This window comes from uncultured Amaricoccus sp. (assembly GCF_937891315.1).
Taxonomy (GTDB): Bacteria; Pseudomonadota; Alphaproteobacteria; order Rhodobacterales; family Rhodobacteraceae; genus Amaricoccus.
Genome location: NZ_CALAGI010000051.1, coordinates 1 through 50,623, shown reverse-complemented (window position 1 = coordinate 50,623; position 50,623 = coordinate 1). Strand labels below are relative to the sequence as shown.

At 68.8% G+C, this 50,623-nt stretch carries 51 protein-coding genes and 1 pseudogene; 21 read left to right on the top strand and 31 right to left on the bottom strand.

All coding sequences use genetic code 11. From position 1 onward, the window contains the following. Nucleotides 1–130: 130 nt before the first annotated feature. Nucleotides 131–763 (bottom strand): TetR/AcrR family transcriptional regulator, encoded by a 633-nt coding sequence (locus tag Q0480_RS04375; RefSeq protein ID WP_299131088.1) that lies wholly within the window; start codon nt 761–763, stop codon nt 131–133. Between the two features lie 60 nt (nt 764–823). Next, nucleotides 824–1,093, bottom strand: a complete 270-nt coding sequence (locus Q0480_RS04370) for a hypothetical protein (protein WP_299131087.1) — start codon at nt 1,091–1,093, stop codon at nt 824–826. Here Q0480_RS04370 and Q0480_RS04365 point away from each other — a divergent pair. Both Q0480_RS04365 and Q0480_RS04360 read left to right on the top strand, forming a co-directional pair. Then, nucleotides 1,080–2,132: an HlyD family secretion protein gene (locus Q0480_RS04365; RefSeq protein ID WP_299131086.1), complete on the top strand. Its 1,053-nt coding sequence runs from the start codon at nt 1,080–1,082 to the stop codon at nt 2,130–2,132. The two genes, Q0480_RS04370 and Q0480_RS04365, sit on opposite strands and share 14 nt — an antisense overlap. A 17-nt stretch (nt 2,133–2,149) precedes the next feature. Continuing rightward, nucleotides 2,150–3,700 carry a DHA2 family efflux MFS transporter permease subunit gene (locus Q0480_RS04360; RefSeq protein WP_299131085.1) on the top strand — a complete coding sequence of 517 codons (1,551 nt, stop codon included), beginning with the start codon at nt 2,150–2,152 and terminating at the stop codon, nt 3,698–3,700. Between the two features lie 85 nt (nt 3,701–3,785). Here the strand turns inward: Q0480_RS04360 and Q0480_RS04355 are convergent, their stop codons facing one another. After that, a complete protein-coding gene (locus Q0480_RS04355; RefSeq protein WP_299131084.1) occupies nt 3,786–4,826 on the bottom strand; it encodes a hypothetical protein in 1,041 nt (346 codons plus the stop codon). A 289-nt stretch (nt 4,827–5,115) separates the two neighbouring features. Here Q0480_RS04355 and Q0480_RS04350 point away from each other — a divergent pair, with 289 nt between their 5' ends. After that, entirely contained in the window at nt 5,116–5,748 is a 633-nt protein-coding gene (locus tag Q0480_RS04350; protein ID WP_299131083.1) for a class I SAM-dependent methyltransferase, read from the top strand. Between the two features lie 85 nt (nt 5,749–5,833). Here Q0480_RS04350 and Q0480_RS04345 read toward each other — a convergent pair whose 3' ends face one another. The 6 genes from Q0480_RS04345 to rpiA all read right to left on the bottom strand — a co-directional run bounded on the left by Q0480_RS04345 (nt 5,834) and on the right by rpiA (nt 12,078). Further along, nucleotides 5,834–7,279 carry a DegQ family serine endoprotease gene (locus Q0480_RS04345; RefSeq protein ID WP_299131089.1) on the bottom strand — a complete coding sequence of 482 codons (1,446 nt, stop codon included), beginning with the start codon at nt 7,277–7,279 and terminating at the stop codon, nt 5,834–5,836. A 255-nt stretch (nt 7,280–7,534) separates the two neighbouring features. Then, a complete protein-coding gene (locus Q0480_RS04340; RefSeq protein WP_299131082.1) occupies nt 7,535–7,735 on the bottom strand; it encodes a DUF2065 domain-containing protein in 201 nt (66 codons plus the stop codon). A 17-nt stretch (nt 7,736–7,752) separates the two neighbouring features. Then, nucleotides 7,753–8,700, bottom strand: a complete 948-nt coding sequence (locus Q0480_RS04335) for a protease modulator HflC (RefSeq protein WP_299131081.1) — start codon at nt 8,698–8,700, stop codon at nt 7,753–7,755. Then, a complete protein-coding gene (gene hflK / locus Q0480_RS04330; protein ID WP_299131080.1) occupies nt 8,700–9,863 on the bottom strand; it encodes an FtsH protease activity modulator HflK in 1,164 nt (387 codons plus the stop codon). Before hflK ends, Q0480_RS04335 begins: the two co-directional genes overlap by 1 nt. Nucleotides 9,864–9,949: 86 nt before the next feature. Beyond that, a complete protein-coding gene (gene gor / locus Q0480_RS04325; RefSeq protein ID WP_299131079.1) occupies nt 9,950–11,302 on the bottom strand; it encodes a glutathione-disulfide reductase in 1,353 nt (450 codons plus the stop codon). Continuing rightward, nucleotides 11,299–12,078, bottom strand: a complete 780-nt coding sequence (gene rpiA / locus Q0480_RS04320) for a ribose-5-phosphate isomerase RpiA (RefSeq protein ID WP_299131078.1) — start codon at nt 12,076–12,078, stop codon at nt 11,299–11,301. The genes gor and rpiA overlap by 4 nt, the downstream gene beginning before the upstream one ends. 160 nt (nt 12,079–12,238) lie before the next feature. Between rpiA and Q0480_RS04315 the strand changes: the two genes are divergently transcribed. After that, nucleotides 12,239–13,630, top strand: coding sequence for an L-serine ammonia-lyase (locus Q0480_RS04315; RefSeq protein WP_299131077.1), 1,392 nt, complete (start codon nt 12,239–12,241; stop codon nt 13,628–13,630). 66 nt (nt 13,631–13,696) lie between these two features. On the opposite strand, the gene Q0480_RS04310 is transcribed toward Q0480_RS04315, so the two are convergent. The 3 genes from Q0480_RS04310 to Q0480_RS04300 form a co-directional block, all read right to left on the bottom strand. After that, a complete protein-coding gene (locus Q0480_RS04310) occupies nt 13,697–14,539 on the bottom strand; it encodes a fumarylacetoacetate hydrolase family protein (protein ID WP_299131076.1) in 843 nt (280 codons plus the stop codon). A gap of 157 nt (nt 14,540–14,696) precedes the next feature. Continuing rightward, on the bottom strand, nt 14,697–14,819 hold the full coding sequence (locus Q0480_RS04305) for a hypothetical protein (protein WP_299131075.1): 123 nt from the start codon (nt 14,817–14,819) through the stop codon (nt 14,697–14,699). Then, complete coding sequence (locus Q0480_RS04300; RefSeq protein WP_299131074.1) at nt 14,816–15,550, bottom strand: SDR family oxidoreductase; 735 nt, start codon at nt 15,548–15,550, stop codon at nt 14,816–14,818. Before Q0480_RS04300 ends, Q0480_RS04305 begins: the two co-directional genes overlap by 4 nt. Before the next feature lie 225 nt (nt 15,551–15,775). Between Q0480_RS04300 and Q0480_RS04295 the strand changes: the two genes are divergently transcribed. The 4 genes from Q0480_RS04295 (at nt 15,776) to Q0480_RS04280 (ending at nt 19,194) form a co-directional block, all read left to right on the top strand. Next, nucleotides 15,776–16,483, top strand: a complete 708-nt coding sequence (locus Q0480_RS04295) for a rhomboid family intramembrane serine protease (protein ID WP_299131073.1) — start codon at nt 15,776–15,778, stop codon at nt 16,481–16,483. Between the two features lie 62 nt (nt 16,484–16,545). Then, on the top strand, nt 16,546–17,529 hold the full coding sequence (locus Q0480_RS04290) for an SGNH/GDSL hydrolase family protein (RefSeq protein WP_299131072.1): 984 nt from the start codon (nt 16,546–16,548) through the stop codon (nt 17,527–17,529). Between the two features lie 62 nt (nt 17,530–17,591). Further along, entirely contained in the window at nt 17,592–18,392 is an 801-nt protein-coding gene (locus Q0480_RS04285; protein WP_299131071.1) for a hypothetical protein, read from the top strand. A 7-nt stretch (nt 18,393–18,399) separates the two neighbouring features. After that, the gene (locus tag Q0480_RS04280; RefSeq protein ID WP_299131070.1) at nt 18,400–19,194 is read left to right on the top strand and encodes a M48 family metalloprotease; all 795 of its coding nucleotides are present in this window, start codon (nt 18,400–18,402) and stop codon (nt 19,192–19,194) included. A 99-nt stretch (nt 19,195–19,293) separates the two neighbouring features. On the opposite strand, the gene Q0480_RS04275 is transcribed toward Q0480_RS04280, so the two are convergent. Further along, nucleotides 19,294–19,740, bottom strand: a complete 447-nt coding sequence (locus Q0480_RS04275; RefSeq protein WP_299131069.1) for a YaiI/YqxD family protein — start codon at nt 19,738–19,740, stop codon at nt 19,294–19,296. Then, on the bottom strand, nt 19,737–20,567 hold the full coding sequence (gene fghA, locus Q0480_RS04270; RefSeq protein WP_299131068.1) for an S-formylglutathione hydrolase: 831 nt from the start codon (nt 20,565–20,567) through the stop codon (nt 19,737–19,739). Before fghA ends, Q0480_RS04275 begins: the two co-directional genes overlap by 4 nt. Before the next feature lie 213 nt (nt 20,568–20,780). On the opposite strand from fghA, the gene Q0480_RS04265 reads away from it, so the two are divergent. Further along, complete coding sequence (locus Q0480_RS04265) at nt 20,781–21,440, top strand: NYN domain-containing protein (RefSeq protein WP_299131067.1); 660 nt, start codon at nt 20,781–20,783, stop codon at nt 21,438–21,440. Nucleotides 21,441–21,591: 151 nt separating this feature from the next. Here Q0480_RS04265 and arfB read toward each other — a convergent pair whose 3' ends face one another. The 7 genes from arfB to cysG all read right to left on the bottom strand — a co-directional run bounded on the left by arfB (nt 21,592) and on the right by cysG (nt 27,698). After that, a complete protein-coding gene (arfB, locus tag Q0480_RS04260; protein WP_299131066.1) occupies nt 21,592–22,014 on the bottom strand; it encodes an alternative ribosome rescue aminoacyl-tRNA hydrolase ArfB in 423 nt (140 codons plus the stop codon). Between the two features lie 265 nt (nt 22,015–22,279). Further along, nucleotides 22,280–22,906, bottom strand: coding sequence for a queuosine precursor transporter (locus Q0480_RS04255; protein ID WP_299131065.1), 627 nt, complete (start codon nt 22,904–22,906; stop codon nt 22,280–22,282). 263 nt (nt 22,907–23,169) lie between these two features. Then, entirely contained in the window at nt 23,170–23,604 is a 435-nt protein-coding gene (locus tag Q0480_RS04250; RefSeq protein ID WP_299131064.1) for a DUF934 domain-containing protein, read from the bottom strand. A 13-nt stretch (nt 23,605–23,617) separates the two neighbouring features. Then, nucleotides 23,618–24,358 (bottom strand): phosphoadenylyl-sulfate reductase, encoded by a 741-nt coding sequence (locus tag Q0480_RS04245; protein ID WP_299131063.1) that lies wholly within the window; start codon nt 24,356–24,358, stop codon nt 23,618–23,620. Continuing rightward, nucleotides 24,348–26,009, bottom strand: coding sequence for a nitrite/sulfite reductase (locus Q0480_RS04240; protein WP_299131062.1), 1,662 nt, complete (start codon nt 26,007–26,009; stop codon nt 24,348–24,350). The genes Q0480_RS04245 and Q0480_RS04240 overlap by 11 nt, the downstream gene beginning before the upstream one ends. Next, the gene (locus tag Q0480_RS04235) at nt 26,002–26,316 is read right to left on the bottom strand and encodes a DUF2849 domain-containing protein (protein ID WP_299131061.1); all 315 of its coding nucleotides are present in this window, start codon (nt 26,314–26,316) and stop codon (nt 26,002–26,004) included. Before Q0480_RS04235 ends, Q0480_RS04240 begins: the two co-directional genes overlap by 8 nt. After that, a complete protein-coding gene (cysG, locus tag Q0480_RS04230) occupies nt 26,316–27,698 on the bottom strand; it encodes a siroheme synthase CysG (protein WP_299131060.1) in 1,383 nt (460 codons plus the stop codon). Before cysG ends, Q0480_RS04235 begins: the two co-directional genes overlap by 1 nt. A 138-nt stretch (nt 27,699–27,836) precedes the next feature. Here cysG and Q0480_RS04225 point away from each other — a divergent pair, with 138 nt between their 5' ends. Further along, the gene (locus Q0480_RS04225; protein WP_299131059.1) at nt 27,837–28,319 is read left to right on the top strand and encodes an Lrp/AsnC family transcriptional regulator; all 483 of its coding nucleotides are present in this window, start codon (nt 27,837–27,839) and stop codon (nt 28,317–28,319) included. A gap of 89 nt (nt 28,320–28,408) precedes the next feature. Continuing rightward, nucleotides 28,409–28,738 carry a TIGR01244 family sulfur transferase gene (locus tag Q0480_RS04220; RefSeq protein WP_299131058.1) on the top strand — a complete coding sequence of 110 codons (330 nt, stop codon included), beginning with the start codon at nt 28,409–28,411 and terminating at the stop codon, nt 28,736–28,738. Here the strand turns inward: Q0480_RS04220 and Q0480_RS04215 are convergent. Then, nucleotides 28,728–29,642, bottom strand: a complete 915-nt coding sequence (locus Q0480_RS04215) for a nitrilase-related carbon-nitrogen hydrolase (RefSeq protein ID WP_299131057.1) — start codon at nt 29,640–29,642, stop codon at nt 28,728–28,730. The genes Q0480_RS04220 and Q0480_RS04215 overlap by 11 nt on opposite strands. 293 nt (nt 29,643–29,935) lie before the next feature. Here Q0480_RS04215 and Q0480_RS04210 point away from each other — a divergent pair, with 293 nt between their 5' ends. From Q0480_RS04210 to Q0480_RS04180, 7 genes are read left to right on the top strand one after another with little or no spacing between them, the layout of a single operon-like run. Continuing rightward, nucleotides 29,936–30,244, top strand: coding sequence for a DUF485 domain-containing protein (locus Q0480_RS04210; protein WP_299131056.1), 309 nt, complete (start codon nt 29,936–29,938; stop codon nt 30,242–30,244). After that, complete coding sequence (locus tag Q0480_RS04205) at nt 30,241–31,959, top strand: cation acetate symporter (protein ID WP_299131055.1); 1,719 nt, start codon at nt 30,241–30,243, stop codon at nt 31,957–31,959. The genes Q0480_RS04210 and Q0480_RS04205 overlap by 4 nt, the downstream gene beginning before the upstream one ends. A 14-nt stretch (nt 31,960–31,973) precedes the next feature. Beyond that, nucleotides 31,974–33,458, top strand: coding sequence for a DUF294 nucleotidyltransferase-like domain-containing protein (locus Q0480_RS04200; RefSeq protein ID WP_299131054.1), 1,485 nt, complete (start codon nt 31,974–31,976; stop codon nt 33,456–33,458). Then, nucleotides 33,455–33,649: a hypothetical protein gene (locus tag Q0480_RS04195; protein ID WP_299131053.1), complete on the top strand. Its 195-nt coding sequence runs from the start codon at nt 33,455–33,457 to the stop codon at nt 33,647–33,649. Before Q0480_RS04200 ends, Q0480_RS04195 begins: the two co-directional genes overlap by 4 nt. Nucleotides 33,650–33,686: 37 nt before the next feature. Continuing rightward, entirely contained in the window at nt 33,687–36,422 is a 2,736-nt protein-coding gene (locus Q0480_RS04190) for an ATP-binding protein (RefSeq protein WP_299131052.1), read from the top strand. Then, on the top strand, nt 36,400–36,762 hold the full coding sequence (locus Q0480_RS04185; RefSeq protein ID WP_299131051.1) for a response regulator: 363 nt from the start codon (nt 36,400–36,402) through the stop codon (nt 36,760–36,762). The genes Q0480_RS04190 and Q0480_RS04185 overlap by 23 nt, the downstream gene beginning before the upstream one ends. 28 nt (nt 36,763–36,790) lie before the next feature. Further along, the gene (locus Q0480_RS04180) at nt 36,791–38,914 is read left to right on the top strand and encodes an exonuclease domain-containing protein (RefSeq protein WP_299131050.1); all 2,124 of its coding nucleotides are present in this window, start codon (nt 36,791–36,793) and stop codon (nt 38,912–38,914) included. 59 nt (nt 38,915–38,973) lie between these two features. Here Q0480_RS04180 and Q0480_RS04175 read toward each other — a convergent pair whose 3' ends face one another. From Q0480_RS04175 to Q0480_RS04150, 6 genes are all read right to left on the bottom strand, one after another. Further along, nucleotides 38,974–40,401, bottom strand: a complete 1,428-nt coding sequence (locus tag Q0480_RS04175) for a gamma-aminobutyraldehyde dehydrogenase (protein ID WP_299131049.1) — start codon at nt 40,399–40,401, stop codon at nt 38,974–38,976. A gap of 27 nt (nt 40,402–40,428) precedes the next feature. Continuing rightward, the gene (locus Q0480_RS04170) at nt 40,429–41,211 is read right to left on the bottom strand and encodes an ABC transporter permease (protein ID WP_299131048.1); all 783 of its coding nucleotides are present in this window, start codon (nt 41,209–41,211) and stop codon (nt 40,429–40,431) included. Continuing rightward, the gene (locus Q0480_RS04165) at nt 41,201–42,103 is read right to left on the bottom strand and encodes an ABC transporter permease (RefSeq protein WP_299131046.1); all 903 of its coding nucleotides are present in this window, start codon (nt 42,101–42,103) and stop codon (nt 41,201–41,203) included. Before Q0480_RS04165 ends, Q0480_RS04170 begins: the two co-directional genes overlap by 11 nt. Next, the gene (locus tag Q0480_RS04160) at nt 42,100–43,089 is read right to left on the bottom strand and encodes an ABC transporter ATP-binding protein (RefSeq protein WP_299131044.1); all 990 of its coding nucleotides are present in this window, start codon (nt 43,087–43,089) and stop codon (nt 42,100–42,102) included. The genes Q0480_RS04165 and Q0480_RS04160 overlap by 4 nt, the downstream gene beginning before the upstream one ends. Beyond that, nucleotides 43,089–44,237: an ABC transporter substrate-binding protein gene (locus tag Q0480_RS04155; RefSeq protein WP_299131042.1), complete on the bottom strand. Its 1,149-nt coding sequence runs from the start codon at nt 44,235–44,237 to the stop codon at nt 43,089–43,091. The genes Q0480_RS04160 and Q0480_RS04155 overlap by 1 nt, the downstream gene beginning before the upstream one ends. A 111-nt stretch (nt 44,238–44,348) precedes the next feature. Continuing rightward, nucleotides 44,349–44,837: an autoinducer binding domain-containing protein gene (locus Q0480_RS04150; RefSeq protein ID WP_299131041.1), complete on the bottom strand. Its 489-nt coding sequence runs from the start codon at nt 44,835–44,837 to the stop codon at nt 44,349–44,351. A gap of 77 nt (nt 44,838–44,914) precedes the next feature. On the opposite strand from Q0480_RS04150, the gene Q0480_RS04145 reads away from it, so the two are divergent. The 3 genes from Q0480_RS04145 to Q0480_RS04135 all read left to right on the top strand — a co-directional run bounded on the left by Q0480_RS04145 (nt 44,915) and on the right by Q0480_RS04135 (nt 46,823). Continuing rightward, a complete protein-coding gene (locus tag Q0480_RS04145; RefSeq protein ID WP_299131040.1) occupies nt 44,915–45,568 on the top strand; it encodes an autoinducer binding domain-containing protein in 654 nt (217 codons plus the stop codon). A gap of 76 nt (nt 45,569–45,644) precedes the next feature. Then, complete coding sequence (locus tag Q0480_RS04140; RefSeq protein WP_299131039.1) at nt 45,645–46,250, top strand: acyl-homoserine-lactone synthase; 606 nt, start codon at nt 45,645–45,647, stop codon at nt 46,248–46,250. Between the two features lie 138 nt (nt 46,251–46,388). Then, the gene (locus Q0480_RS04135; protein WP_299131038.1) at nt 46,389–46,823 is read left to right on the top strand and encodes a helix-turn-helix transcriptional regulator; all 435 of its coding nucleotides are present in this window, start codon (nt 46,389–46,391) and stop codon (nt 46,821–46,823) included. A gap of 97 nt (nt 46,824–46,920) precedes the next feature. Here the strand turns inward: Q0480_RS04135 and Q0480_RS17970 are convergent. The 3 genes and pseudogenes from Q0480_RS17970 to Q0480_RS04125 all read right to left on the bottom strand — a co-directional run. After that, nucleotides 46,921–47,094: pseudogene (locus Q0480_RS17970) on the bottom strand (DUF2950 family protein); the annotation flags it as partial. 8 nt (nt 47,095–47,102) lie between these two features. Beyond that, a complete protein-coding gene (locus Q0480_RS04130) occupies nt 47,103–48,077 on the bottom strand; it encodes an autotransporter outer membrane beta-barrel domain-containing protein (RefSeq protein WP_299131037.1) in 975 nt (324 codons plus the stop codon). 424 nt (nt 48,078–48,501) lie between these two features. Then, nucleotides 48,502–50,307 (bottom strand): alpha/beta fold hydrolase, encoded by a 1,806-nt coding sequence (locus Q0480_RS04125; RefSeq protein ID WP_299131036.1) that lies wholly within the window; start codon nt 50,305–50,307, stop codon nt 48,502–48,504. Nucleotides 50,308–50,623 lie beyond the last annotated feature (316 nt).

The following is a 50,623-nucleotide window of genomic DNA, read 5'->3' as shown; positions in this document are numbered from 1 at the left end:
CGTCTGGTGGCTAAGATATTGCGCTAAATCAAGACTCTGGAGCGGACGAGCCGGCCCTGCCGGATCGGACTCCGCTGCAGGTTTCCGATCGGGCGGAACCGTCTCAATCTTCAAATCGCGCAAGCTCCGGTCACCGCTTGGTCGCGTAGGCGGCGAGGAAAGTCGTCACCGCCGTCTCGGCCAGAATTCGCACACGCTCACCGTCGGGCGCCGGGCGCGCGGCGAGCAGGACGCTGATCAGCGTCGGATGGTGGCACATGCCGAAGAATTGCCAGGCCGCCGTCTCGATATCGGGAATCGAAACCATGCCCAGCCGCTCCTGCTCGCGCAGATAGCCGGCCAGCCGCGCCGCGCCATGCGCGGGACCGGCTTCGAAATAGTCGCGGGCGACGCCCGGAAACTTCTCCGACGCGCCGATGACCATGCGCACCAGCGCGACATGCTCCGGCGCGCTCAGCTTGCCGATCAGGCCGGTCGCGAAATGCACGAGCGCGTCGCGCACATTGGCATGCTCATAGTCGAAATCCATCAGCCGCTCGACGCTGGCCCGCCGGGACTGTTCGACCAGCGCCGAGAACAGCGCCTCCTTGCTGTCGAAATAGACATAGAGCGTGCCCTTGGAGACCTTCGCTTCGCGGGCGATCTCGGCCATGCTCGCCGCCTCGAAACCCGAGGCGAGGAAGCAGCGGCGAGCGCCCTCGATAATCTGCGCGCGCTTGGCACTCTCCGGCGCGGCGACCCGCGCGCTTTCCGACGACATCATTCTCCGCGTCCTTCCCAGAACCGCCACACAGCCTGTCACATAAATCCCGGATCGCAGAATTCATTGACCGAACCGTTCAGTCATCTTGATTTCGTATTTTACCTGCGCTATGTCAAGCCCTTGACCGAACCGTTCGGTCAATGAACCATCGACCGCCGACACGGAGACACGAGCGATGCCGAAGGACATGGATGCGCCGCGGTCCGACTTGACCGAAATTCCGCGCCCCGAAGCGGCGCCGCCCGCCGCGCCGAAGGCGACCGAGACTGGCGTCGGGGGGTCCGAACCGACCGCGTCGGCGAAACGGAGCGGCAAGGTGAGGCGCGTCATTCTCGGCCTGCTCGGCACGGCGGCGGTCGGCGCGGCGATCTGGTTCGGCCACGGCTACTGGACCGTCGGCCGCTTCCTGATCGAAACCGACGACGCCTATGTCCAGGCCGATTTCGCCGTGCTCGCGCCGAAGCTCACCGGCTATGTGCAGGCGGTGCCCGCTCTCGACAACGCGCCGGTCAAGGCCGGCGATCCGCTCGTCGTACTGGAGGATGGCGACTATCGCGACGCGCTCGCCCTCGCCGAGGCGCAACTCGACGCCCAGCGCGCGGCCGTCACCCGCGTCGAGCGCCAATCCCAGGCTGGCCAAGCCGGTGTCGCCCAGGCCAAGGCCCGCGTTGGCGCCGCCGAGGCGGTGCGCACCCAGGCCGAGGCCGACCTCGATCGCTACACCCGTCTCGCTTCGAACGATGTCGCGACCGCCCAGAAGCTCGAAGCCGCCCGTGCGACCAGCGCCACCGCCGAGGCTTCGCTGCTCGAGTCCCAGGCCGCCGTCGCCACCGCCGAGGCCGACTATGAGGTCATCGTCGCCCAGAAGGCCGAGGCCGAGGCGACGATCGCCGGCCTCGAAGCCGCGCGCGACAAGGCGCGGCGCGATCTCGACCAGACCGTGCTGCGCGCGCCCGTCGATGGCGTCGTCGGCAATCTCTCCGTCGCGGTCGGCGACTATGTCACCCCCGGCAAGCGCCTGCTCGCGGTGGTGCCGCTCGGCGCGGTCTATGTCGAGGCGAACTTCAAGGAAACCCAGATCGAGCATCTCGCGCCCGGCAGCCATGTCGAGATCGACGTCGACGCCTATCCCGACCGCCCGCTGATCGGCACGGTCGAGAGCGTCGCCCCCGCCTCCGGCGCGGTCTTCAGCCTGCTGCCACCCGAGAACGCCACCGGCAACTTCACCAAGGTCGTCCAGCGCCTGCCGGTGCGGATCGCCGTCCCCGCCGACGCGGCCGCGGCCGGCTGGCTGCGCCCCGGCCTGTCGGTCAGCGTCTCGGCCGACCCGCGCACCGCCGATACGCCGGTCGTCACCGCCGCGCGCTGATCCCGGGGAACAGGACCATGACCGCCACCGCCTCGCAGCGGATTTCACCACGCCGGGTGATCGCGTTCCTCGCGCTCGTCTTCGGCATGTTCATGGCGATCCTCGACATTCAGATCGTCTCGGCCTCGCTTTCCCAGATCCAGGCCGGCCTCTCCGCCGCGCCGGACGAGGTTTCCTGGGTGCAGACCAGCTATCTGATCGCCGAGGTGATCATGATCCCGCTGTCGGGCTTTCTTGCCCGGGCGTTGTCGACGCGGGTCTTCTTCTCGATCTGCGCCGGCGGCTTTACCGCCGCCAGCGCGCTCTGCGCCACCGCGACCTCGATCGACCAGATGATCCTCTACCGGGCGTTGCAGGGCTTCATTGGCGGCGGCATGATCCCGATCGCCTTCGCCGCCGCCTTCTCGGTGTTTCCCAGGAACCGGCAAGCGATGGTCACCGCGCTGGTCGGACTGACCGTGACGCTTGCGCCGACCATCGGCCCGACGGTCGGCGGCTATCTGACCGAGCTCTTCTCCTGGCACTGGCTGTTTCTGGTCAACGTGATCCCCGGCATCATCGCGACCGTGCTCTGCTGGACGCTGGTCGACTTCGACCAACCGGAAAAGGGCCTGTTGCGCCGCTTCGATTTCATCAGCCTGTTGTTCATGGCGCTGTTTCTCGGCAGCCTCGAATACGTGGTCGAGGAAGGCCAGAAGAACGACTGGTTCCAGGATCGTGGCATCGTGATGTTCGCCACGACCGCGGTGGTGTTCGGCGCTCTGTTCTTCTGGCGCACCCTGAGCGTCAAGACGCCGATCGTCGACCTGCGTGCCTATCTCGACCGCAATTTCGCCGTGGGCTCGGTTCTGACCTTCGTGCTCGGCATTGGCCTGTTCGGGTTGACCTATCTCTATCCGCTCTATCTGGCGCGGATCCGCGGCTACGATTCCCTTCAGATCGGCGAAACGGTATTCGTCACCGGCATGTTCATGTTCATCGCCGCGCCGATCGTCGGCAACCTGACGCGGATCGTCGACCCACGAAAGCTGATCTTCCTCGGGTTGGTCGGCTTTGCGATCTCCGCCTTCGAACTGACACCGATCACCGCCAACTGGGCGTTCGGCGAGTTGTTCTTCCCGCAGGCGCTGCGCGGCGTTTCACTGATGATGTGCATGCTGCCGATCAACTCGCTGGCGCTCGGGACTTTGCCGCCGGAGCGGATCAAGAACGCCAGTGGCCTGTTCAACCTGACCCGCAACCTCGGAGGCGCGGTCGGTCTAGCCGGGATCAACACGATCCTGCAACGGCGGACGGACGTGCATGTTTCGCAGCTGTCCGAACATGTCAGCTGGGGCTCCTCGGTGGCGGTCGAGCGGCTGTCGGGGATGGCGGAATCGTTGCGTCCGGTGCTCGGCGACGCGGCGGATGCCGTGGCGCTGCGCCGCCTCGGCGGCATGGTCAGCCAGCAGGCGGCGGTGATGGCCTATTCCGACATCTTCTTGCTGCTCTCCATCCTCTTTGGCTCGATGATCTTGCTCGTGCCACTGGTCCAGCGCCCGCGCGCCGCCGCCGCACCGGCCCATTGAACTCCACCGGACCAGCAAACAAAAAAAGCGGAGGGCATTTTCGCCCTCCGCCACGTCTTGCCGCTCGATAGTCCGCGTGGAAGAATCAGGCGGCCAGCGGATGATACTCCAGCCGCTTGATGTCGATCGTCGGGCTCTGTTCCAGCGCGGGGAAGCCACCCGGACCGAAGGCGCCGGCGGCGGTGACGGAGGTGGTCGCGACCGCCTGCCAACCCGGCGCCGCGCCGTTCTCCGGGTAAAGCCGGCCCTTGACCGAGGTTCCCGAGATCTCGACATCAAGCCAGTACCAGGTGTCGTAGTCCCAGCCGACATTGACCGTCGCCAGAGACTTCGTCGCGCCGGAAGCGCCCGAATATTCCCGGATATGCAGCCGACGATCGCCGGCGGTGGTGGCGAAGGTCTCGACACGGATGCCGGTCCAGTCGTTGCCGATCCGGCCGACGCGCGCGCTGAAGCAGAAACGGCGATCGACGCTCGGCGTCAGGGTCGCGCCCGACCAGCGCGCGAGCACCCGGTAGAGACCATCGCCCGCCGCCTTGACCCAGTCGCCATGCGCGCGCGAATTTCCCGTCAGCACCAGCCGGGCGAACCCGCCGGCGTCGTGGGTCCAACTCGGTGCCAGCGTGCGGAGGAAACTCACGTCCGACAGCGCGGTGGCGGACGTGAAATCGGTGGCGATGACGCCCACGACGGTCAGGGAGAAGGTCAGGGTCGCGGCGCCGGCGGCGTTGCGCGCCTTCACCGTGATCGGCGCGGCCGACAGCTCCGCGGTAGCGACGATGGTGACGAGCCCGGTCGCCGCGTCGATACTCACCCCGACGGGTGCCGCGACCAGTGAATAGGTGAGGTCGCGGCCTGAGAACACCGGCGCGGTCGCGACCGCGGTCCGCCCACCCTTGCCAAGCTTGAGATTGGCGATCGATCCGACCACCGACGGTCTGGTACCGAGCAGCCGCGCCGACAGCAGATAGACATTGGTCGCCTGATCCGCGTCGGTGACCTCCAGCGCCACCTCGAAACCGCTGGTCAGCACCTCGGTGGACAGCGTGAATTCCTGTTCCACCGGATCGTAGGCGACATCGCCGGTGTCGTAACTGATGCTGAGCTTCGGCGTCACTGCGTTCATATGGTCCATCTCCCGGAGCGTGGGCGCCATGCCCGATGAAGGGGCGACGCCCCGGCTCGCGGAAGGCCGGCGGGGACGCCATGCGCGCCGCCGCGCCGGATGCCGCCCTCGGAAATCCCCGGGGCGATGTAGTCGCGCCGATCCGGGGAGCGCCGGCAGTACTAGCAGAACTGTCCTTTCCCGGGAAGGCGCGGCGAAGCACCGTCCGCCCCCGCCCGTCGCCGCGCAACGGTTCCCCCGGACAGACCCGATTGCTATCATCCGCCCGAGACAGCCCTGGAGAGCCCCCATGCCCAATCCGCCCCCCGTCGAGATGCTGGACACGGTCTACGCCGCCAAGAGCGCCGCGGAGATCGCGCGCTCCTACGACGATTGGGCCGACAGCTACGACGCCGAGATGGCCTCGCTCGGCTATCGCCATCCGGCGATCTGTCTCGCGCTGCTCTGCCGGCACATTCCGGCCGGGTCGGCGCCGATCCTCGACGCCGGCGCCGGCACCGGGCTCATCGGCGAATGGTTGCGCATCGTCGGCTATCCGAGCGCCGAGGCGCTCGACATCTCGACCGGCATGCTCGCGGTCGCCCGGCGCAAAGGCGTCTACGACCGGCTGCACCAGGCCGCCCTTGGCACCCGGCTGCCCTTCGACGACGGCTACTTCGCGGGCGTCGTCTCCGCCGGGGTCTTCACCACCGGCCATGTCGGGGTCGAGGGGCTCGAAGACCTGATCCGCGTCACCCGTCCCGGCGGCGCGCTTGTCCTGACGGTGAAGGACACCGTCTGGGCTGAAGGCTTCTCCCAGCGCGTCGGGGAGTTGGAAGCCGCCGGCATCCTGACGCTGCTGGAGGAGACGCCGGCCTATGTCTCCATGCCCGGCCGCCCCGAGACCCTTCCGGCGCGCGGGGTCGCACTGCGCGTCGCGTGACACGGGCCAGGGCCTTCCCGTTCACGCCGGACATGAAAAGGCCCGCCTCGTCACCGGGGCGGGCCTTGCCTTGGCGGGGATGATCTCAGTTGCTGAGGTTCAACGCCACGAACCGCGGCCCGCCGTCATGGTTGACGAGCAAGAGCACCGAGTTGCGGCCCGCGTCCTCGGCGGCCTTGATCTTGTCGCGCAGATCACGCGCCGTCGCGACTTCCTCCTGGCCGACCTTGGCAATCACGTCGCCCTCGCGGATGCCCTTGGTGAAAGCGTCCGACCCGTCGTCGAGCGCGGTGACCACCATCCCCGTCACGTCGTCGCCGAGGCCGAACTGCGCCCGCAGCGCGTCGCTCATCGGCTCGACGGTCATGCCGAGCACCACCTGATCGCTCGGCTTGGTCTGCTCCTGGCCCGGCTCGCCCGGGGCCGCCGCCAGCGTCGTCTCCTCGAGCCGGCCGATCGCGACGCTCAGCGTCTGTTCCGCGCCGTCGCGATAGACGACCACCGGCACGCTGGTCCCGACGGCGGTGTCCGCCACTACCCGCACCAGCTCGCGCGTGTCCTTGATGTCCTTGTCGCCGAACTTCACGATGACATCGCCGGACTTCAGCCCCGCCGTCAGCGCCGGCCCCTCGGGCACGTCGGTGACCAGCGCGCCCTTCGGCGCGTCGAGCCCCAGCGCTTCCGCCACGTCCGGATCGACGTTCTGGATCCGCACGCCGAGCCAGCCGCGCCGCGTCTCGCCGAAGTCGCGCAGTTGATCGACCACGCGGCTCACCACCGCCGAGGACATGGCGAAGCCGATGCCGATCGAGCCACCGTTCGGGCTCAGGATCGCGGTATTGACCCCGATCACCTCGCCATCGGTATTGAACAGCGGACCGCCCGAATTGCCCCGGTTGATCGCAGCGTCGGTCTGGATGAAGTCGTCGTAGGAGCCCTGCAATGTACGGTTGCGCGCCGATACGATACCGGCCGAAACCGAGAAGCCCTGGCCGAGCGGGTTGCCGATCGCCATGACCCAGTCGCCGACCCGCGCATGATCGCTGTCGCCGAAGGTGACGAAGGGCAGCGGCTTGTCGCTGTCAACCTTGAGCAGTGCCACGTCTGTCCGGGGATCGTGCCCGATCACCTTCGCCTCGAGCACCGTGCCGTCCAGCATCTCGACCTTGATCTCGTCGGCGCTCTCGATCACGTGGTTGTTGGTGACGATGTAGCCGTCGGCCGAAATGATGAATCCCGAACCGAGCGCGCTCGACCGCTGCTGGCCGCGCGGACCTTCCGGCCGGCCAGGCCCACCGTTGGGCGGCCCATTGCGGTCGAGGAAATCGCGGAAGAACTCCTCGAAGGGCGAGCCGTCGGGCAGCACCGGGCGCGTCCCCTGCTGCACCTGTGCGACCTCGGTCGAAGTGGTGATGTCGACGACCGCCGGGCTCAGCCGTTCGGCGAGATCGGCGAAGCTCTCCGGGATCGCGGCGCCAGGCGCGACTTCGGCGAAGGCGGGCAGCGCGGCCGCCGTCGAGAGGCTCAGCATCGCGGCGACACCGAGCGCCGCGAGCGCCTTGCCGGGACCGTTCCGCCGCGGGCGGCGCGCAATGGACTGGGTCGCAACGGGCGGGGTGACGGTCAAACTATTCAAAATCCTACCTCCATCATTGCCGGACCCGCTCGGATAAAACCCGCGATCCGCACTGCCGTCAGTTGAATTCTTTCCAGCGTCTATGCAAGTCACGCCTTTGTGCCGTCACGGCGACGTGACGAATGTTTCATGACTTCGACTATACACGCACTATCCATGCGCGATCCAGATCAACGCGACGCCGATGGTCACGGCGGTCAGGCCGATCGCACGCCGCGCCTCGCGGTCCAGACGCTCCAGCATTTCCAGCACCGCGCGCAGATGCGACGGGGCCAGCGCGAGGACCAGCCCCTCGACGATGGCCACGAAGCCGAGGCCGAAGACGACCCCCCAAACCGCGCCATCAGGCACGCGCGCACCCGTCTCGCTCAACCACCCGCGTCGGCGCCGGTCGCCTCGGACGCGGACGGCGGCGTCGGCAGGGCGCCCGGCGCGTCCGGATCCGGTCGGCGGGCACGGGGCGAGTGAAGATAGTTGAAGAACTCGCTGTTCGGCTCGACCATCATCGTGGTGTTGTTGCCCTGCATCGCCTTGCGATAGGCGTCCATCGACCGGATGAAGGCGAAGAACTCCTGATCCGCCGAATAGGCCTCGGCCAGGATCCGGTTGCGCTCGGCATCGGATTCACCGCGGATAATGTTCGCATCGCGATCTGCCTCCGAGACCAGCTCGATCGCCGTGCGGTCGGCCTGCGCCCGAACCCGCTGCGCCGCCTCGTTGCCTCGGGCCCGTTCGTCCGCGGCCTCGCGCTCGCGCTCGGCCTTCATTCGCTCGAAGGTCGCGGTCAGGTTCTGTTCCGGCAGATCGGCCCGCTTCAGCCGCACGTCGATGATCTCGACGCCGAGCGCCCGGCCCTCGGCGATCGCCTGGTCGCGAATGCGATTCATCAGCCCGACCCGATCGGCCGAGAGCACGGCCTCGGACGGCACCGAACCCAGCACCTCGCGCACATTGGCATTCAGGATCGCCTCAAGCCGCTGGCTCGCAGCGGTCATGCCGCCGACGCCGACCGCCCGACGGAACTGCTCCACATTCGCGATCCGCCAGCGCGCGAAGGCGTCCACGATCAGCCGTCGGTCGTCGAGCGGAGTTACTTCCAGCGGGTTGGTGTCGAGCCCCTGAATGCGGCTGTCGTAATAGACCACATTCTGGATGAAGGGGATCTTGAAGGCGAGACCGGGCTCCTCCTTCACCGCTTTCACCTGCCCGAACTGCAGCACCATCGCCTTCTCGCGCTCGTCCACCGTGAAAACCGAGTTCAGCAGCAGGAACACGGCGCCCACCAGCACCGCGATGAGGATTGGAAGACGGCCCATCACTTCTGCCCCTCCGCCGGGCGGCGTAGCTCATTCAGCGGCAGGTAGGGCACGATGCCCGTCCCGTTCGCGCTGTCCGTATCCATCAGGAAGGTCTGCACATTGCCGAACACGTTCTCCATCGTCTCCAGATACAGGCGCTCACGGGTGACATCGGGCGCCTTGGCATATTCCTGCTGCACCGCCGTGAAGCGGCTGGCCTCGCCGGTCGCGGCGTTCACCACCTGCGCGCGATATCCCTCGGCCTCCTGAAGCGTCTGCGCCGACTGTCCGCGCGCCGAGGCGAGCCGCTCGTTGGCATAGGCGTCGGCGCGGTTCTGCAGTGTGCTGCGCTCCTGACGCGCCGCCTGCACCTCGCGGAAGCTGTCGATCACCTCGGCCGGCGGATCGGCGCGGTCGAAGTTGAGGCGGACGATGTTCACTCCGGAATTATACTCGTCGAGGGTCTTCTGGATCAGTTCCTGCACCTCCTGCGCGATCACGCCGCGGTCCCGGCTCAGGATCGGCGACAGTTCGGAGCGCGACACAACCTCGCGCATCGCCGATTCCGACACGGCCTGGATGGTCGACTGGGGATCCGAGAGGTTGAAGAGATACTGCGCGGCGTCCCGCACGTTCCAGACCACCTCGAAGGTGATATCGACGATGTTCTCGTCGCCGGTCAGCATCAGGCCCGCGCGTGTGCCGCGCACGGTGCCGGACCCGATCTCCTCGTTGTTCTCGCGGGTGACGGGGATGATCTCGTGGGTGACGATCGGCCAGGGCGCGAAATTGAGGCCGGGATTGCCGATACAGTCGCCCCGACACTGGCCAAGGGTCAGTTCGACCGACTGCTCCTCGGGCCGGACCGTGTAGACGGACATGAACAGCCAGAAGGCGAAGGCCGCGCCGCCGACGATCCAGATCAGGCCACGCCGGCTCAGTCCGCCACCGGAGCCACCACCCCGCCCGCCGCCTGTCCGGCCGCCGCCCATCAGGATCTTCAGCTGCTCCTGCCCCTTGCGCACGATCTCGTCGATATCGGGCACCGGGGGCTGGCCGCCCGGCCGGTTGCCCTTGTCGCCACCGCGGTCGCCCTTGTCGCCGCCGTCCCACGGACCGCGGCCGCCGCCCTTGTTGTCGCCGCCGCCACCCCAGGGACCGCCGTTGTTGCTATAGGGCATCCGCCTCCACGCTCCTGTTTTCTTTTCCGGTTCAAGACTAGCGTGTGTCAGGTGTCCCCTGCCACGCCGAATTCAAGGAGTTGGGCTCAGGCCACCGCCGCCCGCATCGTGACCAGCTCCTCGGCCGCGGTGGGATGCACGGCCATGGTGGCGTCGAAATCCTCCTTGGTCGCGCCCATGCGGATCGCGACCGCCGCGAGCTGGATCATTTCGCCCGCCGCGTGTCCCGAGACGTGGCAGCCGAGCACCTTTCGGCTCATCGCGTCGATGACCAGCTTCATCAGAACCCGTTCCTCCCTGCCGGCGAGCACGTTCAGCATCGGCCGGAACACCGTCCGATAGATCGCCACCGGCCCCCGGCTCCGGGCTTCCGTCTCGGTCAGGCCGACGGTGCCGATCTCCGGCTGGGTGAAGACGGCTGTCGGGATCAGCGAATGATCCGGGCGGGTGGGCTTGTCGCCGAAGATCGTGTCGGCGAAGGCCTGCCCCTCGCGGATCGCCACCGGCGTCAGCTGCGCCCGCGCCGTCACGTCGCCCACCGCGAAGATCGAGGGAACGGCCGTCTGCGACCAGGCGTCGACCTCGATCGCGCCCCCGCGACCGAGGTGAACGCCGAGTTCCCCGAGCCCCAGTCCCGCGGTGTTCGGCTCCCGCCCCGTCGCGAACATCACGAGATCGACGGTCTCGGTCTCCCCATCGTCGAGCGTGACGCGAAGCCCGTCGCCCTCCCGGTCGATCCGTGCCACATCGCGCTCGACATCCAGCGCGACGCCGCGCGCCCGCATCGCGTCCGCGACGTGATCGCGCAGGTCGTCGTCGAATCCGCGCAGGATCTGGGCTCCGCGATAGACCTGCCGGACCCGTGTGCCGAGGCCGTTCATGATGCCCGCGAATTCGCAGGCCACGTAGCCGCCGCCGACGATCATCATCCGCGCCGGTTGCGCCGCGAGCCCGAACATCTCGTTCGAGGTGACACCGAGTTCCGCGCCCGGAATGTCCGGCACCACCGGCCGCCCGCCGGTCGCGATCAGGATATGCTTGGCCGAATATTCCGCGCCGGTCGAAAGACGGACCCGATGTGGATCGAGGATCGTCGCGCGCGCGGCGAAGGGCTGCGCGCCCGCCCGGGTCAGGGCCGCGTGATACACCTGCTCCAGTCGCGCGATCTCCACGTTCTTCGCCGCGATGAAGCGCGCCCAGTCGAACCGCGCCGGTCCGACATCCCAGCCGAAGCCGGCCGCGTCCTCGAACGCGTCGGAAAAGGCGCTGGCATAGACCATCAGCTTCTTCGGGACGCATCCCCGGATCACGCAGGTACCGCCGTAGCGGTATTCCTCCGCCACGCCGACCCGCGCCCCCGCCTCGGCCGCGACGCGCCCGGCACGCACACCGCCCGACCCGGCGCCAATCACGAAGAGATCAAAGTCGAACCCGCTCATGCGTCTTCGTCTCGCATTTCCGCGTCGATATCGATCACCGCCTGCGGCGCCACGCCGAGCCGGTTCAGGACCTCGGCGGATCCGTCCGGATAACCAAGGATCACGCAGTCGGCCATGCCGACGAAAAGCCCATGTTCCACGACGCCGGGGATCGCCGTCAGCGCCGCCGCCAGAGCCGGCACATCCGGTATCTCGCCAAGATGCAGGTCGATGATGTGATGCCCCTCGTCGGTGACGAGCGGCCCCGCGGCGCCCTGCCGAACGCTCGTCCGCCGTCCGGCGAGCCCGAGCGGCGCCAGCGCGTCCTCAATCGCCTTCCGCGTCACCGGCCAGCCGAAGCGCACCACCTCGACCGGCAGCGGAAACGCCCCGAGCCGCGGCACGCGCTTGACCGGATCGGCGATGATGACGAGCCGCGCGCTCGCCGCCGCGACGATCTTTTCCTGCAGCAGCGCCGCTCCGCCGCCCTTGATCAGGTTCAGCGCCGGATCGAATTCGTCCGCGCCGTCCACCGTCAGATCGAGCCGCCCCACCGCCTCGATCCGCGTCAGCGGCACACCGAGCTCCGCCGCCAGCCGCGCCGTCCCGCTCGAAGTCGGGACCGCCGTCACCCGCAACCCCTCCGCCGCCATCCGCTCCGCGAGCAGTCGCGTGAACCAGGCCGAGGTCGAACCGGAACCGAGGCCGACCCGCATTCCCTCGGCGACCATCGAGACCGCCCGCGCCGCGGCGGCGCGCTTGGCGAGATCGGCGGCGGCGGGATCGAGTGCGGACATCGTCGGTTCTCCGGGCGGGCTCCGGCGGGTATATAGGGTGAAAGTCCGCCGGCCGAAAGGCGCTTTGCCCGCGACCGACCCGCGAAGCGTCGTATTTGGCCGGACATCGCGCCCGGCGACGCCGTCTAATGCGGGGCGGACAAGAGAGGACGCGCATCCCATGTTCCTCAGCGTTTTCGATATCTTCAAGGTGGGCGTCGGCCCCTCCTCCAGCCACACGGTCGGGCCGATGGTCGCCGCCGCCCGTTTTCTCGCAAGCCTCCGGGACGGCGCCGACAGGATCCCGGGCTCGGGCGAGATGGCGCGCCTCGGCTGTCGCCTGCGCGGCAGCCTCGCCTTTACCGGCAAGGGCCATGCCACCGACCGCGCCGTGATCCTCGGCCTCGCCGGATTCGAGCCCGCCGCCTTCGACGCCGCCCGCGCCGCCGAGACGCTGGCCCGCATCACCGAGACCGGCCGGATTCAGCCGCCGGGCCTGCCCGACCTCGCCTTCGCCCCGGCCCGCGACCTCGTCTTCGACTATGGCCCGCCGCTGCCCGGCCATGCCAACGGCATGATCCTCTCGGCCTGGGACGCCGCCGGCAACCTCTATATGGAAGAGACATACTATTCGGTCGGCGGCGGCTTCGTGGTGACGGCGCGCGAGCTCGCCCATCCGCCGACCGACACCGGGGCCGCCCCCGTGCCCTACCCGTTCCGCAGCGCCGCTGAACTGCTCTCCCACACCCGGGCGACCGGAAAGACCATCGCGTCGCTGCAACTTGCCAACGAACGCGCCCGGCGCTCGGAGGCGGAGATCGACAAGGGCCTCGCCCGGCTCTGGGCGGTGATGTCCGATTGCGTCGACCAGGGGCTGAAGGGCGAGGGCATCCTGCCCGGCGGCCTCAAGGTGCGACGCCGCGCGCGCGACATCCACGCCCGCCTCCTCGCCGAGCGCGGACGGAACCTGACCGCGCCGCACACGATCAACGACTGGATCTCGGTCTATGCGATGGCCGTCAACGAGGAGAACGCCGCCGGGGCGCAGGTCGTGACCGCGCCCACCAACGGCGCGGCGGGTGTCATCCCCGCGGCCTTGCGCTATTTCCTCGACCATGTGCCGGGCGCCAGCGCCTCGGCCATGGCCGATTTCCTGCTGACCGCCGCGGCGATCGGCGGCCTCATCAAGTCCAATGCCTCGATCTCGGGCGCCGAGGTCGGATGCCAGGGCGAGGTCGGCAGCGCCGCCGCCATGGCCGCCGCCGGCCTCGCCGCCGTGCTCGGCGGCACCCCGGCCCAGGTCGAGAACGCGGCGGAGATCGCGCTCGAGCATCATCTCGGCATGACCTGCGACCCGATCGCCGGCCTCGTGCAGGTGCCCTGCATCGAGCGCAACGGCATGGGCGCGATCAAGGCCGTCTCGGCCGCCAGCCTCGCGCTGCGCGGCGACGGCCAGCATCTCGTCTCGCTCGATGCCTGTATCGAGTCCATGCGCCAGACCGGCCGGGACATGGACCAGCGTTACAAGGAAACCTCCCTCGGCGGCCTCGCCGTCAACGTCCCCGCCTGCTGATGCGCGACGGCTCCCCGACGGCGCGGCGGAAGCGACATCGCCGCGCCCGCCGGCCGGCGATCCGGGTCAGGCGCGCACCACCCGCTGCGTCTGTTCGCCGAGCCCGTCTATCCCCAGCCGCATCACCTCGCCGCCGTGAAGATAGGTCGGCGGCTTCTGCCCCAACCCGACGCCCGGCGGCGTGCCGGTCGAGATCACGTCGCCGGGCCGCAGCGACAGGAACCGCGTCAGGTAGGCGATGAGGGTCGGCACCCCGAAAATCATCCTCGAGGTCGAGCCGGTCTGCCGGCGGCGCCCGTCCACGTCGAGCCACATGCCGAGATTGTGCACGTCGCCCGCCTCGTCCGGCGTTACCAGCCAGGGACCGATCGGACCGAAGGTGTCGCAACCCTTGCCCTTGTCCCAGGTGCCGCCGCGCTCGATCTGCCATTCGCGCTCGGAGACGTCGTTGACGACGCAGAAGCCTGCGACATGCGACAGCGCGTCGGCCTCCTCGATGTAGCGGCCGCCCTTGCCGATCACGACGCCGAGCTCGACCTCCCAGTCGGTCTTCTTCGAGCCGCGCGGAATCTCGACATCATCGTTCGGGCCACAGATGGCGCTGGTCCATTTGTTGAACACCACCGGCTCGGTGGGCACGGCCAGTCCCGACTCGGCGGCGTGATCCGCATAGTTGAGGCCGATGCAGATGAACTTGCCGATCCGGCCGACGCAGGGGCCAATTCGGGGATCGCCCGTCACCAGCGGCAGGCTGTCGGGATCGATCGCGGCCAGCCGCGCCAACCCCTCGGGCAGCAACGCGTCGCCGGCGATATCCTCGACATGCGCGGAGAGATCGCGAAGGCGGCCGCCGGCGTCGAGCAGCCCGGGCCGTTCCTGGTCCTTCGGGCCGAAGCGAAGCAGTTTCATTTCCCCATCCCCCATCCCGATGCCGAAGAGGCGCGCGAACTCCCCCGCCTTGCCAGGGATCGCGAGAAGCGATCCTGGTCAAGGCATTGATCCGTCGTCCAGTAGCTCCGCGTGCCTGGCGGGAGGCAAGAGCGACCAATGTGCCGCGACCCGCCCCTCAGGCGCGGAACTCAGCCGCGATTTCCGGATCGCGGCGGGTCGTCGCCGCCTTGCCGGATATCCAGGATCCTTTGCCGATCGCGTCGATACGGACCCGCTCGTGATACGCCTTGGCGATCAAATCGTCACCCCGCCATCCACGAGGACCGCCTGTCCGGTGACGAAGCGGCTCTCGCCCGAGAGGAGATAGACGACCATCGGCGTGATATCCTCGACCGTTGCGAGGCGGCCCATCGGCTGGCGGGCGATGAAGTCCTTCTCGGCCTGGACCGGATCGGCGGCCGCGGCGATACGCCCGCGCAGGCTCGGCGTATCGACGGTGGCGGGGCAAAGCGCGTTGCAGCGCAGGCCTTGCCTCACATGGTCGGCGGCGATCGACTTGCTGAGGCCGATCACGGCCGCCTTGGTCGCGCCGTAGACGCAGCGGTTGGGGAAGCCTTTGATCGAGGAAGCCATCGAGGCCATGTTCAGCACGCTGGCGTCCCCGGTTTCCGCCGCCCGCGCCAGCAAGCCGGGCAGGCAGGCGCGGGTCAGCCGCATCGCCGCCGTGACATTGAGGGCGAAGGCGAAATCCCAGTCGTCGTCCGTCACCTCGGCCAGCGTGCCGCCATGCACGACGCCCGCGCAATTGAAGAGCCCGTCGAGCGGCCCGATCTCGGCCACCAGCGCCGCGACCGCCGCCGCGTCGGTGACGTCGAGCGCCCGTGTCTCCATGCCGAGCCCGTCGAGCAGGTCGGCGCGCAGATCGGTTGCGATGACGCGGGCCCCTTCGGCGGCGCAGGCGATGGCGCTGGCCCGGCCGATGCCCTGACCGGCGGCGGTGACGAGAATCGTCCGACCCTTGAGTCGCATGTTTGCTCCCCTTGCTTGTTTTCCATCGGCTATCGGTCCGGACATGAATCGATACAAGCCCGTTCGTCACCTTCGATCGAAACGCGGCGCTGGCGCGATGACCCGCGACCACCCGCCGCCCTCTCCCACGCCTGATCCGGGCGCCGGGACCGGACCGCGTTTCCGCTTGCGCCGACGGCGGCGGCTGCGCAGCATGGCGGCGTTTCCGCGATCCCGAAGGTTCCGATGACCGTCCCCGAGCGCAAGCCCTATGTCCACAAGCCGCTGCCGCGGAGCCTGCTCACGCTGTTTTTCGTCATCGCGGGCGTCGAGCTGCTGCTGACCGCCGCCGACGCCGGCTATGTCTTCGACCCCTCGCTCAGGATGCGGGTGCTGCGCTCGGGCGCCTTCTGGGCGAGCCTGCTCCACGGCGCCCAACCGCTCTACCAGGCGCAGCCGGTGACGATGTTCCTCAGCCACGCGCTGCTGCACGGCGGCTTCCTGCATATGGCGATGAACATGGCTGTGCTGCTGGCACTCGGTCGCTTCGTCGGCGACCGCTACGGCGCGGGAACCATCCTGCCGATCTTCTTCGTCGGCGCGGTGGCGGGCGGCGCGGCCTTCGGCCTGCTCTCGTCCAGCCCGGCGCCGATGGTCGGCGCTTCGGGCGCGGTTTTCGCCTTCCTCGGGGTCTGGACGGTCTGGGACTACCGCCGGCACCGGGCGGCCGGGGTCCCGGCCAGCCCGGTCTGGCGCCGGGTGCTGGTGCTGATCGGGATCAATGTCGTGATGTATGTCGGCCTCGGCGGCATGCTGGCCTGGGAAGCGCATCTCGGCGGCTTTCTCGCCGGGCTCGGCTATGGCGTGGTGCTGGAAAACCGGCACGCCGCCGCGCTGCGCTCGCGAGCGGATTCGCGCCGCGCTACCGCGGAAAACAATGGCTCCGCCGACTGACACGATTGCCTTGTACGCCAGTTCCTCTACTTCTTCGAAAAACCGGCGGGGGAGGAACTGCGATGCGCGCTTTGTTCGGGGCCGTTCTCGGGGCGGGGCTCGCCCTCGCGGCGATCGGGCCGGCCACCGGCGCCACGGTCGACTACACCAGCTTTCACGTGCTCGGCGACAGCCTCAGCGACATCGGCAACGTCTATCGCACCAGCTTTCATCAGGTGCCGAAAAGCCCGCCCTACTACCGCGGTCGCTTTTCCAACGGGCCGGTCTGGGCCGAGCATGTGGCCGACGCCTTCCGCGCGGAAGGGCTGCCGACCGGCAACCATGCCTGGGGCGGGGCGACGGCGCGCACCACGAACGACGGCATTCCCGACCTGCGCGCCCAGGCCACGCGCTATCGCTCGCTCGACGATGCGCGCAGGGGCGACCGGCCACTTCTGGCGCTCTGGGCCGGGGGCAACGACATCCTGAACACCGACGGCGCCAGCCGTTCGGTCCGGGTCGGGCGAGCGGCGGCGCAGGCGGTGGGCGACACCGCCGCGCTGCTGGCGCGGAGCGGGGTCGAGGATTTCCTGATCTTCGATCTGCCCAACCTCGGGGCAATCCCGCAATTCCGTGGCGATCCCTCCGGCGCACGTGCCGCGACGGCCGGGGTGAAGGCCTTCAACCGCCAGCTGCGGCGCGAGATCATCGCCTTGCGTCAGGACGGGACGACCGTGCGCAAGGTCAGCGCCTACGCCCTCTTCAACGCGCTGGTCGAGAACCCGCGCGCCTATGGCGTACGCGACGTGACGACGCCCTGCCTCGACGAGGACGACAACCCCTGCTCCACCCGGCAGGGGCGCTATCGCGCGTTCTTCGACGACATCCATCCGAATTTCGTCGTCCACGAACAGCTCTCCGAGGCGGCGCTGGACCAGATCAACGCCGGTGACGCCTCCGCGGTCGCCTCGATGAGCGCCCCCGTGGCGCCGATCCCGTTGCCGGGCGCGGCCGGTTTGCTGATCGTCGCCATTGGCGGACTCGCGGTGGTGGCCCGGCGGCGCTGATCCCCTCGACTTCGGTGGTGGCTTCATGCAACCTGTGCGTGTGACGCCACCCCGAGGTCGTGATGAAACCCGCCCGCGCGCTACTCGGCCGCCTCGGCCTTCGCGACCCGAAACCGAGCGCACAGCGGCTTCTGCATGAGGACGCGGCGCTGAAGGTGACGGCGATCGACCGGCCGGCGGCCCGGACGCTCGTCCTCTGCTTCACCGGGGTCGGCCACGCGCTCGGCGGCATCGACACCCAGCGGGCCGAGTTCGTCGGCACCATGGCGTCGCTCGGCGCCGCCTCGGCCTTCGTCTTCGACAAGACCCGCAGCTGGGGCAACCGCGTCGATTTCGCCCGCGTCGCGGAGCTTGTCGCACCATTGGCGCCCGGCGCCCGGATCCTCGGGCTCGGCAACAGCATGGGTGGCTTCAACGCGATCCTGATGTCGAACTTCGTCGCCATGGAAACCTGCGTCGCCTTCGCGCCGCAATTCAGCGTCATGCCCGGGGTGGTGCCGGGCGAGAGCCGGTGGCGGGACTATGTCGCCGCGATCGAGGACTTCCGCTTCCCGTCGCTGGCAGGCCGGTTCAACGCGCGGACGCGCTATGTCACGATGAACGGCGACGGGCCGGCGGAACGCGCGCACTGGTCGCGCTTTCCGGCGCCGCCCAACGCGCGGCATCTGGTGGTCCGGGGCCTTGGCCACGACGCGGCCGCCGGGCTGAAGGCGGCGGGGGTGCTCGGGCCGTTTCTCGCGGCCGCCTTCGAGGGGCGGGATCCCGCCCGAGCGCTCGCCGGGCGCGTCGCATGGACCGATCACGGTTCCGGGACTGGACAGTCGGGCGGCGAGACCGGAAATCTGCGCCGGAACCCGGAGTAGGAAGCCCATGTCGAGAAACGTCGCCGCCGCCCTCTGCCTGCTGCTCGCCGCCTGCGGCACGACCTATCAGGTACCGGTCGCCGACGGCGCCGCCCCGGCCGCGCCGGTCGCCCAACGGACCGGCGGCAAGGCGCGCACCCCGGCCGACTTTCGCCGCGTCGCCGCGCGGGTCGAGCCGGTGGCCGAGAAATTCTGCCGCGAGGAGCGCGGCGGCGCCGGCAAGTCCTGCGATTTCGCCATCGGGCTCGAAACCGATCCGCGCATGCCGCCGAATGCCTTCCAGACGCTCAATGACGAGGGTCGGCCGATCATCGTGGTCAGCGCCGCCCTGCTCGACCAGATGACGAGCGACGACGAGATCGCCTTCGTGCTGAGCCACGAGGCGAGCCACCAGATCGCCCAGCATATCAGCAAGCAGCAGCAGCAGAGCATCCTCGGCGCCATGGTCATGGGCGGCCTCGTGGTCGCGGCTGGCGGCTACGGCGGAATGGGTGCGAGCGACGAGGCGGTTCAGCAGGCGATGGATCTCGGCGCCGCGGTCGGCGGCCGCGCCTACAGCCAGACCTATGAGCTCGAAGCCGACACGCTCGGCGCCTTCATCGCCGCGCGCGCGGGCTACGATCCGGAGCGCGGGGCGCTGCTCTTCACCAGCCCCGCGCTCGCCGGCGGCGGCGCGCTCCTCTCGACGCATCCGGCCTCCGCCCAGCGCATGGCGACGGTGGCCCGCGTCGCCGCCGAGATCCGCCGCCAGAAGGCCGCCGGCCTGGACCCGCGGCCGGAATACGCGGAAGGGCTGTTCTAGAGTGGAGTCCGATCCCGCAGAGCCGGCTCAACCGCTCCAGAGTCTTGATTTAGCGCAATATCCTGACCACCAGACGATCCGGTCTGGTTGGAGATTGCTCTAGCTTCGGCCGACGGCTCGCAACTCGCGCTCCAGCGCCTCCAGGAACCGGGCCCGATCGGCGGGACGAAAACCCTTGTTGCCGCCCTGCCTGAACGGGTCGGCGGCGCGCAGGTCGGCCATCAGATCGCGCATAGACAGCCGATCGCCGATGTTGCCGGGTGTGAAGGCCGAGCCGTCGTGGCCGATCACCCGCGCCCCGGCCTCGACGCAGCGCGCGGCCAACGGCACGTCGGCGGTGACGCAGATGTCACCCGGCCCGATCCGCTCTGCGATCCACTTGTCGGCCGCGTCGGCCCCGGCCTCGACCACCACGATCCGCACCAGGGGATGCCGGCTCGGCCGGATGCCGCCATTGGCGACGAAGGTGAGCGGCGCCCCGTGCCGCTCGGCGACGCGCACCGCCTCGTCCCGCACCGGGCAGGCGTCGGCGTCGACATAGATCACGCGAGCAGCGCCTCGGCATGGAAGACGACATGATCCTCCATGAAGCTCGAGACGAAGAAATAGCTGTGGTCGTACCCCGGTTGCATCCGCAGCACGGCCGCCTGCTTGCGTTCGGCGACGGCCGCCATCAGCGCGCCGGGCCGCAGCTTGTCGAGGAACTGGTCACTGGTGCCCTGATCGACGAGGATCGTACCCTTCCAGCCCTTTTCCCGGAGCAGAAGGCTCGCGTCGTGCCGCGCCCAGGCCGGCCCCTCGGCGCCGAGATAGGCCGCGAACTGCTTGCGGCCCCAGTCCGACTCGGTCGGATTGGCGATCGGCGCGAAAGCCGAGACCGAGCGGAACCGGTCGGGACAGGTGAGCGCGATCGTCAGCGCGCCGTGCCCGCCCATCGAATGGCCGGTGATGCCCTGCGCCCCCTCCTCGAGCTCGAAATTCCGGAAGACGAGGCCAGGCAGTTCCTCGGTAACATAGCTCCACATCCGGAAATGTGGCGCCCAGGGTTTCTCGGTCGCATCGACATAGAACCCGGCGCCCTGCCCGAGGTCGAAGGCCTCGTCATTGGCGATATCGGCGCCGCGCGGCGAGGTGTCGGGAAAGACCAGCGCCAGCCCCTCGCGCGCGGCCCAGCCCTGCGCCCCGGCCTTCACCATCGCATTCTCATGGGTGCAGGTCAGACCCGAGAGATACCAGAGCACGGGCACCGGCCCATCCTTGGCCTGCGGGGGCAGATAGACCGCGAAGGTCATGTCGCAGCCGCAAGCCTCCGACGCGTGTTTGTAGACCCCTTGCACGCCCCCGAACGCGGCGTTCTCCGAAATGGTTTCCATCGCTTGATCTCCCCATCGACCTCGCGCGCCGGCAATAGCACCGCCCCCGCGGGCGCGTCGACTGCGAAGGCGATTAATCCTGTCATCGCAAGGAAATTGCCAGACGCCCGTCGTCGGGCCACGATCTCCTATCCGCAACCCTTAGCCGAAGATCGCACCCGACACCCGATGCCAATTGGTCCAACTCCACCCCCCGCGACACGCCGCCTCGCCGTGCTGATCGATGCCGAGAACGTGCCGGCCTCCATCGCCATGCGCGTTATCTTCGAGGCGGCGTCCTTCGGCGAGCCGCGGATTCGCCGGGCCTACGGCGCGGCCGGAGCATTCCAGAACTGGCGCGTCAGCCTCGAGGCGCTCGCGATCGAGCCGCGCCTCGTGCTGCCCTGCGGCAAGAACGCCGCCGACATCGCACTGGTGATCGAGGCGATGGACCTCATGCGTTCCGGCGCGATCGACGGGCTTTGCCTCGTCTCAGGCGACAGCGATTTCACGGCGCTGGCCTACCGGGCACGCGAGGTCGGGGTTCTCTGCCACGGCTTCTCGCATCTCGAACCACCCGCCGCGCTCCGCGCCGCCTGCTCCGGCTTTACCGTGCTGCCCGCTCCGCCCCGCGTCGTCGCCGCCGCCCCGGTGGTGGCACCCGCGCCTCCGTCCCTGGTCAGCCTGATCCGACGCGCGTTGAACGAGAACCCCGCGCGTGATGGAATGACGATCGCCGAACTCGGAAACGTGCTGCGTCGGCTCGGCTACGTGCCCGGCTCATACGGCCCCGGCAAGCTTGGCGTCGTCGTCGGCCGGTGCACGGAGTTCGTGGTCGGCGCCGACCGTATCGTCCGACCCCGCCCGACGCCGCGCCTGATCGCCGCCGAATAGCCCCGGCGCCCCGGTTTCATTCAGGTTTGCTAACCTGGAGAGCAGTCGTTTTCCGACAACAGTTGGAAAACAAGCAAAAGACTCGCGCGCACCCGCGCGCTCCGGTGGCGCGGCAAAGGCCGCGCCGCCCCGGCCACAACCGGCGCCCGGTTCAGACGTCGTCGTCCACCGGCCCGCGCCCGGCCTTCACCACCCCCCGCCGCGCCTTGGCATCCAGCCGCCGCCGCACCGAGCCGAGCGTCGGGCGGGTGGCGCGCCGGGGTTTCGGCCGCTCCAGCGCGCGGAGGATGAGGTCGCGCAGCTTGTCCCGCGCCTCGACGCGGTTCATCGCCTGGCTGCGATGGGTCTCCGCCGTGACGATCAGCGCGCCCTCGCCCGACCAGCGCCAGCCGGCGAGTCGCCGCAGCCTCGCCTTCACCTCCGCCGGAAGGTTCGGCGAGCGTTCCGCCTCGAACCGCAGTTCCACGGCGGTCGAGACCTTGTTCACATTCTGCCCCCCCGGCCCCGAGGAGCGGACGAAGCTCTCGGCCAGTTCCCAGTCCTGGAGGACAATCTCGTCGGTGATGCGCAACATGGGAAGATCCGATGGCAAGGGCGGAATCTGCAACGGAAAGGGGCCGCGGAACACCGCGACCCCTCGGATCGGTTGGGCTTGGAGGTTGGCCGGTCCGGCTCAACGCCAAGCGTCGGTCACCCTGGTCGGAGGGGTCTGCCCCTCAGACGGTCACCCCACGCATTGACACGACCAAAAGCTCCAAGGTCCGTTCAGACATTGGATCACCTCCTTCCAGTTGTTGCGGTTGCGTTCATGGTGCCACCACCGTTTCGAAACGCAAGAACTATTTCGCGGCTCCCGCCCGATATTGCCAGACCAGCGCGCGGAACGGCGCCAGCGCGAAAACGGCGATGGCGAGTTTCACACCGAAATCGGCGACGGCGAGGCTGATCCACAGCGGCAGGACCGGCCCCCGGCCGAGCATCGCCACCGGCTCGTTCGCCCAGGCGACATCGACACCGGGCGCGAGAAAGGCGAGGCTCGCCGAAAAGGCCATGGTGAAGAACGCCAGCGTATCGACCGCGCTGCCCAGTACGCTCGAAACCAGCGGCGCGCGCCACCAGACGCCGCGACGCAGCCGGTTGAAGACGGTGATGTCGAGCAGTTGGCCGAGCAGGAAGGCGGTCAGCGAGGCGGCCGCCACGCGCGGGCTGACCAGCGGCCCGAATTCGCCGACGATCTGGGTGCCGATCACGCTGCAGACGAGGCCGGTGACGAAGCCGGCATAGACCACCCGCCGCGCCGCCGCCGGCCCCTGAAGCCTGTTCATCAGGTCGGTCACGAGAAAGGCGAAGGGATAGGTGAAGGCGCCCCAGGTCAGCCAGTCGCCGACGAGAAACTGCACGAGGATATTCGAGGCAAGCACGACGATCGCCATCGCGACCGTGCCCGCCAGCAGGGTTCTGTTCATGGTCGGGATCCGTTTTTTCAGGAAGGTCGCGGAGACTTCCGCCGCGCTAGCGCGCGACGCGGCTCGCATATCCCGAAAGCCGGTCCGGGGTCCAGTGACGTCAGAGGCTGTTTGGAAACACGGACGGGTCGGTCCGGCGGGTCCTTTCGCGCCCCGGTGCGTTGGTCACGAGGACCAATATCCCCGATATTGCCCCCCATGACCTCCTGCCGGGACACAAAATCCCTCGCCGGACCTCCGCCGCCGAATTTCCAGACAGCCTCTCAGCCGAAGACCCGCGCGCGGTAGGACGCGGCGGGCGCGGCCTTCCACAATGCCTCCGGCTGGCGGTTCGCCACGCCCTCGGGCAACTCGATCTCGTCGAAGCCCACCCGGCGCGCGGCGCGGACCTGATCGACGATCATCGGGCCAGCCGCGCGCAGCCGACCCGAATAGCCCATCGCCCGCAGCCGCCGCGCGATCGAGAGGCCGCGGCCGTCGCCCATCGCCGGAAAGGCGACCCGCACGACGGCGACCCGGCCGAGCCAGGGCGCCAGTTCCGCCGGGTCGCGGTCGTTCGGGAAATCGACAGCCAGTTCGACCGCCTGCTCGCCCGCGAAATCCGCGTCGGACGCCTCCAGCAGCGCATCGAGCGCCAGGAAATGCACATTCGCGAGGTCGTCGGCGACGAATCCCTCGTCCCTTACCAGAACGCTCATGCCCGCTCTCCCCTCACGACGCCCGCAGGATCCGGCCGTCGGCGCCGAAATGGATACCGCATTCCACCTTGTCGCTGCCGCGCCAACGGCCCGCGCGCGGATCCTCTCCGGGTGCGACCTTGGTGGTGCAGGGCGCGCAGCCGATCGAGGGATAGCCCCTGGCGACCAGCGGATGCCGCGGCAGATCATGCGCGGTCATGTAGTCCGACAGGTCCCGCGCGGTCCAGCCGGCCAGCGGGTTCACCTTTAGCCGCGCCCCATCCGCTTCGAAGGTGGCCAGCGCGGCGCGCGTGCTGGCCTGGAAGCGCTTGCGCCCGGTGATCAGCACCGAATAGGGCTCCAGCGCCCGTTCCAGCGGCAGCACCTTGCGCACGTCGCAGCAGGCGTCCTGGTCGGTCCGGTTCAGCGTCCAGTCAGGATCGACCCGCGCCAGATCGACCGGGTTCGGCCGCACATGCTGAACATTCGTCAGGCCGAGATGCGCCGACAGCTCGCGCTGATATTTCAGCGTTTCCTCGAACAGCATCAGCGTATCGACCAGCAGCACCGGCGCGGCTCGGTCGACCTGCGACACCAGATGCAGCAACACGGCGGCGTCCGCCCCGAAGGACGAAACCATCGCCGTCCGGCCGGGGAATTCGTCGAGCACGCCCGCCAGCACGTCGCGCGGATGCGCGTCCTCGTAGTCGAGATTCAGCGCCCCGACGCGATCGACCGCGAGGCCGACCAGTTCACCATCCCGTTCAAGCCGCATCGGACCGCGCCTCCTGCGCCGGATAGAGCGCGGCCTTGAACGGCTCGGCCCCGAGGCGACGATATGCCTGCAGAAAAGTCTCTCCCGGCTCCAGCCGCTGGTCGAGATAGGCCTCGATCAGCCGCGAGATCGCCGGCACCAGCTCCTCGGCCGAAAAGCCGGGGCCCGCCCGCTCGCCGATGGCGGCGGTTTCCGTGCCGTCGCCGCCGAGCGTCACCTGATAGTTCTCCACCCCGGCCCGATCGAGCCCGAGGATGCCGATATGGCCGACATGGTGATGCCCGCAGGCGTTGATGCAGCCCGAGATCTTGATCTTGAGCGGCCCGATGTCGCGCTGTCTGTCGAGGTCGGCGAAGGTCTCGGCGATCTCCTGCGCGACCGGGATCGAGCGCGCGGTCGCCAGCGCGCAATAGTCCATCCCCGGGCAGGCGATGATGTCCGAGATCAGCCCGACGTTAGCCGTGCCGAGCCCCGCCGCGCGCAGCCGCGCGTAGATGGTGGCGAGGTGCCGGCGCGGCACATGCGGCAGGATCACGTTCTGCTCGTGGCTGACGCGGAGCTCGTCATGGCCGAATTCCTCGGCGAGATCGGCCATGACCCGCATCTGTTCGGCCGTCGCATCGCCCGGCGTGCCGCCGATCGGCTTCAGCGAGATCGTCACGATGGCGTAATGCGCCAGCTTGTGCTCGGCGACGTTGGTGTCGATCCAGGCGCGCAGGCCCGCGCTCAGCGCCGGCGCCATGTCGAGCGCCGGCTCGAACGCCGGAGGCGCGAAGGCCGCCTCGATATCGGCGACCAGCGCGGGCGAGACCCGGGGCAGCAGGGCCTGGTTCGCGGCGAAGGCCGCCTCGACCTTGGCCCGGACGTTTTCCAGCGTCTCCTCATGCACCAGGATCTTCAGGCGCGCCTTGAACTTGTTGTCGCGCCGCCCGCCCAGATTGTAGACCTGCAGGATCGCTTCCAGATAGGCCAGCAGATCGGCCTTGGGCAGGAACTCCCGCACCACCTTGCCGATCATCGGAGTCCGTCCCAATCCGCCGCCGATGGAGACCTCGTAGCCCGGTTCACCCGCCTCGTCGCGGACCATCCTGAGGCCGATGTCATGCGATTTCGTGACAGCGCGGTCATGCGGCGAGCCCGTCACCGCGACCTTGAACTTGCGCGGCAGCCAGGCGAATTCCGGATGGTCGGTCGACCATTGCCGGATCAGCTCGGCGGTGGGCCGCGGATCCTCGATCTCGTCGGCGGCGGCGCCGGCGAAATGATCAGCGGTCACGTTGCGGATGCAGTTGCCGCTGGTCTGGATCGAATGCATCTCGACCTCGGCCAACGCCTCCAGAATGTCCGGCACTTCGCGCAGCTTCGGCCAGTTGTACTGGATGTTCTGGCGCGTGGTGAAATGGCCGTAGCCCTTGTCCCAGCGTTCGGCGATATCGGCGAGCCGCCGCATCTTGGTGGAATTGAGCGTGCCATAGGGGATCGCCACGCGCAGCATGTAGGCATGGAGCTGCAGATAGAGGCCGTTCATCAGCCGCAACGGCCTGAACTCGTCCTCGCTGAGGCTACCGGTCAGCCGACGCTCGACCTGGTCGCGGAACTCGGCGACGCGGGCATTGACGAAATCGCGGTCGAAATCGGAATAACTATACATCGGAACGCTCCGCCTGCCGGCCATGCTCAGGGTAGTTGGAAGGGCCGCGGGTGCGGAACACCTCGCGGAAATGCGCCGGCGCGGCGCGACCGCGCGCATCGAGCGCCGCCTCCACCAGATAGACGCCGACCACCTGGTTCGGAAAGGCCGACGCGCGACGCAGCAGATCGTCCGCCGCCTCCTGATTGGTGGCGAGCGCGGATTCCGCGATATGGCGGGACCAGTCCCCGTTCCCGGTGAAATAGACGACATCGCCTTCCAGCAGGTCGTTGGCGGTCGCCATCAGCGGCTTGAACACGCGCGCCATCAGAGCGCCTCCTTCACTTGGCTCAGCGCCGCCGTCGCGGCCCGTGGCTCCAGTCCATAGAGAATCATCACCGGCCCGTCGGTCCGCGCCTCGCCGAGCGCCCGGGGCAGGTCGACGAGGGTCGTCGCGAACACCCGCTGCCCGGGCCGGCTGACGTTTTCAATCGCGGTCACCGGCGTATCCGCCGCCGCGCCATGCATCAGCAGCCGGCCGCTCAGGAAGCGCGAGGCCTTCACGCCCATGTAGATCGCCGCCGTGGCACCCGGCTTCGCCAGCGCGCGCCAGTCCTGATCGGCGAAGCCATCGACGTCATGGCCGGTCAGCACGCGAAAGCTCGAATTGCGGCCGCGCCGGGTCAGCGACTGGCCGATCGCCGCCGCCGCCGCGCTCGATGTCGTCACGCCCGGCACCACGGCATAGCCGATACCGGCCGCCTCCAGGGCCTCGATCTCCTCGTCCAGCCGACCGAAGATCGCCGGGTCGCCGCCCTTCAGCCGCGCGACGGTGGCGCCACTCCGCGCCTGGGCGACGATCAGCGCGTCGATGTCCGCCTGTTTCCAGGACGCGCCATAGGGGGTCTTGCCGACGTCGAGGATCAGCGCCTCGCGCCGCGCAAGCTCCAGGATCGCCGCCGGCACCAGCCGATCGTGGATCACCACGTCCGCCTCGTGCAACAGGCGCCGCGCCCGCAGCGTCAGCAATTCCGGGTCGCCCGGTCCCGCGCCGATCAGGTGCACGAAGCCCTCGCGCGCGCCATCGACGCCCTCCGCCGCCAGCCGCTCCAGCGCCGCCCGCGCCGCCGCCTCGCCGTCGGCGATGGCGCGCGGGCCGTCCTCGAAATAGAACCGGGTCCAGAACAGCCGCCGCGCCTTGCCGTCCAGCGCCTCGAGCCGCGCGCGGAACCCCTGCCCGACCCGCGCCAGCCGGCCGAGCGCCGCCGGCAGCAGCGCCTCGATCTCGGCCTTGATCTTGCGCGCCAGAACCGGCGCCGCGCCTTCGGTGCCGATCGCCACCGTTACCGGATCGCGATCGACGATCGCGGGGGTAATGAAGGCGCTGCCTTCGAGATCGTCTACGATATTGACCAGCGCCCCGGCCGCCCGGCCGATCGTCGCCGCCCGCGCATCCTCGGCGGCGTCGCCGTTCGCGCCATAGAGCAGGACGGCGCCCTCGGCGTCGCCGGCGTGGATCGGCCGCGCCTCGAAGGCGATCAGGCCGCGCGCCGCCCAGCCGAGCACCGCCGGGTCCGGATCCGTGCCGAAGACGCTGATCCCGGCCTCGGTCCGCAGCAGCAGGCGCAACTTCGCGACCGCGATGTCACCCGCGCCGGAAACCACTATGCGCCGACCGCGAAGGTCGACGAAGACCGGAAAATGCCGCATAACCCGCTTGTCCCTGCGTTCCAGGTTCCATATAGAACTTTTTCCCTATTTTCTTCAATGTCCGGCTGAAAATAAGGCGATTGTTCCGCCTGTGACGAAACTCAAGAACGAACCCCTCGTGATGCTGGAGAAAGCGGAATGACCGCGGTGTTCGACGAACTGGATCGGAACATTCTTTCGCTCCTGCAACGGGATTCAAGCCTTTCCCTTGACGAAATCGCCCGTCGGGTCGGCGCGTCCAAGACCCCGGTCTGGAATCGGATCCGCAAGCTCAAGGCGGCGGGCGTGATCCGCGCGGAGGTGGCGTTGCTCGACCCCGAGAAGCTCGGGCTCGAAAGCTGCTTCTTCGTGCTGATCCGCACCTCCCAGCACGACGCGAACTGGCTCGACCAGTTCCTGCGCGCCGTCCGCTCCCGCCCCGAGGTGATCGAGGCGCACCGGCTCGCCGGCGACATCGACTATATCCTCAAGGTTCAGGTGCCGAACGCCCGCGCCTACGACGATTTCTACCGCGCACTGATCAAGGAGGTCAGCATCTTCAACGTCACCTCGTCGCTGTCGATGGAAGTCATCAAGAGCACCACCGCGCTGCCGATCCACCCGCTTGCCGGCGAGGCCTGAGGGCTGCGCCATTGCACCCCCGCGACGCGGCGGCTATCCCGCGATCAGACACCCGCCCCCTTCGGACATCCCCTTCGCCGGAATCACCCATGACCATCACCGAGATTACCCCCGACTACAGTGTCGCGCCGCAGATCAGCGTCGACGACGTCGCCGAAATCGCCTCCCGCGGCTTTCGCGCGATCATGTGCAACCGCCCCGACGGCGAGAGCGCCGACCAGCCGGAGGTCGCGCTGATCCGCGCCGAAGCCGAGGCACGGGGCCTCGCCTTCGCCTTCGTGCCGGTGGTCTCCGGCGCGATCACGTCGCGCGATCTCGACGAATTCGGCGCGGCCCTGGCCGAGCTGCCCGGCCCGGTGCTCGCCTATTGCCGGTCCGGCACCCGCTGCCGCATGCTCTGGTCCGCCGTCAATCCGTAGGGCTGCCCGCCGGGGAGCCCTGCGCCGGCTCCGCCTCCAGCGTCCCGAGCGCGACCGTCTCCACGCGGAACGCCGCGGCCGGCACAGGTTCGGGCCGGGCGCCGCGCGCGACGCGCAGCGCCTCGAGGTCCACCTCGCCATAGACCCAGCCGGCGGCGTTCATCTTGCCGGATCCGACGGTTCCGTCCTCGGGCAAACCGTCCTCGGGCGGGGCGAAGACCGCGGCGGCGCCGACGTTCTTCGTCGCGGTCGCAAGCCAGTCGGCCTCGCCCACCGTCACCGCCTGCGCGACGAAGCAGCGGGTCTCGACCGCCCGCGCCCGCGCCGCGATCCGCGCCCGCCAGAACGCCCGGCTGTCGGGCGCGCAGGTCGGCACGAGCAGGATCTCGGCCCCCGCCGCCGCCATCGCCAGCGCCGGCGCGGCGAACGCCGCGTCGCCGCCGGGCAGGACGCCGATCCGGCCGAGGTCGGTCGCGAAGATCCGCCCGACGGTCCCCCCCGAGATCTGCTCCACCTCGGTTTCGAAGGCGCTCGGCGACTGCTTGTCCTGGAAACCCATCGCGCCACTCGGGGCGAAGAACCGCGCCCGGCTGACCTTCACCCCACTTTCCGCCCTCAGCGGCCCCGAGCTCGCGCAGATATGGACGCCGAACTCGCGGGCAAGGCTCGCATGCAGTTCATCGACATCCCTGATCCGCGCGCTGACCGCCTCGCGCGCCCGCGCCGGATCCTTCGCATTCTCCTCCCCGGCGAGGCTGGCGAGCTCGAGCGCGCCGTTTTCCGGAAAGACCAGCAGACCCGCGCCGTTCTCCGCCGCCGTCCGCACCCAGACCCGCAGCTTTCCGACGAATTCGTTCCACCGATTGTGCCAGTCAATCGGATAGGCCGCCGCGGCGATCTTCATCCTATGGTCTCCCCGATCTGCGATGGGCACTCTAGCGCAAGGTCGCGCCAGCTCGAAGCCCGCTCTTTCAGCCAGCGCCAGACGGCCGAACGACCTCGACGCGCGCCCCTCCGCCACGGTCTCCGCGCGCTCGACAAGACGGCGCGCGAGGCCCGCCGACTAATGTGGGGGACAAGGCGCGCCAAATTTTCCTAGCGATCTTCGAGCCGCGGGTCCAATGTGCCGATACGTTCGGCCCCATCCTTGGCGGCCACCGCCGTCTATAAAACAACACTGGAGGAAGATTAAGTTTCATGGAGACAAGCGTGATCGACAGGATCCAGAGGGATCCAAACTATCAAGCATTGAAGGAGCGCCGGTCCAGTTTCGGTTGGACGCTCACCATATTGATGCTTGTCGTCTACTATGGATTCATCCTGCTTATTGCCTTCCAGAAGGGCGTGCTCTCCGCCCGCATTGGCTCAGGCGTGATGACCTGGGGTATCCCGATCGGCTTCGGCGTGATCCTGTTCACCATCCTGATCACCGGTGTCTATGTGCGGCGCGCGAACGGCGAGTTCGACGAGCTGTCTGACAAGATCAAGCGTGAGGCGCTGAAATGAAGTTTCATCGCATCACCGCGGCGCTCGCGGCAGGCTTGATCGCGGCGCCTGGCGTCGGATTCGCAGCCGATGTCATCCAAGGCGGCGAAAAACAGGCGACCAACTGGACAGCGATCGCCATGTTCGCCGCCTTCGTCGTCATGACCATGTTCATCACCAAGTGGGCAGCCTCGAAGACCAAGTCGGCGGCCGACTTCTACACCGCCGGCGGCGGCATCACCGGCTTCCAGAACGGCCTCGCCATCGCCGGCGACTATATGTCGGCGGCCTCCTTTCTCGGCATCTCGGCCGCGGTGATGACCGGGGGCTTCGACGGCCTGATCTATTCGATCGGCTTCCTGGTCGGCTGGCCGATCCTGACCTTCCTCATGGCGGAGCGCCTGCGCAACCTCGGCAAGTTCACCTTCGCCGACGTCGCCGCCTTCCGCTTCGCCCAGACCCCGGTCCGCATCTTCGCGGCCTCGGGCACGCTGGTCGTGGTCGCCTTCTACCTGATCGCGCAGATGGTGGGCGCGGGCTCGCTGATCCAGCTCCTCTTCGGCCTCGACTACTGGATCGCCGTGGTGCTCGTCGGCGGACTGATGATGGTCTACGTGCTCTTCGGCGGCATGACCGCCACCACCTGGGTGCAGATCATCAAGGCCTGCCTGCTGCTGGCGGGTGCCAGCTTCATGGGCTTCATGGTGCTCTACCATTACGGCTTCAGCCCGGAAGCGATGTTCGCCGACGCGGTGCGGGTCAAGACCGACATCGCCGCCGCGGTCGAGGGCACGACTCCGGAGGCCGCCGCGACCGCCGGCCAGTCGATCATGGGCCCCGGCAGCTTCATCAAGGACCCGATCTCGGCGATCAGCTTCGGCATGGCGCTGATGTTCGGCACCGCCGGCCTGCCGCATATCCTGATGCGCTTCTTCACGGTTCCCTCCGCCAAGGAAGCGCGGAAGTCGGTGATGTGGGCGACCACCTGGATCGGCTACTTCTACCTCCTCACCTTCCTGATCGGCTTCGGCGCCATCACCTTCGTCTCGACCAACCCCGAGTTCCTGACGGCGGACGGCAAGATGATCGGTGGCAACAACATGGCGGCGGTGCATCTCGCCCACGCGGTCGGTGGCAACATCTTCCTCGGCTTCATCTCGGCCGTGGCCTTCGCAACCATCCTCGCGGTTGTCGCCGGCCTGACGCTCTCCGGCGCCTCGGCGGTCAGCCATGACCTCTATGCGACGGTCATCAAGAAGGGGCACGCGGACAGCGCCAGCGAGCTTCGCATCTCGCGCATCACCACGGTCTGCCTCGGCATCATCGCGGTGATCCTCGGCATCGCCTTCCAGAAGCAGAATATCGCCTTCATGGTGTCGATGGCCTTCGCGGTGGCAGCCTCGGCCAACTTCCCGGTGCTGTTCCTGTCGATCCTCTGGAAGGACTGCACCACCAAGGGCGCCGTCGTCGGCGGCTTCGTCGGGCTCATCTCGTCGGTGACACTGACGGTGCTCTCGCCGTCGGTCTGGGAGGCGACGCTCGGCCATCCGGTCGGCTCGGCCCCCTTCCCCTACACCTCGCCGGCGATCTTCTCGATACCGCTCGCCTTCTTCGCGATCTGGATCGTGTCCAAGATGGACAACAGCCCGCGGGCGAAGATCGACCGGGCCGGCTTCCCGGCGCAGCAGGTCCGCTCCGAGACCGGCATCGGCGCCGCCGAAGCCTCGGCTCACTGAAGACGCGGCGCGCCATGACCATCGAAAATGGCGCGCCGCTCAATCTCGATCCGCCCGGCGACGGGCGGGTCGATCCCGTTCAACGGGAGCGGCGCGAACTCGTTTCGCTGATGACCGCCCGCGTCGGCGATGCCTACCTGGGCAAGCCGGTAATCGTCGACGGCGAGATCGATCTCGTCAGCCTCTGCCGCCTGCTGTCCGAGCGTGGCCGTACCGGCGCGCTGGTGCGCGACGGCGACCGGCTCGGCATCTTCACGACCACCGATCTGCGCGACGCCCTGCTGCGGCCCGAGCCGCCGGCGAGCATTACGGCACGCGAGGTCGCGATCTTCGATCCGAAGTCGGTCTCGGTCGATGACGAACTCTACACCGCGCTGATCCTGATGCTGCGCCACAGGATCCACCGGGTCATCGTGCGCGATGGCGAGGAGGTGGTCGGCGTCCTCAGCCAGCTCGACCTCATGGCCTTCGTCACCAATCATTCCCACCTCATCGCCCGCGAGATCGAAGCCGCGGGAGATGTCGCCGCGCTGCGCGACGCCGCCGGCCAGATCGACGGGCTGATCGAGGTGCTGCGCCGCGACGGAGTCCGGATCGAAGTGATCGCCGGCCTGGTCGGCGCGCTGAACCGCCAATTGTTCCGCCGCCTCTGGGATCTGCTGGCGCCACCCGACCTGCGCGCGAATTCCTGCCTCATCGTCATGGGCAGCGAGGGGCGGGGCGAGCAGATCTTCAAGACCGATCAGGACAACGCGCTGATCCTGCGGGACGGATTTGAATCCCCGGACCTCGAGGCGGTGACGGAGGCCTTCACCGCGGCGCTGATCAGCTTCGGCTATCCGCCCTGCCCCGGTGGCATCATGCTGAGCAGACCGCTCTGGCGCCAGCCGCTCGCCGGCTTCAAGGAGTCGCTTCGGCGCTGGATCCATGGCGACGACCCGGAAGGTCCGATGAACCTCGCGATCTTCCTCGACGCCGCGGAGGTCGCGGGAGACGCGAGCCTGCTCGCGGCGGCGCGCGATCATGTCGATCAACTGCTGACGGACAGCGGCCCCTGGTTCGCCCGCTTCGCACGCGCGGTGGAGCAGTTCAGCGAGGGCGGCGGCTGGTGGTCACGCCTGCCGGGCCTGCGCGGCCGCGACGCGGCGGAGATCGACATCAAGAAGCTCGGCATCTTCCCGTTGGTGCATGGGGTGCGGGCGCTGGCGCTCGAGAACCGGCACCACGTGGTCGGCACAGCCGAGCGGCTGCGGGCGCTGGAAGCGGAGGGCAGGATCGACCCCGCCCTCGCGCGCGACCTCGTCGATGCCCTGCGCTTCCTGATCGGGCTGAAGCTCGACAATAACCTGCGCCAGATCGCGGCGAAGCGGACGCCCGACAACGCGGTGCGGCTTGGCGAGCTCGGCACGCTCGACCGCCAGGCGCTGAAGGATTCGATCGCCATCGTGCGCGGCTTCAAGCAATGGCTGGGCCGGCACTTCCGGTTCGACGCACTGTGAGGGAGCGGCCGAAACCCGCCGTCCTGATCGCGCTCACCGCGCTCGGCACCGCGCTCTGGAACTTTCCGCTGTTGATGGTCTGGGACCGGGAGTCGACGATCCTCGGCCTTCCCGCGCTGCCGGTCGCGCTCTTCGCGATCTGGGCCGGCCTGATCGCCGCGCTCGCCTGGGTGTCGGAGCGGCGGAAATGACCCCCGCCCGCCCGCGGCGCCGCCAAGGGGTCACACGATGATCGCCGCGCCGGTCGTTCTGGCCGTCTCCGCCGGCTATCTCGCGCTGCTCTTCGCCATCGCCGCTTTCGCCGACCGACGCGCCGCGGCCGGGCGGTCGGTGATCGGCGGCCCTTGGGTCTATGCCCTGTCGCTCGGCGCCTATTGCACCGCCTGGACCTATTTCGGCAGCGTGGGCCGCGCGGCGACCGGCGGCATCTGGTTCCTGCCGATCTATCTCGGGCCGACCCTAGCAATGGTCCTCGCCTGGCTGGTTGTGCGGAAGATGATCCGAATCGCACGCGAGTACCGGATCACCTCGATCGCCGACTTCATCGCCAGCCGCTACGGCAAGAGCCCGGGCCTCGCCGCGCTGGTCACCCTGATCACCGTGGTCGGCATCTTGCCCTATATCGCGCTGCAGTTGAAGGCCGTCTCCTCGGCCTATCATCTGCTGACCGACGGGCCGGGGGCGGGCCTGGCCGATCCGGTCTGGTGGCGCGACGGGGCACTGCTCGTAGCACTGGCGCTGGCCGCCTTCACCATCCTCTTCGGCACCCGCCATCTCGACAGCGCCGAGCGACACGAGGGAATGGTCGCGGCGATCGCCGCGGAATCGGTGGTGAAGCTCGCCGCCTTCCTCGCCGTCGGCGGCTTCGTCACCTGGGGCCTGTTCGATGGGATGGGCGACATCTGGGCGCGCGCCTCGGCGGTGCCGGATCTCGCGGGGCTCCTCCACCTCGGCGGGGCGAAGGGGGCGAGTACCTTCGGCTATGCCGACTGGTTCGCGCTGATCCTCGTCGCGGCCCTGTCGGTGCTGCTGCTGCCGCGCCAGTTCCAGCTGCTGGTGGTGGAATGCGTGGACGAGCGGCACCTGAGACGGGCCGCGTGGCTGTTCCCGGCGTATCTCCTGGCGATCAATGTCTTCGTTCTCCCGCTCGCCATCGGCGGTTTGCTCCTGCTCGGGCCGGCGAGCGATCCCGAGACCTTCGTCCTGTCGTTGCCGCTGTCGCAGGGCGCCACGACCCTCGCGCTCTTCGCCTATATCGGGGGCCTGTCCGCCGCGACGGGGATGTTGATCGTCGAGACCGTCGCCGTCTCGACCATGGTCTGCAACGACCTCGTGATGCCGGCGTTGCTGCGCCTGCCGGGGTTCGGCGCGCGGGCCGGGGGTGATCTCACGCGGCTGCTGCTCGGCATCCGCCGCGCGGCGATCCTCGGCGTGCTGCTGCTCGGTTATCTCTATTTCCAGATCGCCGGAGACGCCTACGCGCTGGTCTCGATCGGGCTCATCAGCTTCGCGGCGGTGGCACAGTTCGCGCCCGCGCTCTTCGGCGGCATCTACTGGCGCGGCGGCACCCATGCCGGCGCGGCGGGCGGACTGGTCGGCGGCTTCGCGGTCTGGATCTGGACGCTGATGCTGCCGTCGCTGGCGAAATCGGGCTGGATCGACGCGAGCTTCATGACCGCGGGCCCGTTCGGCATCACAGCGCTCGCACCGGAGAGCCTGTTCGGGCTGACCGGACTCGATCCGCTGACCCATGCCCTGTTCTGGAGCCTCTCGATCAATCTCTGCCTCTATGTCGGCCTGTCGCTCTGGCGCGAGCCTTCGGGGCGGGAGGCGAGCCAGGCCCTGCTCTTCGTCGATGTCTTCGACCGCGGCGGGGCCGAGGCGCCGGTATTCTGGCGCGGCCGCGCGCGGCTCGACGACCTGCGAAACCTCGCAAACCGCCTCCTGGGAGAATCGCGGGCAGGCGCGGTCTTCGAGGAGCATGCGCGGGAGGGCGGGGCCAGCGCGATGGCGCGCGGCCTCGCGGACGCGCGCCTCGTCGATCAGGTGGAGCGACATCTCGCCGGCGCGATCGGCAGCGCCTCGGCCCGGGTGATGGTCGCCTCGGTGGCGCAGGAGGAACGGCTCGGCGTCGAGGACGTGATCGAGATCCTCGACGAAGCGAGCCAGTTGCGCACCTATGCGAGGGCGCTGGAGGAGACCTCGACCGAACTTCGAGCGGCGAACGAGGCGCTGAAAAGCCTCGACGAGATGAAGGACGACTTCATGTCCTCGGTCACCCACGAACTTCGCACGCCCCTCACCTCGATCCGCGCCCTGTCCGAGCTGATGCGCGACACGCCAGACATGGAGGAGGAGCAACGCGAGGAGTTCCTCGGCATCATCGTCGGCGAGAGCGAGCGCCTTGGGCGGCTCGTGAACCAAGTGCTCGACATGGCGAAGATCGAGTCGGGCATGGCCGAGTGGCACAGCGAGGCGGTCGACCCGCGGGCGCTGATCCTCGCGGCGGTGAAATCGACATCCGAGCTCTTCCGTTCGCGGGGCGCGGTGGTTGTGACCGCGCTGCCCGACACAGCGCCGCTCGTCCAGGCCGATCCTGACCGGCTGACCCAGGTCATGGTGAACCTCCTCTCGAACGCGGCGAAGTTCGTGCCCGAGGGGGCGGGCCGGGTGGATGTGTCGCTGGACGTGGAGGCGGACGCGCTCAAGGTCGCGGTGCGGGACAACGGGCCAGGGGTGCCAGCCGCGGACCAGGCCGGAATTTTCGAGAAGTTCCGTCAGGGGGGCGACTCGCTGACCAGGCCCGCCGGGACCGGACTCGGGCTTCCGATCAGCCGCCAGATCGTGGAACATCTGGGCGGCGAAATGTGGCTGGAATCAGAATCGGGCGGCGGCGCGTGCTTCGCGTTCAGACTGCCGCTCCAGCCGGGAGGAGAGGTCGATGGCCAAGGTGCTGATCGCTGACGACGAAGCGAACATCGTCGTCAGTCTCGAGTTCATGATGAAGCGCGAGGGGTACGAGGTGCTGGTCGCCCGGGACGGGGTCGCCGCGCTGGCCGCGATCCGCGGCGAGCGGCCGGACCTCGTGCTGCTCGATGCGATGATGCCGGGGATGACCGGCTTCGACGTCTGCGAGGCGGTGCGGGCCGACGCCGCCCTGCGCGGCACGACGATCCTGATGCTGACGGCGAAGGGACGGGAAACCGACGTGGCGCGCGGCGTCGGCGCCGGGGCGGACGCCTATATGACCAAGCCCTTCTCGACCCGCGATCTCGTGCAAAAGGTTCGGGAGATGCTGGGGTGAAGCACTCTCGCCAACGCCGGGCGGCGTCGTGACCCGCGGCCGCTTCCTCGCCCTCGCCGGGCCGGGCATCGCGGTCGGTATCTGGCTGGCGCTCGGGCTCGCCGGCCTTCGGCTGACGCTCCCCCCGGCGGAGCGCGCGGCGGTGGACGCGGCCGTCGAGCCACTCGTCGCCAGCCACGGCGTGCTCGTCGCCGCCTGGTGGGCCGCCGGCGCGGCGCTCGCCGCCTGGGTCGGGGCGCGGCTCCACGCCACCTGGGCGGGCACGGCGGCGCGGATGACGGACACGACGCGGACGATGATCGGCGCGGGCTCGGCGCCCGACATCATCCCCGAGGGCGCGGCGCCGATGCGGGTGCTGGCCACCGCGATCAACGGCCTCGCCGGACGGCGCCGCGAACTCAATGCCACCATCGCCGAGCAGATCAGTACCGCGAGCGACCGGGTGGCCCAGCAACGCGACCAGCTCGCCGCGCTGATGGCCGAGCTTCGCCAGAGCGTCGTCGTCTGCAATCTCGAAGGGCGGATCCTGCTCTACAACGACCGGGCAACCGCCCTGTCGCGGGCGGTGTCGCGCGCGCCCGGCGCGTCGCGCGGGGCCGAGCTGATCGGCCTTGGCCGCGCGATCCACGGGCTGGTCGATACCGGCCAGATCGCGCATGCGCTGGAGACGGTCGAGCGGCGGCTGGCCGGCGGCGAGACCTCCGCCTCGGCGCGCTTTGTCACCGCGACGCCGGCCGGGCATCTCTTGCGCGTCTTGCTCGCCCCGGTGCGCTCCGGCGAAGCGCACGCGCTCAGCGGCTATGTACTGCTGCTCGACGACATCACGCTGGAGCAGGAGGAGCAGGCGCGGCTCGACCGGCGAATGCTCGAACTGACCGAAGCGAGCCGGGCCTCGGTCGCGTCCGTGCAGGCGGCGCTCGACATGCTCGACTATCCCGACCTCGAACCGGCCGAGCGCGAGGGTTTCCAAGGTATCGTGCGCGCCGAGGTCACCGCGATGAGCGCGAGGCTCGACCGGCTGGCAGGCGAGGCCGCGGCCGACGGCCGCGCGCGCTGGCCGCTGCAGGAGATGCGCGGCGCCGACCTGCTCGCCGCCGCCGCGCGCCGGATCGAGGCCGAGACCGGACGGCCGGCGGTGATCGGCGCGGTCGATGCCGAACTCTGGCTCAATGTCGATGGCTTCGCGCTGATCCAGGCGCTCGCCTTCCTCGCCGGACGGCTCGCCCCCGCCCCGGCCCTGCTGCGGCTGGCACCGGCCGGCGGGCGCGGCCATCTCGATCTCGCCTGGGACGGCGACGGCGTCGAAGTCGAGGCCCTCCGCCGCTGGCAGTCGGAACCGATGAGTCCCGACGCCGCGCTGACGGTGCGCGACGTGGTCGAGCGGCACGGTGGCGAGCTCTGGCTCGAACAGGATCGCACCGGCGGGCGAGCGTTCTTCCGCTTCCTGCTGCCACTCGCCGAGGCGGAGGAGTCGCGCGAGGCGGCGGCGAACCGGCCGGAATATTACGACTTCGACCTGTTCGCCGCGAGCGCCGAGAGCCGCGCGCTCGATGACCGGCCGCTCGCCTCGCTCGCCTGCACCGTGTTCGACACCGAGACCACGGGGCTCGACCCGAAAGGCGGCGACGAGATCATCCAGATCGGCGCCCTCCGGGTGCTGAACGGCAAGCTCCTGTCCGGCGAGGCCTTCGACACGCTGGTCGATCCCCGGCGCCACGTACCGGAGGCGGGGGTCGCGATCCACGGCATCACCCAGGCGATGGTGCGCGGCCAGCCGACGATCGCCGAGGCGCTGCCGGCCTTCCACGCCTTCGCCAGCGACACGGTGCTCGTCGGGCACAACGTCGCCTTCGACATGCGGTTCTTCGCGCTGAAGGAGGCGGAGACCGGCGTGCGTTTCGACCAGCCGCTGCTCGACACTTTGTTGCTTGCGAGTCTCGCCTGGCCGAACGAGACCTCGCACGGGCTCGACGTGATCGCCGGCCGCCTCGGCGTCACCGTCTCCGGCCGTCACAACGCCCTCGGCGACGCCCGCGCCACGGCCGAAGTGTTCCTCGGCCTGATGCCGCTGCTGCGCGAGCACGGCATCGAAACGTTCGGCCAGGCCCGCGAAGCCTCGCGCACGACCTACTACGCCAGCCTGCGCTACTAGAGCGGAAGCCCCGTTCCGGTGGAACCGGGCCGTCCGCTCCGGAAGCCTGCCAGGCGACGCTACCGGTCGTGCTTGATCATCACGTGGCGGGGGATGGTGTAGTCCTCCAGCGCGTAGGCGGACAGATCCTTGCCGTAGCCGGACTGTTTCAGGCCGCCGTGGGGCATTTCGTTCACCAGCATGAAGTGGGTGTTCACCCAGGTGCAGCCGTAGCGGAGGCGGGAGGCGGTGGCCATGGCGCGACCGACGTCGCGGGTCCAGACGGAGGAGGCGAGGCCGTAGTCGCTGTCATTGGCCCAGGCGACGGCTTGATCCACGTCGGAAAAGCGGGTGACGGAGACGACGGGGCCGAAGACCTCGCGGCGGACGATCTCGTCATCCTGCAGGGCGCCGGCGACGACCGTGGGGGCATAGTAGAAGCCGTTGGCGCCGGGCGCGCCGCCGGTGATGACCTCGACATGGGGCAGCGCGCGGGCGCGATCGACAAAGCCGGCGACGCGGTCGCGCTGGCGGGCGCTGATCAGCGGGCCGATCTCGTTGGTGGTATCGTCGGCGGCGTCGAGGGTGATGCCGGCGGCGGCGGCGGAGAGATCGGCGACGAGGCGGTCGTAGATGCCGTCCGAGGCATAGATCCGGCTGGCGGCGGTGCAGTCCTGGCCGGAATTGTAGAAGCTGAAGGCGCGCAACCCCTCGACCACCGCGTCGAGGTCGGCGTCGTCGAAGACGATGACCGGGGCCTTGCCGCCAAGTTCGAGATGGGTGCGCTTGACGCTGGTGGCGGCGGCTTCGAGCATCCGCTTGCCCGTGCCGATATCGCCGGTCAGCGAGATCATGTCGATACCGGGGTGGGTGACGAGGGCGCCGCCGACGCTGGCGCCGCGGCCGGTCACGATGTTGACGACGCCGGGCGGCAGCTCCTCGGCGAGGATCGTGGCGAATTTCAGCGCGGTCAGCGGCGTCTGTTCGGAGGGTTTGAAGACGATGGTGTTGCCGCCGGCGAGGGCGGGCGCGAGCTTCCAGGCCATCATCATCAGCGGGTAGTTCCAGGGCGCGACCGAGGCGACGACGCCGACCGGGTCGCGGCGGATCATCGAAGTGTGACCGGCGAGATATTCGCCGGCTACCGGACCGTGCTGGCAGCGGACAGCGGCCGCGAAGAAGCGCCAGCAATCGGCGATGGCGGGGATTTCATCGTTCCGCATGGCATTGATCGGTTTGCCGCAATTCAGTGCCTCGAGCGCGGCGAAGCCGTCGGCCTCGGCCTCGATCCGGTCGGCGATCCTGTAGAGGATGCCTGAGCGTTCCGCCGGGGTGGAGCGGGACCAGGCGCCGAAGGCGCCGGTCGCGGCGGCGACGGCGGCGGCGACCTGTGCCTCGGTGGCCTCGGGCACTTCGGCGATCGCCGCTCCGGTGCGGGGGTTCAACACGGTCTCGGGCGGGTTCGCACCGGCGACCAGCGCCCCCCCTATCAGCATCTCGGTCTGCATCTCGGTCTCCCTTGCCCGTGGGCTGTCTTACCGCGCCTCGTCCGCGCGTGTCAGGGTATAGGCGGCGAGGATCGGCAGGAATGTGACGAGAACGACCATCATCGCCACGACATTCGTTACCGGTCGCTGGCGGGGGCGGACCAGCTCCTCCAGCATCCAGATCGGCAGGGTCGCCTGCTGGCCGGCGGTGAAGGTGGTGACGATCACCTCGTCGAAGCTGAGCGCGAAGGCGAGCATCCCGCCGGCGAGCAGCGCGCTGCCGAGGTTCGGCAGGATGATATGGCGGAACGTCTGGAAGGCGTTGGCGCCGAGATCGGCCGATGCCTCCACCAGCGAGCCGGACAGCCGGCGGAGCCTCGCGACCGCGTTGTTGTAGACGACGACGATGCAGAAGGTCGCGTGGCCAAGGACGATGGTCCAGGTCGAGAACGGGATATCCATGAGCGAGAAGGCCGAGCGCAGCGAGATGCCGGTGATGATGCCGGGCAGCGCGATCGGCAGGATCATCAGCAGCGAGATCGCCTCGCGCCCGAAGAAGCGGGTGCGCACCATGGCCGCGGCGCAGAGCGTGCCGAGGATCAGCGCGAGGCCGGTGGCGAGCGCGGCGACCCGGACCGAGAGGCCGAGCGCGTTCCACACGTCCTGCCGCCCCCAGGCGACGGCGAACCATTTCGTCGTCAGGCCAGGCGGCGGGAAGGTGTAGCTCCGCTCGTCGGTGGTGAAGGCATAGAGGAAGATGAGCGCGAGCGGCGCGAGCAGAAAGACGAGACCGGCGGCGGCGGAGAGTGCGAAAGGTGGCCTAGAGCGCATCGAACGCCCCCATCCGTTTCGCAAACCAGAGGTAGGCCATCATGATGACGATCGGCACCACGGCGAAGGCGGCGGCGAGGGGGATGTTTCCGGCGGTGCCCTGCTGCTGGTAGACCGCCATGCCGATATAGGCGGCGGAATTGCCGATGATCTGGGGGATGATGTAGTCGCCGAGCGTCAGCGAGAAGGTGAAGATCGAGCCGGCGACGATGCCGGGGATCGCCAGCGGCAGGATGACGTGGGCGAAGGTCTGGCGGGCCTCGGCGCCAAGGTCGGCGGAGGCTTCGAGCAGGTTCGAAGGCACGCGTTCGAGCGACGCCTGCATCGGCAGGATCATGAACGGCAGCCAGACATAGACGAAGACGAGGAAGGTGCCGAGATAACTGACCGACAGCGACGGACCGCCAAGGACCGGCAGGGCGAGCAGGCCGTCGAGCAGCCAGCCGAGGTGAAGGCGCGTGGCGGCCCAGGAGACGATGCCTTCCTTCGCCAGGATCATCTTCCAGGCGTAGATCTTCACGAGGTAGCTCGACCAGAGCGGCAGCATCACCGCGAGGTAGAAGGCGGCCTTCCAGCGGCCGCGGGCGTGACGGGCGGCGACATAGGCGATCGGGAAGGCGATGGCGATCGATGCGAGCGTGACGGCCGCGGCCATTGTCACGGTGCGGATGATGATATCGAGATTCGCGGGACGCAGCAGCTCGGCATAGGTCTTGAGGGTCAGGGTTCGGTCGACGACGCCGGAAAACTCGTCGATCGAGAAGAAGGACTGGGCGAGAAGCGCGACCAGCGCGCCGACATAGACGATCCCGAGCCAGAGCAGCGGCGGGCCGAGCAGCAGCGCGAGCAGCAGGCCGGGACGGCGCCAGAAGAGGTCGGAGAGCGCGTTCACCCCGCCTCCTCCAGCGGGTTCAGCGCGGCCCCGTCCCATGCGAGGCCGACCGTGGCGCCGGGCGCGGGGACCGCCGCCGCCGACGGGGCGATCAGGGCGACCTCGGCGCCGTCGATGGTGACGCTGACGCGGGTGCCAGACCCGAGGTAACGGGTGGCGGTGACGGTGCCGGTCACGGCGGCGTCCGGGCCGGCCAGCCGGATCGCCTCCGGGCGGAGGCTGGCCCAGCCGGGCGCGCCGAAGCGGGCGGCGAGCGGCGGGGGCAGGACATTGGCCGACCCGACGAAATCGGCGACGAAGCGCGTGCGCGGGCGGTCGTAGATCTCCCGCGGGGTACCGACCTGGGCGATTTTTCCCGCGCTGAAGACGGCGACGCGGTCGGCCATCGACAGCGCCTCGCCCTGGTCGTGGGTGACGAAGACGAAGGTGATGCCGAGCCGGGATTGCAGGGCCTTCAATTCGTCCTGCATCGCCTCGCGAAGCTTGAGGTCGAGGGCGCCGAGCGGTTCGTCGAGCAGCAGGACGCGGGGACGGTTGACCAGCGCGCGGGCGAGGGCGACGCGCTGGCGCTGCCCGCCGGAAAGCTGCGCGGGCTTTCGGTCGCCGAAGCCGGTGAGGCGGACGAGGGCGAGCATTTCCTCGGCGCTCGCGTGGCGTTCGGATCTGGGGACGCCCTTTACCATCGGGCCGTAGGCGACATTGTCGCGGACGTTCAGGTGCGGGAACAGCGCGTAGTCCTGGAAGACGGTGTTGACGCCGCGGCGGTTGGGCGGGATGTGTTCCGCCGCCTCGCCGAACAGGCGGACATGGCCGGCGGTCGGGGTCTCGAAGCCCGAGATCAGCCGCAGGCAGGTGGTCTTGCCCGAGCCCGAAGGCCCGAGCATGGCGAAGAAGGCGCCCTCGGCGATCTCCAGATCCACGCCATCGACGGCGCGCACATCGCCGAAGTGGCGGGTGACGCCTTCGAAGGCGACGGCCGCGGTCATCAGCGGCCGCCGATCACCCCGATATAGTCCGACACCCAGCGGTAGTAGGGCACGCAGTCGCCGGCGGCGCATTTGCTGACCGGGGTGGTCCAGAAGCGGACGCGGTCGAAATCCTCGAAGCCGTTGGCGGCGCAGCCTTCCTTGGTCTGCTGGCCGGAGGCGTCCTCGCAAGCCGCGGGGACCACGGGATTGGAGCCGAACCAGACCGAGAGGTCGCTTTGCAGGTTCGAGTTCAGCGTATGCTCCATCCAGAGATAGGCGCAGTTCGGATGCGCGGCGTCGGCTTCCATCATCGTGGTGTCGGCCCAGCCGGTGGCGCCCTCCTCCGGGATGGTGGAGGCGATCGGGGCGTTCTCGGACTTCAGGAGGTTGACCTGGAAGGGCCAGGAGCCGGACGCGACGACGCCCTCGTTCTTGAAGTCGTCGATCTGGATCATGGCGTCGTGCCAGTAGCGGCCGACCAACTGGCGCTGAGCGCGGAGGAGATCGAGGGCGGCCTTGTACTGGTCCTCGGTCAGCTCGTAGGGGTTGGTGATGCCGAGGTCGGGCTTGTGCGCCATCAGATACTGCGCGGCGTCGGCGATGTGGATCGGGCCGTCATAGGCCTGCACGCGCCCCTTGTTCGACTTGCCGTCGGGCAGCGTCTGCTCCTCGAAGACCACCGACCACGATTTCGGCGCCTCCTTGAAGACGTCGGAATTGTACATGAGGACGTTCGGCCCCCACTGGTAGGGCACGCCGTAGTGGATGCCGTCCACCGTGAACCAGGGCGCGTCCTTCAGCCGGTCGTCGACCTTGGACCAGGACGGGATGAGATCGGTGTTGATCGGCTGCACCCGCTTGCCGGCGACGAGGCGCAGCGAGGCGTCGCCCGAGGCGGTGACGAGGTCAAAGCCGCCCTCGTTCATCAGCGCGACCATCTCGTCGGAGGTGTTCGCCGTCTTGACATTGACCTGGCAGCCCGTCGCCTCCTCGAACTTCGTCACCCAGTCGAAGCCCTTGTCGGTCTCGCCGCGCTCGATATAGCCGGGCCACGCGACGATGTTGAGCGCACCCTCGCCCGCGCCGATCGCCGCGACCTGCGCGAGCCCCGCCTGGGCCAGCAGCGAGAGCAGCGCGGTGGTTCCCGTCAGGCGTGTCAGCGTCATCGGTCCTCTCCCTCGTCGGTCTGGCCGCATTCTCACCCGGCCCGGGACGCTGGCGCAAGCGTCGGTTGGCGAGTAGCGGCGGTCATTTCGGCGGAGGCGACGCGGCGGGCCTCAATGGGTCAGACGGACCGACAGATCCTTCAGCGCCAGGCGATCCTCGTCGGCCAGATCGTCGGGGGTGGCGGTCACTCGGTGCAGGGCCGAAAAGGTCAGTTCGAGCTCGGCGATCTCGCAGGCGTCATAGTCTCGGTCCGAGCGGGCAAAGCTCGCGATGCTGCGCGAGCCGTCGAGCAGCAGGGCGATGGTCACGCCATTCATGATGCCGAAGTCCCGTGCCCGGTCGAGCACGCCATGGGTGTCGATGCTCTCGAGGTCGCGCCACCGCACCGAGCCGACATTGTTCATCCCCCAATGCACCGTGGGATCGACCACCAGCAGCCCGCGGCCCGCGTATTGATCCATCCAGCGTTTCGGATAGGACTGGAACATGTAGAGCGGCGTGGTGAAGCGGATATGCAGCCCGATGGCGCAGCCCGCCGGACTCCGCGCATCGAGATCGTGGAGCAACGCCGCTACACTCGCACGTTTGAGCAGGTTCACCGGCCGGGCTCGCTATAAGGTTGCAGAACGAAGGCGTCCACCCTAGGTTTCCCCCACGGGCGAGAGTAGAATCATCCATGTACGCGAAAAAAGCGGAAGGCGCAGCGGCGGACGTGCGAGACGCGTCAAGCTGGGTTCGTTCGGACGGGCCGCGGCGGCTGGCTCCGGCCGGATTCTACATCGCGATCCGCATCAGCTTCATCTTTCCGGTGCTGGAGCAGAATTGCCTGCCGGACGACTGGGTGCGGGAATATACCGCCAGCGGCTTTCTGGTGCATGATCCGGCGATGGCCTGGGCCCATGGCAACGAGGGCCGGGTCCGGACCTCCGACCTCGCCCGGCGCGACGATCTCGGTGTGCTGGAGCTGGCGAAATATTACGGGCTGAACCATGGCGCCGTCGTCTGCTGCGTCGATCCGGGGGCGCGGGGGGAGCGCAGCTTCGGCTTCTTCTTCAGGTCCGATCGGGATTATTCCGATGCCGAGCTCGACCAGTTGCACGACGGGGTCCGCGCGGCGCACGAGGCCTTTGCCCGGCCCCAAAACCTGACCGAGGCCGAACTCGAAACTCTGGGCCTGGTCAAGAACGGCCTGCTCATGAAGGAGATCGCCTCGGCCCTTGGCGTTTCCGAGAGTGCCGTGAAGCAGCGTCTGCGCAATGCCCGACTGAAACTCAACGCGAAGACCGGCTCACAGGCGGCGGCGCGGGCGACGATGCTGGGCATGATCTGAGCGTCGGGTGTGCCACGCCCATTAACAAACCGGGCCGAGCCGGCTTAGCTGCACTCTCCTGTCAGGGGAGTGAACCATGCACTGCATTACCTTCGATTTTCTCGACCAGCACCGGCACGGATCGGCGTTTCATCAGTATCTGAGCGTTCGAAAGCGGTTTTTCGTCGATGTTCTCAGTTGGGACATCCCGCACAACGACGATGTCGAGATGGATCAGTATGACAATCCATGCGCGCGATACGCGTTGGTCCTTCGCGGCCAGGCGGTGGTCGGCGGCGCCCGCGTAATGCCGACCACCTCCGTCTGGGGGCGGCACAGCTACATGCTGCGCGACGCGCTGCGCGGCGATCTCGCCATTCCGCCGAGTGTCGTCACCGAGGAGATCGCGACCGACGCGGTCTGGGAAATCACACGCCTCGTCATCTCGGACGAAGTCGCGACCCAGGCGGAGCGGTCCTATTGCCTGTCGCTGATTCTCACCGGCGCGATCAGCCTCGTACGGGAGAGCGGCGGGGACGAGCTCATCTCGCTGTCGCCTCTGGCGATGGGACGGGCGTTGCGCCAGCTCGGCTTTCCCGCCCGGCGGGTGGGCGCGCCCTATTGCGAGAGCGACGGGCGAAGCTATGCCATGCTGCGGATGCCCTGCCTCGCCCCCGTCGCCCATGGCATCGCCGCCGAATGAGCCGCGCCCGTTCCGGCGCGCGCCGATCACACGCACGTCATCCCCCGCCCGTCTGTACAAACAGACAGGTTTCCCTTCGAGGCCGCGACCGCGAAACTTCGGCCGTGGCAGGGCGTGGTGGCAGGGAAGGTCGCAGCGATGATCAACATGCGTCTGGCTGTTTCGCGGGAGCGGGGCGAAGTGGCCCAGTCCGGCGATCAGATCTGGGAGCGCGATCTCGCGAACCGGATCGACGTCCATGTCGGCCAGCGCCTTCGCGCCCGCCGCGTGGAGGTCGGTCTCAGCCAGGCCGCGCTCGGCCGTCATCTCGGCGTCACCTTCAGCCAGGTGCAGAAGTACGAGAAGGGCACGAACCGGATCGGGGCCGGGCGACTCTACCAGCTGGCGGCGCTGCTCGGCATTCCGGTGCAGCATTTCTTCGACGACCTCGAGGAGCCGAAGCTCTGCTCGCTCGGCCGCGGCGCGGCGTCGTCCGACGCGGGTCGCATTCAGGAGGCGCTTGCCCGGATCTCCGATCCCAATGCCCGGCAGGCGCTGCTCTCCCTCGCCTCCTCGATGGCGAGAAGCGGCTGACGATGCGACACCGACATCCCGCCAGCCGGGCCGCGCTCGTCGAGGAAAGGTCCGCCGGGAACCGCTGTTGCGAAAGACGGTCCCGGCCCTTGCCGGGTTCGAAGGAATCGATCGCGTCCGCCACCGCCAGCCTGTCGTCGCCGAGATCGGCCTCGTAGACCACGCCAGCCTCACCGATCATGAAACGCATCACCCCGGTCTCGGCACAAGTGGCGGCGCCGTTTCCGATTTCCTGTCGGGCTCCTGACCCCGGAAACTTTCGGTCTGCCAACTCACACTCTAGAAACTGACGGCGAGCCCGAGGCCCCAGCCTTCGAGCACGTCGCCTCGGGTATAGCGGAACATGGCGCGGCCCTTGGTGATCCAGGGGATCGAGGTCTCGCTCACGTCGATCTCGTAGCCAAAGCCGATCTGCGCCAGCCAGTCGGTATTCAGGATGTCGCCCTGATCCCCGGGCAGCCACGAGGCCGAGAATTCGCTGACCGAACGGATCGGCCTGCCGAAGGCCTGCCAGTCCGTCGGCAGCCGCAGCCGCGACCAGAATGCGAGCGTCTCGGCGTCGGCGCTCGCCACCACGCCGCGATCGCCGGCGATCGGTTTCAGGTGGATATTGGTGTAGCGCAGGGTCCAGTCGACCTGGACGTCGTTCGCAAAGCTCCGGTCATAGGCTAGCACCAGCGACCCGCCGAGGCCGCCCGCCGTCAGTCCGCCGTCGCGCACGAAATGCAGTTCGTCGGCGTCGAGCCGGTCAGCGATGAAGGCCGCGACGAAGGCGGTGTCGCTGGCGATCTGGCCGAGCGTGACATTCAGCATTGGCCGGATGACCAGATTTTCGCCGAGCCGGACGTCCCAGCCGATCCCCCCCGTCGCCGCCACGCCGGTCCATTTCGGCAGGAAGCGGCTCGACTGCTGTCCTTCGGTCAGGACAAACGAAGGGACGTAGCGATTGTAGCCGATATAGCCTTCGAGATAGAGCGGGAAAGCCTCGCTCCAGGTAAAGCCGCCGCCGAGCTGCGCCGCCTGAAAGTCCGAGCCATCCCGGGGCCGCGTGCCGGTATTCACGATCAGCGCGCTCGCCGTCTCGCTCGGCACCGCGCTGATCCCGAGGACCGCGAGGGCCCCGGCCGCGTTCTTTTCGAGCGACCAGGCCACCAGATCCTCGATCTTGGCCGCCCGCGCCGGCCCCGCGATCAACCCGGCAGCGAGCAGGAGCCAGACGGCGCGCCGCCATGCGCGGCCGTCCCGCGCGCCCATGCCCATCATTCCGCCCTGCCTCGCCGCTCTCGCGCGTCCGATTCGCTTGCGCCGACTATAGCGCCGGCGGGTCGCGGCCGGGACACGGCGCTTCCGCGGAAGCCGCGAAATGCGCGGGTGCGCGGTTCGGCGGCAACAGGCCCGGGCGCGGCCGCGATTCCGGGCCAGCTTTCCGGCGTCTCGGGGGGATGGCGCGAGGCGGGGAGAGGAAGCCGGGTTTCGCTTGTGTTCCAATGGTTAAGGGCGGTTTCCTGAATGCACATTCCATGCGCATTCCATGCGCAAGGCATATGCCAGTCGCGCGCGGGCGGCCAAAAGGTTAACGACGGGTCCGGGCGGCGGGAGGCCGCGTTGTCAGGGCCGGATCCCCGCCTTCGGCAAGCCGTCCCCCGCTGGTGCGAGACGAGCGCGCACGCCGTGGCGTTCAGCGCCGCAGGACGTAGCTCCCCGGCGCGTCGATGATCGGCGGATAGTCGGCCGCGCCGAGGCCCGGCGGGGCCACCCGGTCGGGCGCCGATTGCTCTTCGAGCCAGGCGACCCATTCCGGCCACCAGGATCCGGTCTTCGGCTCGGCCGCCGCGAACCACTGGTCGGGACCGAGCACGCAGCCGGCCACGCGCTGCGTGGCGACGCGGTAGCCTCGTCCGGGACGGCCCGGTTCGTTGACGATGCCGGCATTGTGCCCGCCGCTGGTCAGGACGAAGGTCACGTCGGTGTCGGCGAGATAGTGGATCTTGTAGACCGAACGCCACGGCGCGACATGGTCGCGCTCGGTGCCGACGACGAAGATCGGCACACGGATGTTCTGCAGCGCCACCGGGCGGCCGTCGACGACGAAGCGGCCGGCGGCGAGTTCATTGTCGAGATAGAGCCGCCGCAGGTACTCGGTGTGCATCCGGTAGGGCATGCGCGTCGAATCGGCGTTCCAGGCCATCAGGTCGAACATCGGCGTGCGCTCGCCGGTGAGATAGTCGTGGACCAGCCGCGACCAGACGAGGTCGTTGCTGCGCAGCATCTGGAAGGCGCCGGCCATCTGATCGGCCGAGAGATAGCCGCGGTCCCACATCGTGCCTTCGAGCATGTGCATCTGGCTGTGGTCGATGAAGAGCGCCAGTTCGCCCGGCTCGGTGAAGTCGGTCTGGGCGGCGAAGAGCGTCATCGAGGCGAGCCGCCGGTCGCCGGCCCAGCCCATCGCCCCGGCGGCGATCGAGAGGAGCGTGCCGCCGATGCAGTAGCCGGTCGCGTGGATCTTCACCCCGGGGACGATGGCGCCGACGGCGTCGAGCGCCGCCATCACCCCGAGCCGCCGGTAGTCGTCCATCCCGAGTTCGCGGTCCTCGGCCGTCGGATTGCGCCAGGAGATGCAGAAGACGGTGTATCCCTCGCCGACGAGATAGCGGATCAGCGAGTTCTCCGGCGACAGGTCGAGGATGTAGTATTTCATGATCCAGGCCGGGACGATCAGGATCGGCTCGGCATGCACGGTCCCGGTGGCGGGCGCATACTGGATCAGTTCGATCAGATGGTTGCGGTAGACGACCTTGCCCGGCGTCACCGCGACGTCCCTGCCGACCCGGAAGTTCTCGGCGCCGACCGGCGGCTGTTGCGCGGCGGTGCGCCGCGCATCCTCGATCCAGTTCCGCAAGCCATCGACGAAGTTCCGCCCGCCGGTCTCGGACGCGCGGGCGATGACCTCGGGGTTGGTGAGCGGGGTGTTGGACGGCGAGAAGATGTCGAGCATCTGGCGCGCGACGAAGGACACCACCTCCTCATGGTGCGGCGCCACGCCCGGAACGTCGTGCGTGGCCTGGTGCCACCATTGCTGATTGAGCAGGAAGGCCTGGGCCCAGAAGGAGAAGGGCGGCTTCTGCCACGCCTCGCCGCGGAAGCGGTTGTCTCCCGGCAGAGGCTCGACGCGGGCCGGGGCGGCCTGCCCGCCGGCGGAGGCCGCGAGTTGGGTCCAGAGGTGGGCCGACTTCCGCGCGGCCTCGGCGGCGAGCTCGATCTGCTTGCCGGGCGATCTCGCCAGATGCATCCACCAGTCGAAGCCCGCCAGCGCCAGCGCCGCCGGGGAGAGGCCGCCGGTCAGTTTGCCGATCGCCGCCACCTGCATCCGGTCCAGCGCCCGGAGGGTCTCGTGCCCGTGCTCCTGCCCGAGGTCGGCGGCGCGCGCGCCCTCCGGCCGCGACTCCGCCGGCGCCGCCCGCGCGTCGAGTGCTCCGTCCTTCACGGTCCCAGCCTCCGTATTCGTCCCGCGCCCGCCGAAGCCCACGGATCCTCCCTTCACCTAGTCGTCTTGCCGGCCAGAACAACTCGTTGGCCGGTCACGGGAGTTTGAAGCAGGCTTCGGCCGCTCCGCTTCGAGGGGCCGGCGGTCAGTGCCGATATCCTGATCCCCGGACGATGCCGTCCGGCCTGGATATCGCTGCCAGAGCGGCGCCGGAGCGGCGGAGCCGGCTCGTCCGCTCCAGAGTCTTGATTTGGCGCAATATCTTGTACCAGCGGCCACGCCGGCTGACTCTTACTCAGGGGTCGGACACAAGCCC

Bases quoted from the DNA above. Each gene is read 5' to 3' on its own strand.
- Q0480_RS04360 (WP_299131085.1), top strand. From the start codon at position 2,150: ATGACCGCCACCGCCTCGCAGCGGATTTCACCACGCCGGGTGATCGCG.
- Q0480_RS04155 (WP_299131042.1), bottom strand. From the start codon at position 44,237: ATGACGCTGACACGCCTGACGGGAACCACCGCGCTGCTCTCGCTGCTG.
- Q0480_RS04250 (WP_299131064.1), bottom strand. From the start codon at position 23,604: ATGAGCGTTCTGGTAAGGGACGAGGGATTCGTCGCCGACGACCTCGCG.
- rpiA (WP_299131078.1), bottom strand. From the start codon at position 12,078: ATGTCCGCACTCGATCCCGCCGCCGCCGATCTCGCCAAGCGCGCCGCC.
- arfB (WP_299131066.1), bottom strand. From the start codon at position 22,014: ATGTTGCGCATCACCGACGAGATTGTCCTCCAGGACTGGGAACTGGCC.
- Q0480_RS04245 (WP_299131063.1), bottom strand. From the start codon at position 24,358: ATGCGGCTTGAACGGGATGGTGAACTGGTCGGCCTCGCGGTCGATCGC.
- Q0480_RS04240 (WP_299131062.1), bottom strand. From the start codon at position 26,009: ATGTATAGTTATTCCGATTTCGACCGCGATTTCGTCAATGCCCGCGTC.
- Q0480_RS04300 (WP_299131074.1), bottom strand. From the start codon at position 15,550: ATGCGACTCAAGGGTCGGACGATTCTCGTCACCGCCGCCGGTCAGGGC.
- cysG (WP_299131060.1), bottom strand. From the start codon at position 27,698: ATGCGGCATTTTCCGGTCTTCGTCGACCTTCGCGGTCGGCGCATAGTG.
- Q0480_RS04235 (WP_299131061.1), bottom strand. From the start codon at position 26,316: ATGGCGCGCGTGTTCAAGCCGCTGATGGCGACCGCCAACGACCTGCTG.
- Q0480_RS04210 (WP_299131056.1), top strand. From the start codon at position 29,936: ATGGAGACAAGCGTGATCGACAGGATCCAGAGGGATCCAAACTATCAA.
- Q0480_RS04375 (WP_299131088.1), bottom strand. From the start codon at position 763: ATGATGTCGTCGGAAAGCGCGCGGGTCGCCGCGCCGGAGAGTGCCAAG.
- fghA (WP_299131068.1), bottom strand. From the start codon at position 20,567: ATGGAAACCATTTCGGAGAACGCCGCGTTCGGGGGCGTGCAAGGGGTC.
- Q0480_RS04135 (WP_299131038.1), top strand. From the start codon at position 46,389: ATGATCAACATGCGTCTGGCTGTTTCGCGGGAGCGGGGCGAAGTGGCC.
- Q0480_RS04255 (WP_299131065.1), bottom strand. From the start codon at position 22,906: ATGAACAGAACCCTGCTGGCGGGCACGGTCGCGATGGCGATCGTCGTG.
- Q0480_RS04310 (WP_299131076.1), bottom strand. From the start codon at position 14,539: ATGAAACTGCTTCGCTTCGGCCCGAAGGACCAGGAACGGCCCGGGCTG.
- Q0480_RS04185 (WP_299131051.1), top strand. From the start codon at position 36,400: ATGGCCAAGGTGCTGATCGCTGACGACGAAGCGAACATCGTCGTCAGT.
- Q0480_RS04350 (WP_299131083.1), top strand. From the start codon at position 5,116: ATGCCCAATCCGCCCCCCGTCGAGATGCTGGACACGGTCTACGCCGCC.
- Q0480_RS04345 (WP_299131089.1), bottom strand. From the start codon at position 7,279: ATGCTGAGCCTCTCGACGGCGGCCGCGCTGCCCGCCTTCGCCGAAGTC.
- hflK (WP_299131080.1), bottom strand. From the start codon at position 9,863: ATGCCCTATAGCAACAACGGCGGTCCCTGGGGTGGCGGCGGCGACAAC.
- Q0480_RS04335 (WP_299131081.1), bottom strand. From the start codon at position 8,700: ATGGGCCGTCTTCCAATCCTCATCGCGGTGCTGGTGGGCGCCGTGTTC.
- Q0480_RS04355 (WP_299131084.1), bottom strand. From the start codon at position 4,826: ATGAACGCAGTGACGCCGAAGCTCAGCATCAGTTACGACACCGGCGAT.
- Q0480_RS04170 (WP_299131048.1), bottom strand. From the start codon at position 41,211: ATGCGCTCTAGGCCACCTTTCGCACTCTCCGCCGCCGCCGGTCTCGTC.
- Q0480_RS04295 (WP_299131073.1), top strand. From the start codon at position 15,776: ATGACCGTCCCCGAGCGCAAGCCCTATGTCCACAAGCCGCTGCCGCGG.
- Q0480_RS04190 (WP_299131052.1), top strand. From the start codon at position 33,687: ATGATCGCCGCGCCGGTCGTTCTGGCCGTCTCCGCCGGCTATCTCGCG.
- Q0480_RS04175 (WP_299131049.1), bottom strand. From the start codon at position 40,401: ATGCAGACCGAGATGCTGATAGGGGGGGCGCTGGTCGCCGGTGCGAAC.
- Q0480_RS04130 (WP_299131037.1), bottom strand. From the start codon at position 48,077: ATGGGCGCGCGGGACGGCCGCGCATGGCGGCGCGCCGTCTGGCTCCTG.
- Q0480_RS04215 (WP_299131057.1), bottom strand. From the start codon at position 29,642: ATGAAGATCGCCGCGGCGGCCTATCCGATTGACTGGCACAATCGGTGG.
- gor (WP_299131079.1), bottom strand. From the start codon at position 11,302: ATGAGCGGGTTCGACTTTGATCTCTTCGTGATTGGCGCCGGGTCGGGC.
- Q0480_RS04290 (WP_299131072.1), top strand. From the start codon at position 16,546: ATGCGCGCTTTGTTCGGGGCCGTTCTCGGGGCGGGGCTCGCCCTCGCG.
- Q0480_RS04220 (WP_299131058.1), top strand. From the start codon at position 28,409: ATGACCATCACCGAGATTACCCCCGACTACAGTGTCGCGCCGCAGATC.
- Q0480_RS04370 (WP_299131087.1), bottom strand. From the start codon at position 1,093: ATGACGCGCCTCACCTTGCCGCTCCGTTTCGCCGACGCGGTCGGTTCG.
- Q0480_RS04225 (WP_299131059.1), top strand. From the start codon at position 27,837: ATGACCGCGGTGTTCGACGAACTGGATCGGAACATTCTTTCGCTCCTG.
- Q0480_RS04285 (WP_299131071.1), top strand. From the start codon at position 17,592: ATGAAACCCGCCCGCGCGCTACTCGGCCGCCTCGGCCTTCGCGACCCG.
- Q0480_RS04200 (WP_299131054.1), top strand. From the start codon at position 31,974: ATGACCATCGAAAATGGCGCGCCGCTCAATCTCGATCCGCCCGGCGAC.
- Q0480_RS04315 (WP_299131077.1), top strand. From the start codon at position 12,239: ATGTTCCTCAGCGTTTTCGATATCTTCAAGGTGGGCGTCGGCCCCTCC.
- Q0480_RS04205 (WP_299131055.1), top strand. From the start codon at position 30,241: ATGAAGTTTCATCGCATCACCGCGGCGCTCGCGGCAGGCTTGATCGCG.
- Q0480_RS04160 (WP_299131044.1), bottom strand. From the start codon at position 43,089: ATGACCGCGGCCGTCGCCTTCGAAGGCGTCACCCGCCACTTCGGCGAT.
- Q0480_RS04145 (WP_299131040.1), top strand. From the start codon at position 44,915: ATGTACGCGAAAAAAGCGGAAGGCGCAGCGGCGGACGTGCGAGACGCG.
- Q0480_RS04140 (WP_299131039.1), top strand. From the start codon at position 45,645: ATGCACTGCATTACCTTCGATTTTCTCGACCAGCACCGGCACGGATCG.
- Q0480_RS04280 (WP_299131070.1), top strand. From the start codon at position 18,400: ATGTCGAGAAACGTCGCCGCCGCCCTCTGCCTGCTGCTCGCCGCCTGC.